54 protein-coding genes and 2 pseudogenes are annotated in these 53114 nt (G+C 69.2%); 30 read left to right on the top strand and 26 right to left on the bottom strand.

From position 1 onward, the window contains the following. Both STRIP9103_RS15235 and STRIP9103_RS15240 read right to left on the bottom strand, forming a co-directional pair. A partial coding sequence (locus STRIP9103_RS15235; protein WP_459170920.1) for a competence protein CoiA family protein occupies window positions 1-445 on the bottom strand: 445 nt, incomplete at its 3' end. A 348-nt stretch (window positions 446-793) separates the two neighbouring features. Further along, window positions 794-2794: an ATP-binding SpoIIE family protein phosphatase gene (locus tag STRIP9103_RS15240; RefSeq protein ID WP_009311947.1), complete on the bottom strand. Its 2001-nt coding sequence runs from the start codon at window positions 2792-2794 to the stop codon at window positions 794-796. Window positions 2795-2988: 194 nt separating this feature from the next. On the opposite strand from STRIP9103_RS15240, the gene STRIP9103_RS15245 reads away from it, so the two are divergent. After that, window positions 2989-3945, top strand: coding sequence for an IS5 family transposase (locus STRIP9103_RS15245; RefSeq protein WP_009311895.1), 957 nt, complete (start codon window positions 2989-2991; stop codon window positions 3943-3945). Here STRIP9103_RS15245 and STRIP9103_RS15250 read toward each other — a convergent pair. The 5 genes from STRIP9103_RS15250 to STRIP9103_RS15275 form a co-directional block, all read right to left on the bottom strand. Then, window positions 3893-4465 carry a hypothetical protein gene (locus STRIP9103_RS15250; RefSeq protein ID WP_048820324.1) on the bottom strand — a complete coding sequence of 191 codons (573 nt, stop codon included), beginning with the start codon at window positions 4463-4465 and terminating at the stop codon, window positions 3893-3895. The two genes, STRIP9103_RS15245 and STRIP9103_RS15250, sit on opposite strands and share 53 nt — an antisense overlap. A gap of 448 nt (window positions 4466-4913) precedes the next feature. Next, window positions 4914-6094, bottom strand: a protein-coding gene (locus STRIP9103_RS15255; protein ID WP_086019270.1) for an IS3 family transposase whose coding sequence is annotated in 2 segments (ribosomal slippage) — window positions 4914-5830 and window positions 5830-6094 — 1182 coding nt in all. Because the reading frame shifts where the segments join, the coding sequence is not laid out codon by codon here. Window positions 6095-6427: 333 nt separating this feature from the next. Beyond that, window positions 6428-8194 (bottom strand): tyrosine-type recombinase/integrase, encoded by a 1767-nt coding sequence (locus STRIP9103_RS15265; RefSeq protein ID WP_009311986.1) that lies wholly within the window; start codon window positions 8192-8194, stop codon window positions 6428-6430. After that, the gene (locus STRIP9103_RS15270) at window positions 8191-8487 is read right to left on the bottom strand and encodes a helix-turn-helix domain-containing protein (protein ID WP_009311927.1); all 297 of its coding nucleotides are present in this window, start codon (window positions 8485-8487) and stop codon (window positions 8191-8193) included. The genes STRIP9103_RS15265 and STRIP9103_RS15270 overlap by 4 nt, the downstream gene beginning before the upstream one ends. Before the next feature lie 160 nt (window positions 8488-8647). Then, window positions 8648-9187, bottom strand: a complete 540-nt coding sequence (locus tag STRIP9103_RS15275) for a helix-turn-helix transcriptional regulator (RefSeq protein WP_009311970.1) — start codon at window positions 9185-9187, stop codon at window positions 8648-8650. Window positions 9188-9468: 281 nt separating this feature from the next. On the opposite strand from STRIP9103_RS15275, the gene STRIP9103_RS15280 reads away from it, so the two are divergent. The 5 genes from STRIP9103_RS15280 (at window position 9469) to STRIP9103_RS15300 (ending at window position 15466) form a co-directional block, all read left to right on the top strand. Continuing rightward, on the top strand, window positions 9469-10989 hold the full coding sequence (locus tag STRIP9103_RS15280) for a DnaB-like helicase N-terminal domain-containing protein (protein WP_009311914.1): 1521 nt from the start codon (window positions 9469-9471) through the stop codon (window positions 10987-10989). Between the two features lie 381 nt (window positions 10990-11370). Beyond that, on the top strand, window positions 11371-12354 hold the full coding sequence (locus STRIP9103_RS15285; protein WP_009311928.1) for a DUF2637 domain-containing protein: 984 nt from the start codon (window positions 11371-11373) through the stop codon (window positions 12352-12354). 123 nt (window positions 12355-12477) lie between these two features. After that, window positions 12478-13146 carry a plasmid mobilization relaxosome protein MobC gene (mobC, locus tag STRIP9103_RS15290; RefSeq protein ID WP_009311889.1) on the top strand — a complete coding sequence of 223 codons (669 nt, stop codon included), beginning with the start codon at window positions 12478-12480 and terminating at the stop codon, window positions 13144-13146. Continuing rightward, on the top strand, window positions 13143-14870 hold the full coding sequence (locus STRIP9103_RS15295) for a relaxase family protein (protein ID WP_009311984.1): 1728 nt from the start codon (window positions 13143-13145) through the stop codon (window positions 14868-14870). Before mobC ends, STRIP9103_RS15295 begins: the two co-directional genes overlap by 4 nt. A gap of 209 nt (window positions 14871-15079) precedes the next feature. After that, window positions 15080-15466: a hypothetical protein gene (locus tag STRIP9103_RS15300; protein ID WP_048820326.1), complete on the top strand. Its 387-nt coding sequence runs from the start codon at window positions 15080-15082 to the stop codon at window positions 15464-15466. Window positions 15467-15534: 68 nt separating this feature from the next. Here the strand turns inward: STRIP9103_RS15300 and STRIP9103_RS53090 are convergent, their stop codons facing one another. Next, window positions 15535-15801: a hypothetical protein gene (locus tag STRIP9103_RS53090; RefSeq protein WP_319282904.1), complete on the bottom strand. Its 267-nt coding sequence runs from the start codon at window positions 15799-15801 to the stop codon at window positions 15535-15537. 267 nt (window positions 15802-16068) lie between these two features. Here STRIP9103_RS53090 and STRIP9103_RS53095 point away from each other — a divergent pair, with 267 nt between their 5' ends. Beyond that, entirely contained in the window at window positions 16069-16239 is a 171-nt protein-coding gene (locus STRIP9103_RS53095; protein ID WP_009311943.1) for a hypothetical protein, read from the top strand. 99 nt (window positions 16240-16338) lie between these two features. On the opposite strand, the gene STRIP9103_RS50640 is transcribed toward STRIP9103_RS53095, so the two are convergent. The 3 genes from STRIP9103_RS50640 to STRIP9103_RS15320 form a co-directional block, all read right to left on the bottom strand. Then, window positions 16339-16785: a hypothetical protein gene (locus STRIP9103_RS50640; protein ID WP_234022209.1), complete on the bottom strand. Its 447-nt coding sequence runs from the start codon at window positions 16783-16785 to the stop codon at window positions 16339-16341. Window positions 16786-16901: 116 nt separating this feature from the next. Further along, window positions 16902-17639, bottom strand: a complete 738-nt coding sequence (locus tag STRIP9103_RS15315) for an SPDY domain-containing protein (RefSeq protein WP_048820327.1) — start codon at window positions 17637-17639, stop codon at window positions 16902-16904. 264 nt (window positions 17640-17903) lie between these two features. Beyond that, window positions 17904-18434: an ATP-binding protein gene (locus tag STRIP9103_RS15320; protein ID WP_009311892.1), complete on the bottom strand. Its 531-nt coding sequence runs from the start codon at window positions 18432-18434 to the stop codon at window positions 17904-17906. Window positions 18435-18632: 198 nt separating this feature from the next. Between STRIP9103_RS15320 and STRIP9103_RS15330 the strand changes: the two genes are divergently transcribed. Both STRIP9103_RS15330 and STRIP9103_RS15335 read left to right on the top strand, forming a co-directional pair. Next, window positions 18633-19813, top strand: a protein-coding gene (locus tag STRIP9103_RS15330) for an IS3 family transposase (RefSeq protein WP_086019270.1) whose coding sequence is annotated in 2 segments (ribosomal slippage) — window positions 18633-18897 and window positions 18897-19813 — 1182 coding nt in all. Because the reading frame shifts where the segments join, the coding sequence is not laid out codon by codon here. Window positions 19814-20057: 244 nt separating this feature from the next. Beyond that, window positions 20058-20681, top strand: a complete 624-nt coding sequence (locus tag STRIP9103_RS15335; protein ID WP_009311923.1) for a nucleotidyltransferase domain-containing protein — start codon at window positions 20058-20060, stop codon at window positions 20679-20681. Here the strand turns inward: STRIP9103_RS15335 and STRIP9103_RS15340 are convergent. The 3 genes from STRIP9103_RS15340 to STRIP9103_RS15350 are packed head-to-tail and all read right to left on the bottom strand — an operon-like array spanning window position 20668 to window position 23784. Then, complete coding sequence (locus tag STRIP9103_RS15340) at window positions 20668-21126, bottom strand: PPC domain-containing DNA-binding protein (RefSeq protein ID WP_009311896.1); 459 nt, start codon at window positions 21124-21126, stop codon at window positions 20668-20670. The two genes, STRIP9103_RS15335 and STRIP9103_RS15340, sit on opposite strands and share 14 nt — an antisense overlap. A gap of 25 nt (window positions 21127-21151) precedes the next feature. After that, complete coding sequence (locus STRIP9103_RS15345; RefSeq protein WP_009311949.1) at window positions 21152-22153, bottom strand: asparaginase; 1002 nt, start codon at window positions 22151-22153, stop codon at window positions 21152-21154. A gap of 59 nt (window positions 22154-22212) precedes the next feature. Then, window positions 22213-23784: a helix-turn-helix domain-containing protein gene (locus tag STRIP9103_RS15350; protein WP_078613915.1), complete on the bottom strand. Its 1572-nt coding sequence runs from the start codon at window positions 23782-23784 to the stop codon at window positions 22213-22215. 147 nt (window positions 23785-23931) lie between these two features. Here STRIP9103_RS15350 and STRIP9103_RS48360 point away from each other — a divergent pair, with 147 nt between their 5' ends. From STRIP9103_RS48360 to STRIP9103_RS15410, 13 genes are all read left to right on the top strand, one after another. Further along, window positions 23932-24693, top strand: a complete 762-nt coding sequence (locus tag STRIP9103_RS48360) for a hypothetical protein (protein ID WP_009311992.1) — start codon at window positions 23932-23934, stop codon at window positions 24691-24693. After that, a complete protein-coding gene (locus STRIP9103_RS15360; RefSeq protein WP_009311999.1) occupies window positions 24690-25376 on the top strand; it encodes a dTMP kinase in 687 nt (228 codons plus the stop codon). The genes STRIP9103_RS48360 and STRIP9103_RS15360 overlap by 4 nt, the downstream gene beginning before the upstream one ends. Then, window positions 25369-26238: an isocitrate lyase/phosphoenolpyruvate mutase family protein gene (locus STRIP9103_RS15365; RefSeq protein ID WP_009311939.1), complete on the top strand. Its 870-nt coding sequence runs from the start codon at window positions 25369-25371 to the stop codon at window positions 26236-26238. The genes STRIP9103_RS15360 and STRIP9103_RS15365 overlap by 8 nt, the downstream gene beginning before the upstream one ends. Further along, complete coding sequence (locus STRIP9103_RS15370) at window positions 26229-26699, top strand: NUDIX domain-containing protein (protein WP_009311905.1); 471 nt, start codon at window positions 26229-26231, stop codon at window positions 26697-26699. Before STRIP9103_RS15365 ends, STRIP9103_RS15370 begins: the two co-directional genes overlap by 10 nt. A gap of 5 nt (window positions 26700-26704) precedes the next feature. Further along, window positions 26705-27370 (top strand): TylF/MycF/NovP-related O-methyltransferase, encoded by a 666-nt coding sequence (locus STRIP9103_RS15375; protein WP_009311988.1) that lies wholly within the window; start codon window positions 26705-26707, stop codon window positions 27368-27370. After that, window positions 27367-28290 (top strand): NAD(P)-dependent oxidoreductase, encoded by a 924-nt coding sequence (locus STRIP9103_RS15380; RefSeq protein WP_048820329.1) that lies wholly within the window; start codon window positions 27367-27369, stop codon window positions 28288-28290. Before STRIP9103_RS15375 ends, STRIP9103_RS15380 begins: the two co-directional genes overlap by 4 nt. Beyond that, window positions 28287-29153, top strand: coding sequence for a hypothetical protein (locus tag STRIP9103_RS15385; protein ID WP_009311936.1), 867 nt, complete (start codon window positions 28287-28289; stop codon window positions 29151-29153). Before STRIP9103_RS15380 ends, STRIP9103_RS15385 begins: the two co-directional genes overlap by 4 nt. Window positions 29154-29183: 30 nt before the next feature. Continuing rightward, on the top strand, window positions 29184-31043 hold the full coding sequence (locus STRIP9103_RS15390) for a radical SAM protein (protein WP_009311997.1): 1860 nt from the start codon (window positions 29184-29186) through the stop codon (window positions 31041-31043). After that, window positions 31040-31759 carry a 2OG-Fe(II) oxygenase gene (locus STRIP9103_RS15395; protein WP_009311996.1) on the top strand — a complete coding sequence of 240 codons (720 nt, stop codon included), beginning with the start codon at window positions 31040-31042 and terminating at the stop codon, window positions 31757-31759. Before STRIP9103_RS15390 ends, STRIP9103_RS15395 begins: the two co-directional genes overlap by 4 nt. Window positions 31760-31846: 87 nt before the next feature. Continuing rightward, the gene (locus STRIP9103_RS49910; protein ID WP_009311934.1) at window positions 31847-32008 is read left to right on the top strand and encodes a hypothetical protein; all 162 of its coding nucleotides are present in this window, start codon (window positions 31847-31849) and stop codon (window positions 32006-32008) included. Window positions 32009-32414: 406 nt separating this feature from the next. Then, entirely contained in the window at window positions 32415-32984 is a 570-nt protein-coding gene (locus STRIP9103_RS48365; protein WP_063747287.1) for an aKG-HExxH-type peptide beta-hydroxylase, read from the top strand. 211 nt (window positions 32985-33195) lie between these two features. Next, window positions 33196-33852, top strand: coding sequence for a hypothetical protein (locus STRIP9103_RS15405; RefSeq protein WP_009311962.1), 657 nt, complete (start codon window positions 33196-33198; stop codon window positions 33850-33852). Window positions 33853-33987: 135 nt separating this feature from the next. Then, window positions 33988-34419, top strand: coding sequence for a hypothetical protein (locus tag STRIP9103_RS15410; RefSeq protein ID WP_048820330.1), 432 nt, complete (start codon window positions 33988-33990; stop codon window positions 34417-34419). Window positions 34420-34436: 17 nt separating this feature from the next. Here the strand turns inward: STRIP9103_RS15410 and STRIP9103_RS15415 are convergent. Further along, window positions 34437-35629, bottom strand: a protein-coding gene (locus tag STRIP9103_RS15415; RefSeq protein ID WP_234022211.1) for an IS3 family transposase whose coding sequence is annotated in 2 segments (ribosomal slippage) — window positions 34437-35362 and window positions 35362-35629 — 1194 coding nt in all. Because the reading frame shifts where the segments join, the coding sequence is not laid out codon by codon here. Between the two features lie 5 nt (window positions 35630-35634). Between STRIP9103_RS15415 and istA the strand changes: the two genes are divergently transcribed. The 3 genes and pseudogenes from istA to STRIP9103_RS15435 all read left to right on the top strand — a co-directional run. Continuing rightward, entirely contained in the window at window positions 35635-36807 is a 1173-nt protein-coding gene (gene istA / locus STRIP9103_RS15425) for an IS21 family transposase (protein WP_456340147.1), read from the top strand. Next, window positions 36804-37574, top strand: coding sequence for an IS21-like element helper ATPase IstB (gene istB / locus STRIP9103_RS15430; RefSeq protein ID WP_009311904.1), 771 nt, complete (start codon window positions 36804-36806; stop codon window positions 37572-37574). Before istA ends, istB begins: the two co-directional genes overlap by 4 nt. Window positions 37575-37629: 55 nt before the next feature. Further along, window positions 37630-38289 (top strand): annotated as a pseudogene (locus STRIP9103_RS15435) (IS110 family transposase); the annotation flags it as partial. A gap of 49 nt (window positions 38290-38338) precedes the next feature. On the opposite strand, the pseudogene STRIP9103_RS15440 reads toward STRIP9103_RS15435, so the two are convergent. Next, a pseudogene (locus STRIP9103_RS15440) lies at window positions 38339-39484 on the bottom strand (tyrosine-type recombinase/integrase); the annotation flags it as partial. Window positions 39485-39678: 194 nt separating this feature from the next. Here STRIP9103_RS15440 and STRIP9103_RS15445 point away from each other — a divergent pair. The 3 genes from STRIP9103_RS15445 to STRIP9103_RS15455 all read left to right on the top strand — a co-directional run bounded on the left by STRIP9103_RS15445 (window position 39679) and on the right by STRIP9103_RS15455 (window position 40872). Then, on the top strand, window positions 39679-39957 hold the full coding sequence (locus STRIP9103_RS15445) for a hypothetical protein (protein ID WP_009311919.1): 279 nt from the start codon (window positions 39679-39681) through the stop codon (window positions 39955-39957). Next, window positions 39954-40379 (top strand): hypothetical protein, encoded by a 426-nt coding sequence (locus STRIP9103_RS15450; protein WP_009311966.1) that lies wholly within the window; start codon window positions 39954-39956, stop codon window positions 40377-40379. Before STRIP9103_RS15445 ends, STRIP9103_RS15450 begins: the two co-directional genes overlap by 4 nt. A gap of 271 nt (window positions 40380-40650) precedes the next feature. Further along, window positions 40651-40872 (top strand): hypothetical protein, encoded by a 222-nt coding sequence (locus STRIP9103_RS15455; protein ID WP_048820333.1) that lies wholly within the window; start codon window positions 40651-40653, stop codon window positions 40870-40872. A 460-nt stretch (window positions 40873-41332) separates the two neighbouring features. Here STRIP9103_RS15455 and STRIP9103_RS15460 read toward each other — a convergent pair whose 3' ends face one another. From STRIP9103_RS15460 to STRIP9103_RS15480, 5 genes are all read right to left on the bottom strand, one after another. Continuing rightward, window positions 41333-41683, bottom strand: a complete 351-nt coding sequence (locus STRIP9103_RS15460) for an ArsR/SmtB family transcription factor (protein WP_048820334.1) — start codon at window positions 41681-41683, stop codon at window positions 41333-41335. Window positions 41684-41873: 190 nt separating this feature from the next. Continuing rightward, window positions 41874-42320, bottom strand: a complete 447-nt coding sequence (locus STRIP9103_RS15465; RefSeq protein ID WP_009311968.1) for an ATP-binding protein — start codon at window positions 42318-42320, stop codon at window positions 41874-41876. Further along, the gene (locus STRIP9103_RS15470; RefSeq protein WP_009311952.1) at window positions 42321-42728 is read right to left on the bottom strand and encodes a pyridoxamine 5'-phosphate oxidase family protein; all 408 of its coding nucleotides are present in this window, start codon (window positions 42726-42728) and stop codon (window positions 42321-42323) included. Then, window positions 42725-44449, bottom strand: a complete 1725-nt coding sequence (locus tag STRIP9103_RS15475) for a SulP family inorganic anion transporter (protein ID WP_009311960.1) — start codon at window positions 44447-44449, stop codon at window positions 42725-42727. The genes STRIP9103_RS15470 and STRIP9103_RS15475 overlap by 4 nt, the downstream gene beginning before the upstream one ends. Beyond that, window positions 44446-44787 carry an ArsR/SmtB family transcription factor gene (locus STRIP9103_RS15480; protein ID WP_009311964.1) on the bottom strand — a complete coding sequence of 114 codons (342 nt, stop codon included), beginning with the start codon at window positions 44785-44787 and terminating at the stop codon, window positions 44446-44448. Before STRIP9103_RS15480 ends, STRIP9103_RS15475 begins: the two co-directional genes overlap by 4 nt. A 703-nt stretch (window positions 44788-45490) precedes the next feature. Here STRIP9103_RS15480 and STRIP9103_RS15485 point away from each other — a divergent pair. Continuing rightward, window positions 45491-45700 carry a hypothetical protein gene (locus tag STRIP9103_RS15485; protein ID WP_009311933.1) on the top strand — a complete coding sequence of 70 codons (210 nt, stop codon included), beginning with the start codon at window positions 45491-45493 and terminating at the stop codon, window positions 45698-45700. 174 nt (window positions 45701-45874) lie between these two features. On the opposite strand, the gene STRIP9103_RS15490 is transcribed toward STRIP9103_RS15485, so the two are convergent. Genes STRIP9103_RS15490 through STRIP9103_RS15505 form a run of 4 tightly spaced genes read right to left on the bottom strand, consistent with a single transcriptional unit; the run spans window position 45875 to window position 51459 of the window. Beyond that, window positions 45875-47563 (bottom strand): ABC transporter substrate-binding protein, encoded by a 1689-nt coding sequence (locus tag STRIP9103_RS15490; RefSeq protein ID WP_009311900.1) that lies wholly within the window; start codon window positions 47561-47563, stop codon window positions 45875-45877. A 49-nt stretch (window positions 47564-47612) separates the two neighbouring features. Continuing rightward, a complete protein-coding gene (locus tag STRIP9103_RS15495) occupies window positions 47613-49508 on the bottom strand; it encodes an ABC transporter ATP-binding protein (protein WP_009311891.1) in 1896 nt (631 codons plus the stop codon). Continuing rightward, complete coding sequence (locus tag STRIP9103_RS15500) at window positions 49505-50494, bottom strand: ABC transporter permease (RefSeq protein WP_078613917.1); 990 nt, start codon at window positions 50492-50494, stop codon at window positions 49505-49507. The genes STRIP9103_RS15495 and STRIP9103_RS15500 overlap by 4 nt, the downstream gene beginning before the upstream one ends. Beyond that, window positions 50494-51459: an ABC transporter permease gene (locus STRIP9103_RS15505; RefSeq protein WP_009311918.1), complete on the bottom strand. Its 966-nt coding sequence runs from the start codon at window positions 51457-51459 to the stop codon at window positions 50494-50496. Before STRIP9103_RS15505 ends, STRIP9103_RS15500 begins: the two co-directional genes overlap by 1 nt. 405 nt (window positions 51460-51864) lie before the next feature. Between STRIP9103_RS15505 and STRIP9103_RS15510 the strand changes: the two genes are divergently transcribed. Next, the gene (locus STRIP9103_RS15510) at window positions 51865-52401 is read left to right on the top strand and encodes a GNAT family N-acetyltransferase (RefSeq protein ID WP_009311908.1); all 537 of its coding nucleotides are present in this window, start codon (window positions 51865-51867) and stop codon (window positions 52399-52401) included. 52 nt (window positions 52402-52453) lie between these two features. Here STRIP9103_RS15510 and STRIP9103_RS15515 read toward each other — a convergent pair whose 3' ends face one another. Then, window positions 52454-53053 carry a DinB family protein gene (locus STRIP9103_RS15515; protein ID WP_009311958.1) on the bottom strand — a complete coding sequence of 200 codons (600 nt, stop codon included), beginning with the start codon at window positions 53051-53053 and terminating at the stop codon, window positions 52454-52456. Between the last annotated feature and the right edge of the window lie 61 nt (window positions 53054-53114).

Raw genomic sequence — 53114 nt, forward strand, 5'->3', positions numbered from 1 at the left:
ACCCTAGGTGCCGGTACCCACCGCGAATCACCATCTCCTTGCCATCGATGATGTTCTTCCACGGCATGTCGTCGACCCGCGCCCACGGCGCCCGGCCGATCAAGGACGCCGTCCGGTCCTTCGCCACCCAGAGCGGGGTGATGCCGTCCTCCACGGCGTTGACCGAGCGCCGGTGCACGCTGCTCGGGCCGAGGTGGTGATACTGGATCTCCCAGCCGATCCTGAGACCGCCCGGACCGGTGACGACGGCATCCGAGACGCTCCGCCGGTTGGCCACGGGAACCTCGGCCTCGGCGTCCAGGCCGTACCGCCCGGCGGTCTCGACGATCCGCTCCTTGGTGGCCCTGTGCTGCGCGCTCTCCGCCGGCGTCGCCTTGTGCGTGATCGGCAGGTGCGAGGCAACGAGCGGTCGCCGTCCGCCCACGCGCCCTCGGCGGATGAACATCCAGGGCGACTTGCCACCCCACTCCGAGAGGCACTCTCGCTTTTCGTGATGTGCCAGGCATTCGAGCATCTGCGGGTCACGCCCGGAGACGCTGGCGGTGACCTCTTGGAGCAGATCGGGACAATCCGGCTGAACGAGGCCAAAAAGGGACAGATTTACCTCTATGCCATATCCGGCGTGCCATACCCCATTAGCCATTCCTCCACCATAGGAACGACCACTGACACCCAACAGGGCGCATAAGGGATCGATCCAACGCCACTATTCAGAAAGGGAGTTCGGCACGTCTCTCCGTCCCCCGGCGCAACACAGACGGCATTGTCGGAGGAATCCGAAAGCGCTGTACTCTCAACGGCGTGTCCCAGCCCCCAACGGCAGCTCGCACCAAACAGCCTTGCCCCCGCCCGGGTCGCGACGGGACCCCCAGGACGAAGCAATCGCGGCGATGACCGAGATGCCGCGACCGGCCTCGTCGGCTGGTCCGGCTTGCCGTCGACGCGGCAGATGATCGTCCCCATCCGTCACCTCGATGATCAGCCGACGGTCAGTGCGGCGCAGACGCAGCCCCACGGGTGGGGTGCCATGTTGGAGAGCATTCGCCATCAACTCACTCGCGGCCAGCACGCCGAGGTCGCACGTCTCAGCTGGGAGGCGCCAGGAGGCGAGCGTGTCCCGCGTAAATGTCCTGGCGCGCGGGGCCGCCTCAATGCCGCCGACGAGACCCAGCGCCGCACTGACGAAGAGCTCGGCGTCCGGGCCGGTGCGGATGGGATGCTGGAGAGCCATCACGGCGATGTCGTCTTCGAGATGTGCGTCGACATCCAGGGTGCGGAGGAGCGTGGTGCAGATGTCGGCAGGGGTGCCCTGGACGCCAGCGAGTGTGCGCTCCAGTACGGCCACGCTTTCGTCGATGTCCTGGCCTCGGCGTTCGACCAGGCCGTCGGTGTAGAGAACGGCGGTGGAGCCGGGTGGCAGGCCGACAGAGCCGGAGGCGTGCCGCCAGCCGCCTGTGCCGAGAGGAGGCCCGGTGGGGTCCTCGGCACGGCGGACGGTGCCGTCCTCGTCCCGCACAAGAATCGGCAGGTGGCCGGCGGACGCGTAGACGAGCTGTCCTTCGTTCGGGTCGTGGACGGCGTACACACAGGTGGCGATCTGGCTAGCGGCGATCTCGGCGGCGAGACCGTCGAGGAGCTGGAGCACCTCATGCGGAGGCAAATCCAGTCGGGCATAGGCTCGAACAGCAGCACGCAGCTGGCCCATGGCCGCAGCAGCGCGCACCCCGCGGCCCATAACGTCTCCGATGACAAAGGCTGTGCGGCCGGCCCCTAGGGAGACGACGTCATACCAGTCGCCACCAGCATCGGAGTCTCCAGGCTGGTAGGTGGCGGCAATGCGCAGGTCGTCAGGCTGTTCTAGCTCCTGCGGAAGCAGGGACTGCTGAAGACTAACGGCCGTCTTGTGTCGATCCTTCTCAGCGAGAGCGAGCCTCTCGCGCAGCACAGCAACGTCCTCGTCCGACCCGTAAGAGTTGTTCAGGGTTGTTCGGAACAACTCAGGGTTAGGGTCTCCTGCGGGCGATCTGGGATGGGGAAGCACGCTTCCCTCGATGACGCGTGCTTCGGAGGAATCGTGGCGCTCTGCGGTGACACCCAGGTCGTCTGCAGCGTCCCGCACAGCCTCCTGTTCACGGTCCAAAGCGTCGTCGGTTCGCGCCAGGATCTCGTCGATTTGGTCAAGAGCGCTGTCCTCACCTGATACTTCGTGAGCGATGGCGTCAGCGGGGATTGCGGGCAGGTCGCCAACATCGCTGGCCAGAGGCTTCCGGCCGATGTCCAGCAGATACGCCTCCAACATCTGCACCCGCCGGGCAGCAAGGTCGGCAATGCGCTGGGCTTCGTCACGCTGCCTTACTGCACGCTCAAGCTGGGCGCTCAGCCGCGCCTCCTGGCCCCGAGCGCGTTCAAGCTGTGGCCGCAGCGCGCGCATCGGATCCGGTGAGTGCACGCTGACCCCACTGAGCACGTCGATACGCCGCGACAACTCAGCAACCTTGGCTTGTGCCTGGCCGAGGACAAGGAAGAGCATCGAGGCGATCCGGAGCGCCTGTTGGCGTCCCTGCTCACTCGCCTCGTATGCCTGGCGCGCACGCACGAGGTCCTTGTAGACCTGAATCGTGCGTTCCTTCTCCTCAATGAGCTCGCGCGGCGACACGACCACCTGGCCGTCGATGCCGACCAGGATCGGAGCGTTCTGCGCCTTGTCCCAGAGGGCCCGCGCCTCGCGGACGCGGCCCAGCGCCTGCTGGGCTGGCTCGTCGGGGAAGCACACATCCGCGAGGGCCTCCACCACATCCCAGGTCAGGTTCTCCCCTGACAAATGAATGCGCAGGCGGCGGAGGTCTGCGACTCGCCCATCGGCGAAGTGTTCTGGGGTCAGAAGCCGTATCTCAACCGATCATGGAACGTGCAGGTCGAACAGGTTTCCCGCCGGGGTGATCTTCCCGGTGTATGCGCATGAAGGCAGGGCCTCCTGGTAGCTCGGGGGTGCGACCCCATTCCGAGCGGTTCCCGGAGGCCCTGTTGTCGTTGTTGTACGCGCCCGAGCCCGTTGACTTCAACTCGCCCGCCGTGTCGTGTGATTGCCTCGCGCACGTGTACGGCAACGCGGCCGACCGTCCCGAACGGGTGCGCCGGTATCCGTCGGACATGACGGACACGGAGTGGGCGGCCATCCGGCCGCTGCTGCCGGTGCCGGCCTGGCTCCAGGGGCGGGGCGGACAGCCCGAGGGCTACTGCCACCGGCAGATGTTGGACGCGATCCGCTATCTGGTCGCGGGCGGGATCTCGTGGCGGGCGATGCCCGCGGACTTCCCCGATTGGGGCCGGGTTTACGCCTTCTTCCGCCGCTGGCGCGAGCACGGGCTGATCGCCGAGTTCCACGACCGGCTGCGCGGACGGGTAAGGGAGCGCGAAGGCCGAGAGGCCGAGCCCACGGCCGGGATCATCGACGCGCAGTCGGTGCGGGCCGCCGCGACGGTGCCGGCCTCCTCACGCGGTTACGACGGCGGGAAGAAAGTGCCCGGGCGTAAGCGGCACATCGTGACCGACTGCCTCGGCTTGCTCCTGGTCGTCGCGGTCACCGCCGCGAACATCGGCGACCGCGACGCCGCCGTGGGCCTGTTGGCCCGGCTGCGCAGCCTGCACCGCGACATCACCCTCGTCTGGGCCGACGGCGGCTACACCGGCTCCATCGTCGACTGGTGCCGTCAGAAACTCGCCCTGACCTTGGAGATCGTCAAACGCACCGACGACATGCAGGGGTTCGTGGTGCTGCCCAGACGCTGGGTGGCAGAGCGCACGTTCGCGTGGCTGATGAACTCCCGCCGACTGGCGAGGGATTACGAAACACTGCCCGCTACCAGCGAGGCGATGATCCGGTGGTCGATGGTCACGCGGATGGGCCGGCGTCTGGCACGGCCACGGACCGTCGGCCGGCGCTGAACATGCCCGACGTCTCCTGCACCAGCCACCCGCGCTCCGCCAGGCGCCTGGCCTTCGAGCGCACCCCCTCGACCTTGGCCGGCGTCGTCTGAAGGCCCAGCCCCACCGCGATCTCCTTGGCCTTGAGCGGCCCCTGGCCCGCCGGGCACCGCTCCTCCACCACACCCAGAATCCGCTGGTAGTCCGAGGTCAGCACCGTCACCGGGAGCCCGTCTCGCCACGGCGGCACCGTCGAGCCCGGCACCGGTGCAGGCGAGGGCACTGTTGCCTGCTCGGCCTCGGTCCGGGGTTCGGTCACCGCAGTCGTCTCGGCCGCGGAGGCGGCCAACGCCTCGACCAGCTCCTCCCGCGCGATCACCCGCCGGTCCAGCTCGATCTCCGCGGCCTCCAATGCCTCAGCCAGCCGCGCGGCATCCTCCCGCAGGCCCTCCACCCGCAGGCCCTCCACCCGCACACGGGCAGCCGTCTCCCGCTCCTCCAGCATTCCCAGCACCGACGCCACCGCGCACCCCTCGGCCATCAAGCGGACACAAGACGCCGCATGCCTCCCTCACCCCAAGTGAGACCATGCCTGACCAGCAGAAATCAAGGGATCACATTCGGTTGAGATACGGCTTCTCAAGCGACTGTGCACGTCTCGAACGCTCAAACCAGCTTCATCGATCCACGATCGAATCATCTGCACCAGCACATTGGCTTCGGCGCTGGCTCCTTTGGGCGGCCCCCAGGGACGCCCTGGGCGCTTCTTCCTCTCCCCCACCGTCACTCCCCGTGTTGTTCCGCGATAACCCGCCATTGTCACCAGAACAACATCCAAGCGGTATCACCAGCCACCGCGCAGCTGGATCGTGTAGGCGCATCAACCGTGAATGCGCCTACACGAACCGAACTCGGAGACTTCCCGTGCACCTCACGCAAGCTGGCCTGAGGGGCCTCGCGTTTTCCGGACAGGCTTCTGACCGTTTATTTCACGCGGCGATTCGCAACTTCTCATACTCGGCGTGGACTTCGCGCGGAGGGCGGTAACCCGCCGCCGAGTGGAGGCGTTTGCGATTGTACCAGAATTCGATGTAGCGAGTGATGTCCTGCCGGGCGGCCTCGCGGGTCAGGTAAGTCACCCTTGATACGCGCTCGTTCTTCAGGGCACCGAAGAATGATTCGGCCATGGCGTTGTCGAAACAGATCCCGGTGCGGCCGGCAGATCTGCGGAGCCCGAACCGGTCCAGCGTCCTCCCGAACTCGGCTGACATGTAGTTACTTCCGCGATCCGAGTGAAATATCGCGTCGGCCGAGAGGTTCCTGTTCCGTGCCGCGTTACGGATCGCCCTGGATATCAGTGAGGTTTGGTAGTGGTCGTCCATGGCGTAACCGATGACTTCCTTCGTGCAGCAGTCGATGACCGTTGCGAGGTACAGCCAGCCTTCCCCGGTCGCGATATAGGTAATGTCACCGACGAGCTTCTCGCCGGGCGCATCCGCGGTGAAGTCGCGGCCGACGAGGTCCAGCACCTGGCCGGCCGCAGCCTGAGTGAGGTTGAACCTCTTCGGTCGTGGCAGGCAGGGCATCAGGCCCAGTTCGCGCATGAGGCGGCGGACCAGCTCCACGCCCGCGGCGACGTCCCAGCGGTGCAGCTGGGCCTGGATGCGCCTGTGCCCGTAGGTGCTGTCGGACATGTCGAAGGCTTTCTCGATGAGCAATTTCAGTTCTTCGCGCCGCTGGGCGGTCGCGGATTTTGGGCGGGATCGCCAGTCGTAGTAGCCGGATCTGGAGACGCCGAGTCGGCCGCACATGAACTCGACGCTGTATGCGTACTTCTCGGTGTCGAGCCGCATCTCGTCGATGAACTCGTACTTGCTTGCTACCGGGGATCCTTCGCGAAGTACGCTGCGGCTTTTTTCAGGAAGGTAACTTCCATCTCCAGCTCGCGGTTGCGTCGTTCGAGTTCCTTCAGGCGCGCTCGCTCGTTCACCGTCAGTTCCGCCTCGGGGGCCGGTTCCTGCTGCTTCTGGTACTTCTTCACCCAGCCGCGTAGCGTCTCCGAGTTCAGCTCAAGCTCCCGGGCGACTTCGGAGATCGTCTTGCTTGACCTCAACGCGATCTGGACGGCTTCCTCGCGGAACTCCGGCGAGTACTTACTGGGTGGCGCCACTTCTTCCTCGCTTCCTTGTTCAGGACAACCCTATTGGGTGCCTGTCCGGAAACTTCGTGGCCCCTCAGACTGCTCCTCGTCACCTTGCTGCTGATTACCCTTCTGGCGATGGGAGTAGGTGGCGCAGCAGTGACCCTCGCGCTCTGGGAGGGGCTCACGGTGCCCGCCGCTATCAGTCGAGGGGGCATCGCCTTCGCCGGGACCATGGCCCTCGGAGCATCCTTGGTCGGTCTCTTCCTGATGGTCACGTGAGGTGGGGGGAGCAGCCGACCGGTGTCGCCCGCTCCCCCGCGCTTGTGCCGACCTTCAAACCGGGGGACGTGTCACAAGGGTCTACCACTCGTCGGTGTCGCCATACTTCCCCGGGTTCCGAGCGCGGTCCACAGCCTGTGCACAAGCCTCGATAAGGGCCGTCTCCACGGCGGCCTTGTCTGTGCCTCGCACTTGGGCCTCGACCTCCTGGCCCGTGCCGGGGCGTCGGCTGGTGCGCCAGGCCGAGGCGCGGTCGGTGTAGCGATCGGACTCGAAGTCCCAGGCTGGCACCGACCACTCTTCGGGGAGTCCGGCCGCCGCGCGTTCCCCACCGGGGAGGAACAAGGCTCGGGCGTGGAAGACCACGGTCCGTTCCGGTACGCGGTCGCGGATGGCGCTCGCACCGTCGGGGCCCCGGTGTTCCCAGCGCCATCGGTCCCATTCCTCGACCTCGGCGGTGTGGTCGGGCCAGTCCTCGCTCCACCGTGCGACGACCTCGTCGGCGTGCTTTCGGTGCAGGAAGGGGACGCGCCGCTCGCCGAGGCGGGCGACGTGAACCACCAGTTCGGCGGGGACGGGGCTCTGGACAGCCTCCGACGCAGCGCTTCCCGCAGTCGGGTCCGCGCCCCATAGGAGGCCGCCGACCTTGGCGGCGGTGTCCTTGAGGACGCGGTTGGTCAGGTGCTGGTAGCGGCGGCGCATCCGGGCGGACTTGCCAGGCTCCCAGCCCATGATGGCGTCGACAACCGCGTCTGGGACGCCGAGGATGAGCAGAACGGTCGCCGCGGTGTGGCGGGCGTCGTGAAGGCGGGCATCGCGGACGTCGGCGGCCTTCAGCAGCTCCTTCCACTTGTGGTAATCCGTGTTCGGGTTCAGGGGCTCGCCGGTGGGCGACGTGAACACGTACCCCTTTTCCGTCCACAGGTCACGGGCCCGGGCTCGCTCGCGGGCCTGCTCCTCGCGGTGCTGGCGCAGGAGCTGGAGGAGTTCGTCGGGGACACCGATGGGCCGCTGGCCAGCGCGGGACTTGGCATTCTTCGTCTCGCGCCGGGTATTGATCTTCTGGGGGCAGAAGCCGGGCTTGCGTCCGCAACGGTCTCCGCAGCCGTGCTTGTAGCGGGGCCGCAGCCGACCACGGCGTACGCGGATGACTCCGAGCTCGAAGTCGACGTCGTCCCACTGCATGCCAAGAACCTCGCCCTGGCGCAGGCCGAGGGCCAGGGCGATGACCCAGCGGGCGGTGTTGGGGTGCTTGGCAGCCTCGGCAAGCAGGCGCTGGACCTCTTCGACGGAGTACGGCTCGACCTCTTCTTCCTCCAGGCGCGGGGCCTTGGCGATCGCGGCCGGGTTGACGGAAAGGTGGGCTCGGCGGACCGCCTCGTTGAGGGCGGTCTGCACGGTGCGGTGGACCTGGTGAGCGGTGCCGGCGGCACTGCCGGAGTCCTGCATCTTCTTGTAGAAGCGCTCCAAGTGCTCGGGGTCGAGCTTCTCCAGGCGGTGGGCACCGAGGCCGGGGATGAGGTGGTGGTTCACCGCGACGCGGTAGCCGTCGATAGTGTTCTCCGAGACGTGCGCGGCGGCGATGTTCTCCACCCAGTGCGTCAGCCAGCTGCCCAGCGTCCAGCTCTGGCCCGCCTTGGGGACCGCGCCCTTGTCGCGCTGCCGTTCCAGCTCGCGTACGAGCTTGGTGACCTCGGGGCGGGTCCTGCGGCTGACGTGGCGCCGGTCGGGCTTGCCGTTGTCCTTGGTCCCGACGGTGACGTAGCCGTGCCAACGGCCGTCCTTGCCCTGAAAGATGGACGAGGCTCCATTGGGCTGGCGGGACTTCGGTTCGGAGGCTCGCGTCACGCGGCGGCCCCGAAGTCGGTCGCCGACAGACGGCGGGCCAGGAAATCGTTCACCGCCTCTGCTGGGATGCGGCGCAAGCTGCCGATCTTGACGGAGGCAATCTCGCCGGAGGAGACGTACTCGTACAGCTTGGTGCGGCCGATGCCGATCCGGCGGGCGGCCTCGGCGACGGTGAGGGCGACCAGGGTTGTGTCGCCGGCGGTTCGCCGCTCGGCCATCAGGGTGCGCAGGGCGTCTTCGGGGACATCCAGGAGCTGGGCTATCTGGGATATGGGCAGGGCGGACTGCGACAAGGTGTCTCCTCCCCCGGCATTGCGGCGTCGCGGGAGCGGCAACTCCCGTCGGCCTGGCCGGTGGTGTCGTTCAGGGATGGATGGGTGATCGTCGGCAACGGGGGTCGCCGCGCTTAGGGGTTCTCGGCGTTCGTAGCGCCGTGGGCGGGGCAACGGCCGGCTACTCTTCGGCGGGCGGCTGCTCCTGGTTTCGCAGGTGTGCCCGGGACGGGTGCAGACTTCTCATCGCGGCTCGTTCTTCGAGCCGGAGGAGTTCGTCGACCTGTCCTCTCTGCTCGGGCCCCTTGTCCCCGTAGGCGTCGAGTTCCGTCTGGATCTCGTGCAGGCGCATCTGGTTCCGGTCGATCGCCGCTCGCAGTTGGCGGTACTCCAGCGTCATCTGGACGTACTGGTGGGCGAGCTGGCGGATCCGGGGCGTGGCCAGCTCTCCTGGCGGTCCGGTCAGGTCCTGCATGGTGATGTCGAAGACCTTGCAGAAGCCGAGCGCCTCGTCGAGGTTGACCCTGCGACGGGGTTTGCCGCTCTCGATGCGCCAGATCGCCGACTGGTTGATCGGATGGCCGACAGCGGCCATCTCCTCGGCGAGCTTCACCGTGCTCCAACCGCGGACCTCGCGCTCCAGCTTGATGCGTGCGGCGGCGTGATCCTCCGGCATCGGACGACCCGGGCCAGCGCGCTCCGCACCTTCCTCACCGCTCATTCGCACCTCCCTTCACACGGCAACCGGGTCCACTGGAGCGAGCGTCCACAACTAAACATCATTGCGGAGTGAAATGCAAGGCGTTGCGCTTCCGAAAATTTGGGCTATGGTCATAGTCCGCCGTACAGCGGTGGACGGACCCGCACACGCAAGCGGCCCCGGTGCTACGAACACCGGGGCCGAGGTAGAGGCTCCACCGCACAACCATCCATCCCTGAACGATCGAAACCGGCACCGGCCGGGGTTGCCGCCCCATAGTGGCCTGCCGGGTGAGGAGCTCTATGCCTCAGGGTACGACCCTGCCGCCCCAGATGCCATCCCGCTTCGACGAGGCCCCCGCGCCGATGGAGCCTCCCTTCAATGTGGACGCCGAGCGCGCGGTCCTCGGCGCCTGCATGCACAAAGCCGACGTCATCGACGCGGTCCGGCCGGTTCTGGGCGAGGGCGCGTTCTACCGGCCGGCGCACGAGACCATCTGGCGTGCGCTGCTTGCCCAGCACCGTGAGGACAAGCCGACCGACCCGATCGTCCTGACCGAGCTGCTCCAGCAGCAGGGGGACCTGGAGCGCGTCGGTGGCCGTCCGTACCTGCACCAGCTCGCCGACGTGCACTACGGCACCGGCGGCGCGGAGCACCACGCGGAGATCATCCGTGAGAAGGCCAACCTCCGCCGCCTGCTCGCCTCCGCGATACGTACCGTCCAGCGCGCCCAGCAGCCGGGCGCCGACCCCGAGGCGATACGCAGCGAGGTCGAAGCGGAGATGCGGGCCGAGCGCGAGCGCGCCCTCGCCTCAGGCCAGGGACGGCTGAACCGCTTCGCCACCGACGGGTGGTCCTTCGTCAAGGAGACCGGCGCGGACGCCGAGCCTTTGTGGGGCACCCGCGAGAAGACTGTCTGGGCGCCGGGTGAGAGCCTGATGATCGTGGGTGCACCCGGGGTCGGCAAGACCACCCTGGCCCACCAGGTGATCTTCGCCCGCCTCGGCCTGCAGGAGACCGTCCTGGAGATGCCGGTCGCCCCCAGCAGGCGGGTGCTCTATCTGGCCATGGACCGGCCCAAGCAGATCGCCAAGGCCATGGCCCGCCGCGTCTTCGACACCGACGAGGCGATCCTGCGTGAGCGGCTCGTCGTCTGGGAAGGGCCACTGCCCGCCACCCTCGACAAGGAGCCCGACCTCCTCGCCGACCTCGCCGCCGCCCACCAGGCCGACACCATCGTGATCGACAGCCTCAAGGACGCGGTGAGCACGATGGTCGACGACAGTCTCGCGGTCGCGTTCCACAACGCCCGCATGCGCGCCCTGCGAGGCGGTGTGGAGATCATGGAGCTGCACCACCAGCGCAAGGCCACCGCCGACGCCCCGCGCGGCCAGCGTCCCAGCCTGGACCAGGTCTATGGCTCCACCTGGATCACCGCCGGCGCGGGCAGCGTCCTCTTCGTCACCGGCCGGGCGGGCGACCCGGCGGTCACCTTGCACCACCTCAAGACCCCCACCGGTGAGGTCGGCCCGCTGGACGTCACCCACGACCACAAACGCGGCACCACCACGGTCGACCCGACCAAGGATCCCGCCGTCCTGCTGCGCAACGCCCCAGGTGGCATGACCGCCCGCGACCTGGCGACCGTCCTCATCGGTGGAGGCGACCCCGAACGCGCCGACGTCGAAAAGGCACGGCGCCACCTGGCTCGCCTCGTCGACAGCGGCCTGGCCACCAGGGCCGACGGCGTCGCCGGAGGAGCCGGAGGCGGGCAGCAGACCCGCTACTACGCCTCCTCCCGCCACCTCACCGCCGTCGGCTGAGCCCTTCAGCAGCCCCTGCGGAGCGTTCACGCGACCGTACACGCGGCCCTCACGCGAACACCCCGCCGTGAACCGTTCACAGCGCTCACGCTCACCGCGAAACCGCAGGTAGAGCGATCACGCGAGCGTCCACGCCGTACACGTGCCCAAGCGATCACGCGCGGGGCCCCCTTTAGAAGGGGGCCCGCGTGAACGCCCCCTCCGTGAACGCCGCTCACTCCCACCCCCGCAAGCCTCACTCTCGCCCCGGAGCCCACGCCCTTGCACTCCCCTGCCCCGAGCGCCCCGGCAGTCATACGCGGGCCGCGGCATCCGCGCCGGCATCGCCCTGCTCCCGCTCCCCCCGGCCGCCGAGCACGCGCACCCGCTGGAGGTCGTCGCGTGAACCGCAACGGACACATCACCCTCGTCATCGGCCTGGTGGCCGTCGTCCTCATGGCCTTCCGGGTCTCGTGGAACGCGCTGTCCGACGTGGCCCGCGCCATCGGCGCCGACCCCACCGCCGCCCTGCTCTACCCGATCGTCATCGACGGGCTGATGGCCCTCGCGCTGGTCGCCACCCTCGTGCTGACCGGTAACGACCGGAAGTTCGCGCTGCGGGTCCTGGCGACCTACACGATCGCCAGCCTCCTGCTGAACTACGTGCACGGCCTCATCCCGGCCCTGCACACCGCGTCGGTCCAGTGGGGCCGACTGGCCGACTGGGACCCCGCGAACTGGGCCCTCGTACTGCTGGCGACCTCGCTCCCGGTCGGGTCGATCTACTTCGGCTCGGACCTCGTGGCGAAGGTGCTGCACCACAACCCCGAGTCGGCCGACTCTGCCGAAGCAGCATCCGCCCAGTCGGAGAGTCGGCAAGCCGACGGGCAGGCCGCACGGTCGGGGTCTGACCAGGCCGAATTGACCCCCGAGCAGCCGACCGAGTCGGCCCCCGTGAAGGTCGCCGAGGCATCCGTGACGAGGCCGGCCGAGGCCGACGAGTCGGCCCTCGCCACCCGGCCGCCCCGGTCGGCCGCCGCAATGGAGTCGACCGGAGCCGCCCCGCGTCGGGCGACCGGTCGGGTCCGTACCACCGCCAAGTCGACCGCCGACCGCAGCCGCACCGACGCCGAAGTTCTCGACGAGGCCCGACTCCTGACCGCCGACTGGAGCGACGACCAGCTGACCGCCGAGCGTCTGCGCAGCGAACTGCGGATCGGCCAGAAACGCGCCCGATCCCTGCGCGACCAGCTGCAGGCCGAGCGCACCAGCCAGGCCGAACCCCCCGCGTACGACGACTTCGAGACCGAGCCTCTCGACGGACTGAACGAAGCCGCCTCCCAGCGGCAGAGGGAACTCGACACCGCCCCCGCCGGCACCGCCTGACCCCCGCAAACGCACCTTCGCCCCACCCTTCCGGCTCACGCGTGCCCCGTGCAGACAAGCGCGGGGGCACGAAGCCGCGCAAAGCGAAGCACCTGACACCAGCACCCCACGGAGAACCGTTCCATGCACGATCCGCACCGCGAACTCGCCACCCCCCAGCAGGAGATGACCACCGGCCTGAACAGCGCAGCAAGCAAGGGCGTTGGACCGTCCATCGGCCGGTCCAACGCGGACTCCTCCGCGCCGGGGGTCGCGGAGGAGCAGCTCCGGCGCGAGGGCGCGCCGGAGCAGGAGTCGAGGGCGGGCGAAGACGTCGCTGCCGAGCAGCAGACAGCTGTCGTACGCGCTGCCGACGAAGCCGCGCTCTATCGTGTCCTGCGCCGCCGTGAACGCTGTGACGACGGCCGTCGCGAGGCACGCGTCGATGCCCGTTACAGCGACGACGAGAAGGCCGCGATCGTGGCCAGGGCCAAGGCGATGGGCATCGCCGGCGCCCACCTGGTCGGCGCGGTCGTCATGGCCTTCGTCAACTGCGAGACGCGCCTGCCCGACCAGCGCACCGTCTACGACGACGCCATCGACGAGTTCGCCGCCCTGCGCACCGAGATCGCCCGGATCGGCACCAACGCCAACCAGATAGCGCGCCGTCTCAACTCTGGCGGTGATCCACACCCTGTGGACGCCGCCGTCCTGGACCGGGCCGAACGCCTCCTGGCCACCGCCCGCGACGCGGTGAAGGCCGTGGACGAGGCCGCTTCCCGGGCCGCAGAGCAGAAGGCGGCCCGGGCGTGATCGCGAACATCGTCAAACCGGGCAGCAACACCCGAGGCGTACTGAGGTACCTCTTCGGGCGGGGCAAAGCCACCGTGCACAGCGACCAGCACATCGTCGCCTCCTGGGACGGCTTCGTACCCGACCCCGGCCCCGAAGGCAGCCCCGGCCACCAGGAGCGGATGGACCAGCTCGTCAAGGCCCTCGACCTGCGCGTCAAGCAGGCCGGCGACCAGGCCCCGGCAGGGCACGTGTGGCACTGCTCGCTGCGCGCGGCGCCCGAGGACCGCATCCTCACCGACGCCGAATGGGAACACATCGCGCGCCGCATCGTGCACGCGACCGGCATCGCCCCTACCGGCGATCCGGACGGCTGCCGCTGGATCGCGGTGCGCCACGCGGACGACCACATCCACATCGTCGCCACCAAGATGCGCGGGGACCTGCGACCGCCCCGCAACTGGAACGACTACCACCGCGCCATGACCGAACTCACGGCGATCAAGGAAGACTTCGGCCTGACCCGCGTTCCCCGCGGACGCCAGGCCGACGCCTGCACCCCGGCCGCCAAGCGCCCCACCCGCGCCGAGCAGGAGAAGGCCAAGCGCACCGGCCGCAGCAAGGATGCGCGCGCGGAACTCCGCCACGTCGTCCGCACGGCGCTCGCCCGCGCCGAAGACCTTCAGGAGTTCTTCAACCTGCTCGCCGACGCCGGCCTCCAGGTCGAAACCCGCACGCTGCCCTCCGGCGACCTGCAGGGCTACAAGGTCGCCCTGCCCGGTGACACCAACGACAACGGCGAGCCCGTCTTCTACTCCGGCTCCAGCCTCGCCACCGACCTCTCCCTCCCCCAGATACAGCAGCGCCTCGCCGCCGCCGAAGCTCCCGCCATCGAACCCTCACCGGCCGGGCGCCGACCCAACCCGTGGTACCAGGCCGCCATGGCCACCGAACGCATCCGCCACCACATCGACCACAGCCCCGCCGACGTCGCGCAGGCCAACCTGGTCGCCTTCGGCGAGACCCTCTACGCCCTGCCCCTCTACGCCCCCGCCCATCTGAAGGCCGAACTCCACCGGGCCGCCGTTGCCTTCGAGCACGCCGCCCACACCCGTGCCCGCGTCGACCACCAGCACGCCCGCGCGCTGCGCGGCGCGATCAAGGCGATGCGCCACCACCCCGCCGACGGTAGCGGCCTGGCGATGCTCCTGGACGCGGCCATCCTCGTCATCACCGCCGTCCAGCGCCACAACTCGCTGCAGCACCACGACCGGCAGGTCGCCGCTGCCCGCCAAGCCCTGCTCCACCTCCGGGCCGCCTACGATCAGACAGCCCTCGACCCTCTGGCCACCGTGGCCGCCCGCAAGCCTCCGGCCAACACCGTCCGCCGGTACGTCCAGCACGTCCGCGACGCGGTTCCGGCCTACGCCGAGCAGATCCTCGCCGAACCCGCCTGGGAGGCCCTGGCCGCCACCCTCGCCGCCGCCGAGGCAGCCGGCCACGACCCGGCCGAACTCCTCCACCACGCAGCAGGGCGGCGCTCGCTGGACGACGCCACATCCCCGGCCAAGACCCTCACCTGGCGCATCCAACGCCTCGGCAACCGGCACGCGCCCAGCCCTCAAGCACGGGCCGCACAAGCCCGCAGCCCCCACATCCGTCACGTCCCGTCCACAGCACGAGCCACCGCCGCGACACCCCCCACATCCATGCCGCCCTCATCCCGCACGCACCGACCGCGGTGAGCACGAGCACCCACCAAGCAGCGGCCGAGCGCGTCGCACTTCCACCGCCGTCCTCCACCCAACAGCCCTGGCACGAAGCCCTTCCGCCCTCCTCAACCCGCCCCTTCGGCCAAGGATGCGGGCCATGCCCCGAGCACCGCCTGCCGACCCGCCCCTCGAATCACTCACCAGCACAAGCCGAACTCGCGACACCACACAAGGAACCGCCCATGCCCTCCTCTGTTCGCCCCGCCCTCGTCGTCCTCCTCACCGAAGTGGACAGCACTCGCCCCGATGACCCATCGCTCCTGTATCGCCGCAATGGGACCCCATTCACCACTGCCGAACACGACCTGATCTGCACCGCCACCCCGGCAGAGATAACCGCCGCGAACGCGCAGCGACGGCTTGAGAACGAGTGGGCGCGGGAAACCCACGCGATGCAGAAGGCCCTCGTCGACCTCTTCATGAAGTACGTCGACCAACTCCCGGACGGCTCATGCAGCAACATCTACGCCACCATGACCGCCAAGGACTACGCGCAATACGAGCGCCTGGTCAAGATCGTCGCCGCACGAACCGGCCTCGAGTACCGCGCCGAGCACGAAGACAACTGACTGGATGCACACCAACGGCGGCCCACCCAGTGGGCCGCCGTTGCGGCAGAACCGAAGCGGCTGCCGATTCACCCCGCAGACCTGACCACCGTGGCCTTGACGACCGCCTTGCGCACCTGGGCATCGACAAGGCCGGGACTACCGGAGACCACGACGAGCACCATCCCGGTGCGGACGGCCGTCTGCTTGACGCTGCTGCTGCGCCCGCCAGCGGCGAAGGTCAGCAACTGGCTCCACTGCTCGTCGCCCAGCCGACGGGCGACGAGCACCTTCTGAGTCGTGACCGTGACAGGCGTACTGCCGGCGAGGACCTGGTAGGTAGGGCAGGAGGTCATCGCCTCGAAGATCCTTCCCATGCTCCGGGAGATCTTGTCCTCGGTGTCGCTGTACAGCTCCTCGGACAGCTCGGAGTCGCTGCCGCCGGCGTAGGTGAAGGACGCCTTGGCCTTGCGGGGGGGAAGGCGAGACTTGCGCCGTTCACCGCGGCGTCGCCGAGCTTGGCCAGCGCCGGGCAGCCGATCACGGTCACGTCGTCGTGCGCTGCGGTGCGCTGTGGCATGCGGGTGTAGTCCTCGCCGAGGTCGCTCTCGTCCAGGAGCCGTTTGGCCAGTGCGGTCGAGGACAGGGGAGAAGGCGCCGGGGCACTCTGGCTGTCCGGGGGCACCGGGACGGTCGTGGACGACATCGGGCTGGGGGAGGTGGCGCTGCCATGGGTACAGCCCGCCAGGGCCAGGACGGCGAGGGCGCTGAGGCTGAGGACGGTCGTGGTGTGAACGCGCATAGGAAACCCCTTTGTGGCCTGCGAAATGGACGGTCTGACCAGGCCGGCCCTCCGGGCGCCGGCAGTACGAAGGGGCAGGGGTTTCTGGAGGTCAATGACCGAGGTCGCGCAGGCCCTCTTCGAGAGTGGGGTGGAACCGGTCGACGGGACCGGAATGGCGGTTGAACCAGACCGCATCGAGGCTGGGCTCCTTCGTCTCGTGGCCAGCCCGACAACGCAGCCATATCGAGTCGTCGCGCATGCAGAAGACGATCCAGTCCCGGTACACACCGCACCCGGGGCACGTACGGACCTCACCGTCGACGACGAGCGGCTGCAGCCAGCGCATCATCACCCCGGCCACCTCCTGGCGCGACGGCAGCCGCAACTCCGGCGGCAGGAAGTCGGGCACCGCCGCTTCCTCCGCGACAGGGTCCTGTGGGGTCGGCTCGGGGCAGTCGGTCCATGGCTGGGTGGCCTGCAGTCGCAGGAGCAGCTCGTAGCCCGCACGCTGGGCTTCACGGAATGCACGGTCCTCACGAGCCCGTCGAAAGAACAAAGCTCTCTCCTTCTCTGTCATCGGGCGAGTGCCGGGTCGCACCCCGTCTGACCTGCTACTACTCGTGAGATCAGCGACGAGCTGCACAACAGCGGCGCCTCTGGCACGGAGCGTCGTCAGCTGCAGCGGACGACAGTGAGACGCCCCTCCGCGATCTCGGGCACGGTGCGGCGGGGCACCGGGACTGGGGAGGCGATCGAGGACGCGAACGCGGCCACCAGCGCATGAGGGACGCTGGCGCTGAAGCTGGCACACCACAGATACGGCGCGCCGAGCGCGGGCTCCGCCCACGCCTGCCAGCCCACCAAATCGGGCCGCGGGTCGGCGTCCTCGATGAGCGGCGGCAGCATCTCCAGGGAGACGCAGGAGGAGAACCCGGGGTCCGTAGCGGTGGTGCGGGGCCGATCCACGTCACGGATCCAACCCCGGGCACTCAGCGCATCGAGGACCGTCTCTGGTCCCTCGAAGTCGGCATCGGGCGCCTCACGGGCGTCGATCGCCACGAGGAGGTCTGCGAGCGCCTCGTGGGAGACGCCTGTGGTGAAGTACGCGTTCCACTCCGGCATCACGGAGGCGGCATGGCCGCGGGCGCTCAGCTGCCAGGCAACGGGCAGACCGCCCAGCTCGAACGGATTGGCCGCGAGAATCCATTCGGCGCCACGGAGCCCGTCCGGGCTTACGTAGAGAAGGGTGTGTCGGGAGGTAGGCCACATGCGCCAGCCGAGGTCGGACAAGATGTCGTCGATCCGCTCGGCGAGCACACCGTCGTCACCGGCCAGATGACGCGGGGTGACCCAGTACACCGGGTCCGGCACGTTTGGTCTGGAGTGGTGCGGGAGCAGGGGCGCCTCCATGGGCTCGTGGGGTGGAACACTGGCCGTGCAGGATCACCGGTATCGCCTCGTTGACCAGGTCCTCCGGCAAGGTGTTGCAGGTTGACATGGCTACACAGCTGCGCACCAGCCATTCCTGAACCTTTCGTGTCTGCCTGTGACGAACTGGCAAATGCACGGGCAGACTTACCCAAAGAAGCGAGCCCCGCTCACGTAGCTCCGGTATTTGATCGCCGATGGCTTTCGTGGTGCGCCCCGTGGCTCAGACGCGGCCTTGACCAAGGTCTACGAGGACTGTTTCGTTAGGACATCTGATCGCCGGGCTTCCTCGGCGCGGCCGTCACGTCTGGCTGCCTCTGGTTTCCTCGCCGCCGAAGCCTCCGCCAGAACCACCCAGGCGGCCTTGGTTCCCCAGTCCGTGACCTGGAACCCCCACTGTCCCTGCGTCAGCTCGTTCACGATGTGCAGGCCCCATCCGCGCTCAGTGAGCAGCCCACTCACTGCCTCTGATGCGGTAGCTTCCGGCGAGGCCACGGCAGCCAGGTAGAGGCCCGTAGGAAGCAGAGGTTTCCCGTCGTGGATCTCGCAGATGTATCTCCCGGCAACAGAGCGAAGGTGCACCTCGTAGGGGCCGCACGCGTGTTCGTGCGCGTTTGCCACGAGTTCCGAGACCGCCAAGACTCCGTCACTGATGACGTCGTCGGAGAGGCCCAGTTCTTTGAGAACACGTCGCAGGATCGAGCGGGCTTCGCCCGGCGGGTTGATGGTGTGGTCGGTCCAGCGGTACACAAGGGCGGCAGACGGCGCACTGATCATCGGGCGGCGGACCTCCTGTGAGTGACGTCGGTGGCCTCCTCCCAGGGCTCCGGAATGGTCACGGCAGTGGGTACGACATCGAAAGGCGTACGAAACCTCAGAAAGCAATTGGCATCGGGGAGGTGTCCGGCTGAGGGGCCACGAAGTTTCCGGACAGGCACCCAATAGGGTTGTCCTGAACAAGGAAACGAGGAAGAAGTGGCGCCACCCAGTAAGTACTCGCCGGAGTTCCGCGAGGAAGCCGTCCAGATCGCGTTGAGGTCAAGCAAGACGATCTCCGAAGTCGCCCGGGAGCTTGAGCTGAACTCGGAGACGCTACGCGGCTGGGTGAAGAAGTACCAGAAGCAGCAGGAACCGGCCCCCGAGGCGGAACTGACGGTGAACGAGCGAGCGCGCCTGAAGGAACTCGAACGACGCAACCGCGAGCTGGAGATGGAAGTTACCTTCCTGAAAAAAGCCGCAGCGTACTTCGCGAAGGATCCCCGGTAGCAAGCAAGTACGAGTTCATCGACGAGATGCGGCTCGACACCGAGAAGTACGCATACAGCGTCGAGTTCATGTGCGGCCGACTCGGCGTCTCCAGATCCGGCTACTACGACTGGCGATCCCGCCCAAAATCCGCGACCGCCCAGCGGCGCGAAGAACTGAAATTGCTCATCGAGAAAGCCTTCGACATGTCCGACAGCACCTACGGGCACAGGCGCATCCAGGCCCAGCTGCACCGCTGGGACGTCGCCGCGGGCGTGGAGCTGGTCCGCCGCCTCATGCGCGAACTGGGCCTGATGCCCTGCCTGCCACGACCGAAGAGGTTCAACCTCACTCAGGCTGCGGCCGGCCAGGTGCTGGACCTCGTCGGCCGCGACTTCACCGCGGATGCGCCCGGCGAGAAGCTCGTCGGTGACATTACCTATATCGCGACCGGGGAAGGCTGGCTGTACCTCGCAACGGTCATCGACTGCTGCACGAAGGAAGTCATCGGTTACGCCATGGACGACCACTACCAAACCTCACTGATATCCAGGGCGATCCGTAACGCGGCACGGAACAGGAACCTCTCGGCCGACGCGATATTTCACTCGGATCGCGGAAGTAACTACATGTCAGCCGAGTTCGGGAGGACGCTGGACCGGTTCGGGCTCCGCAGATCTGCCGGCCGCACCGGGATCTGTTTCGACAACGCCATGGCCGAATCATTCTTCGGTGCCCTGAAGAACGAGCGCGTATCAAGGGTGACTTACCTGACCCGCGAGGCCGCCCGGCAGGACATCACTCGCTACATCGAATTCTGGTACAATCGCAAACGCCTCCACTCGGCGGCGGGTTACCGCCCTCCGCGCGAAGTCCACGCCGAGTATGAGAAGTTGCGAATCGCCGCGTGAAATAAACGGTCAGAAGCCTGTCCGGAAAACGCGAGGCCCCTCAGGCCCCTGGGAGAGTCGTGGCTCAAGCACCCGGCAACGAGACCGGTCGCGAGTCACTCGCTCAACGATGGCTGCCGATGCTCCTGATGCTCATGGGCGTTTATGAGCGCAGGGTGCGAGCGGGCTACAAGGCACTCCAGCGAGACCGCGACCCGCCGTCGGCCTGCGCTTCCGTCCGTCTGGTCACTGGGAGTATGGGCGGGTGAGTGCTGACGTGTTGGGACGCTGGGTGCCGGATAGCCCCGAGGATGTGGCTGCGGTCTTCGCAAAGGCGGACTTCCCGTGGTGGATCGCCGGTGGCTACGCGATCGAACTCGCGGTCGGCCGCGAGCTGCGCGCACACGGCGATCTCGACGTCCTCGTCCTCCGGCGTGACCAGGTCCTCGCACATGAACTGCTGGCCGACTGGGACCTTCACGTGGCGGATCCGCCCGGCCAGGGGGAGTTGCGACCGTGGCGTCCTGGAGAGGTCCTTCGGCCGCCGCTCCACGACATTTGGTGCCGCCGCACATCCAAGGCGCCCTGGTCGGTGCAGCTCATGCTGGACGAGGCCGAGGGAACCCAGTGGGTCTCGCGGCGCACCCCGGAGATCCGGCTCCCGATCGACCAGCTCGGGCGGACGAGCGAGGCCGGCATCCCATATCTCGCGCCCGAAGTGCAGCTCTTCTACAAGGCCAAGGCGACCCGGGACAAGGACGAGACCGACTTCGAAGCGGTACTGCCGCTGCTCGACGCTCCGGCACGGGCCTGGCTGACGGACGCGATCAAGGTGATCGCGCCCGGCCACCCCTGGATTCGCCGGCTCCTGCCGGTCAGCCAAACGTAAGCAGCGGAACGTCGTAGAGGTCGGGGTTCCGGGGCCGGGTCATGGTGGGCGACGTGACCTCCACGATCAGCAGCTCGCTGAGGAACTGGACCTTGGCGCTGAGGAGATGGCTCGTCCTGCCGTCGGCCGACTGGGCCTTCAGGCCGGCGGAGACGTGGATGTGCGGAAGTATCCCGCCGGTGGCCGGGTCGTGGGCGAGCGTGCCCGCGCCGAACGCCTCGACGTTGGTGACGTACGTCTTCGCCCAGACCGGTGCGTCCGGGTCGGCGAGCTTCTCGCAGGCACCCACAATCTCGGCCTCCGCGAAGGCTCCGATGAACGAGGGGATGTAGCCCTGCCGTACGCCGTTGTCCCGGCAGAAGGTGGACAGCGCCTCGAAGAAGTCCTCCCCGTGGTCGAAGGTAACGCCGAAGGTACGGCCGACGGTCAGCTCGTGAGCACGCATGTGCGGGTCTCCTGACGAGGTGGGATCAGCGGGCGGAGGCGGTGGTGAAGGTCTCGCGGAGCGTCGCTCCGTCGGCGCCCTGGGCGAGCAGGGCGTGCAGGAGGAGCCGCGCCTGGTACGGGCTGAGGTCTCCGGCGCCGATGAGTCCTCGTCCGAGAAGGTCCTTCTCGGAGCCGGGGAAGCCGTAAGTGTCGGACAGGACCGGGCCGTTCCCGATGCGGGAGGCAAGAACCACGGGGATGCGGGACGCGAGCTTGGTGAGTCCCTCGACGAGGCGCTCTGGGACGTGGCCGACGCCGAAGGCCGCGACCACGAGCCCGTCGCAGTTGCCGTCCCACAGGTCGAGCAGGGCTCCGTCGTCGCCGAGGGTGACGGTGTAGAGCCCGACGCGCGCCTCACGGTCGGGGGCGCCGACCAGCGGTCCACGGGATGGCAGGCCGCCCACCATCCGCACCCGGTTCTCCGCGATCCCCGCGATCGGGCCGCTTGCTGGTGAGGTGAAGGCGGCGGGGCTGGTGGTGTGCGATTTGCGGACGGTCCATGCCGAGTGGATCTCGTCGCCGAGTACGACGAGGCAGCCGGCGCCCCGCAGGCCGGGGTCGGCGGCGGTCAGGACGGCGGCGTGGATGTTGGCCGGGCCGTCGGCGCCGGGAAGGGTGGGGTTGCGCATCGCGCCAGTGACCACGATCGGCTGCTCGTGGCCGTGGTAGAGGTCGAGCAGGAAGGCCGTCTCCTCGATGGTGTCGGTGCCCTGGGTGATGACGACGCCGTCGGCGTCACCGGCCTCCAGCTCCGCCGTGATCGCGGCCGACAGTGCGGTGAGGTCATCGAAGGTCAGGGAGGCGCCGGGCAGACGCCGGAAGTCCCGCACCTTGAGGCCGATGCCGCTCGTGGCCAGAGCGGGTACCGCGGCGAGGAGTTCGTGGGCCGAGAGCGCGGGTACGACACCTCCGGTGGTGGGATCCGTGGTCATGGCGATCGTGCCGCCGAGGGAGAAGACCGCCACGTTCCTGACCGACTCCGTCATATCCCCTGCTCCCCTGTCCAGACGCCGCCGAGCACGGCCTCACGAGTGGTTCACGCAGGCTATCGGGTCGGCGCCGTCCGGGTACGCGGGGTGATCACTAGCTGCTCGGCCACGAACCGGCAGGCAACCTCCAGCCCTTCGAGGCCGAGCAGCCGACTGCGCGGCCGGGCGAGCCGCTCCGTGCCGACGGCCGACAACTGGGCGCACCGGCGACCGAGCCAGGAGGCGTCGAGGCCGAGGTACTGCGCCGTCGCTGTGAGGCGATGGCCGGCCTGCTCGGCCGCCGTGGTCGAGTGATGGCTGACGTGGTCCGTCACGTCCGCCAACGTCCGCAGGGCTCCCGGCCGCGCGGTGACCGCGAGGTGGGACGCTCCCTCGGTCCGTACCCAAGAGGCGATGACAGCCCGGCGCCCGGGAGAGAGGGCGAAACCGTCGGTGTGTGCGAAGCCTCCGTCGTCGGTCACCCAGGTACGGATGCCGAAGGACTCCATGAGCGCGATGGCGAGGAACAGCAGAACGCGCTCGTACGCCGGCGAGGAGGCGATCGCCGTCTCGGGGACGCAGAATCCCCGGCCGCTGGTGCCGCCCGGACGTCGGGGGGCCATTCGTTCGAGGTAGCGGTACTTGTGCCGGAAGAACAGCCATGTGGCGGCCTCTTCGCCACGCTGTTCCCTGGTCCAGAAGACGGGTGCGTCGCCCAGGTGGTCACGGTTGCCCAGGATGTACCGGGCTGCGGTCTCCGAGCCGATGAGCATCCGTGAGACTTCGGTCAGTCCCTGGTCGGCGGCGATCGGCGCACCTGGGGAAACGGTGAGCGACGCCAGCGAGGTGTGCAGGGGCTGGTCGTCGCCGAGCAGTGCCGCCTCGAACCCCGACACGGCCCACAGGATGCCGTAGGTCAGGTCGTCCAGTTCGTACGCGGCGGGGATGTCGACTGGTTCGGAGGCCGTGGCGCGTACGCCGCTCGGTCGGGCGTCGGTGACGAACTGCCGTACCGCCCCGTCCACCGTGCGGTTCGCGACGACGAGCGCGCGCATCGGCATGGTGCGCCAGGCATCCAGCTCCGGGCGGGAGTCGAGTCTCAAGTTGTCCCCGAGGAAGGACGCCGCAGGAAGCGTCAGCACGGGAAGCGCCGTCGTCGAGACGGACCGGCCGGCGGGTAAGAGAAGCTGGCCCGGTCCTTCGGGCAGCGCCGCGTATCCACGTGCTCCGGTGTCCGCCGTTGCCGGGCGGCCCGTGGCGTCCGGGGTGTGCGGATCGGCCGTGGGCAGGAGCCCGAGCAGTTCCTCCGGAACTCCCAGCGCATCGGTCCACTGGATGAACTGCCGTCGGTCGCGGATCTGTTTGAGCCCGCGTTCCAGTCTGCTGACCTCGGCCTGGTCGATGCTGACCATCCGCGCCACGCCGGCCTGGGACAAGCCCGTGTGCTTCCTGAACAGCTTGACAACGGTACCGAGTTCCCATGCGGCCACGGCTCGCCGGACCGTCGGATCACGCCAGAAGGCCGGATCGGCCCGTCGGGCGGCTGGCCCGTCCTGGCACGAGGCGCATCGGGTACCGGCGTTGAAGCGACTGAGAAGGACACCGCAGCGCGTGCACCGCCGCTGTCCTCTGTCGACCATGGTCGGCATTCTCCCTCGCTCTGCGACCACCGGGACACGTTCTGCTGGCAGGGCTCATAAACCCTCATAGGCGTCGGCCTTCGTGGCGGCCATCGTGGTGGAGCACCACCGACCGGAGCCGCGTGCCGCGACTCCCCGGACGTGAGGATCCGACCTGTGACCTCCTTGACCCTGCCGCCCCGGCCTCCCGATTCGCCGCCGCTGGCCCATGCCTGGCAGACGCTGGCGGACGGGCTGCTGACCCAGCGGCTGCATCTTCATCTCGACGAATGGCGGGCTGCCGTCGCCGAGGAGAAAGCGCTGCCGGACGTGCCGGGCGCCGATGTCTCCGTGCTGGCCCAGTGCCCCTCTCCGCTGCCGACAGGCGACGAGTCCGCGAGGGCGCTGTTGGAGGACGTCGGCCTCGGCTTCTGGTGGGAGCTGCCCCAGCGGCACGGAGCGGAGTCGCGGAACCAGCGCGGGGCATTTCACCGCGCCGCCGACACCGCTGCCCAGAACATCCTCGCGGAGCAGTCCGGAGCTGCCTGGTCCGACGCAGTGACCGCCGCCAGCGCCGCTGCCGCGTGGTGGGTGGGCTTCTTCGCGGTCATCCGCCACCGCGGGGTACACCACATCACGCTGGAACCGCACCCGGGCCCGCTGCATGAGCAGGCCCTGGGCACCGCGGTGAGCGTGGTGGCCAACGCCATGGCCACGCGGGTGCTGGAGGCGGCGCTGCGCGACTCCGACGACGACCCGGCCCTCCGCGCCGCGTACTGCCGCGCCATTGAGGCCGGCGTCTGCGTCGAGCCCGAGCTGCCCCGTCTCATCGACGAGTTGGCGGAGCTACGGCTGGTGGACCTGGTGTCCACCACGGCCCGCTGGCGGGGTCGCTTCACCAAGTACGCCGGCGGCACGGGGGCAGGGCAGGTCGAATGAACCACCGCTATCCGTTCATCGTCGTCGAGGGGCTCGACGGCACTGGCAAGACGACGCTGCGCAAGGGCCTGTTCCGGCTCTGGGAGGGGCTCTACGGCGTCACCCCGCTGTGCGTGCTCACCACCAACTTTCTCGCCGCCGACCAGGCCGGTGCCATCGTCAGCGGCAAGTACCAGCCGAACGCAGGGAACCGTGACGCCTACCTGTCCGCGATCGCGGCGGACAAGCGGGCCACGCTGGATCGCCTCGTGCTCCCCCAGCGACCGGCCCGGCCCGTGATCGCGGACCGCTGGCTTCTCAGCGAGCTGGCCTTCTTCGCCGTGAAGCACGGCATGAGGGCGTCGGAGACGTACGAGACGCTGGCCGCGCAGCTCACCGTGGCCCCCGATCTCACGCTCGTCCTGGACCTGGAGACCGACGCCTCCATGAGCCGGGCGCAGGCCCGACAGGGTGACGCCGTCCGGGCCGACTGGGACGTGCACGACGTCCAGAGCCGGGTTCGCGAGACCTATGAGGCCGTGGTCACGAAGCCCGACCAGTTCCCGCTCCTCGGCGACGTGGTCCGCCTGGATGCCCGCCGCCCCCGGTCCGAGGTGCTGCTTGCCGCCTGGGACGTACTGCGCGAACGGCAGCTGGTGCCGTCGCTCGCCGCCCACGCGGAAGGAGGAGAGACCCATGGCTGACGGCACGAACGCGACGCGTCTGCGCCAGGCTCTCGACGACAGCGAGCGGAAGCACCCGCTCCTTGCGATCGGTGCGGTGAACGCGCTCGCCGCGCACGTCGCGGTGGAGGCGGGCTTCGACGCCCTGTGGGTGAGCGGTCTGGAGGTGTCGGCGGCGTCCGGGCTGCCGGACGCCAACGTCCTGGGCCCCCGGGACCTGTCCGACGTGGTCACCTCGCTAGGCCGTGTCACCGAACTACCCATCATCGTGGACATCGACAACGCGGGCGGCTCGGGGCGCACGGCAGAGCGGTTCGCGTACGACCTGATGCGCGCCGGAGCCGCTGCGGTGTGTATCGAGGACAGCGCGTACCCGAAGTGCAACAGCTTCGCTGCCCACCGGGCGCAGACCCTCGCCGACCGGGACCTTCTGTGCGAGCAGGTGGGGCGTATACGGAAGGTCGCCGGTGACGGCCTCGTGGTCGTGGCCCGCACCGAGGCCCTGATCGCCGGCGAGGACGTGGCCACGGCGATGGCCCGCGCCGAGGCATACGCCGAGGCCGGAGCGGATGCAGTGCTCATCCATTCCAAGGACGCGACCGGTGATCAGGCGCTGACCATCGGACGTGCGTGGAGCCACGACGTGCCGCTGGTCAGCGTGCCCACGGCGTTCCCCGACCTGAGCGCTGCCGAACTCGGCGAGGCCGGCTTCCGCCTCTGCATCTACGCGAACCAGCTCAGCCGTGCCGCCATCGCGGGTATGCGCACCGCCGCTCGTCAGTTCCAGCGCGGAGGGAGCTTCCGCTCCACCGTCGCGGGCTCTTTGGCGGAGGTCGGCGACCTGATGCGCGTCGGCGAACCGGAGGCGCTGTCGTGCCTCTGACGCCCGAGCTGCCTCGGATCAGTGTGTCCGTGAAGGCGGCGATCGTGCGCGACGGCACCGTCCTGCTGCTGTCGTATGACGACGAAGCCGGATTCCACTACAACCTCCCGGGTGGCAAGGCTCAGGTCGGCGAAGACCTGCGTCAGGCCGTGAACCGCAAGGTCGCACAGGAGACCGGCCTCCAGGTCGTGGCCAGGCGTCTGCTGTGCGTCGTCGAGTACGTCCCCGAGTCGTGGCAGGGCGAGTTCGGAGACGTACAGAAGGTTCAGTTCAACTTCCTCGCCGAGCAGGTGGACGACGCCGCGCCGCGCATGCCGGAACCTCCGGACCCGATCCAGGTGGGCTTCGAGTGGGTTCCGCTGGAACGTCTGAGCGACGTGTACCTGCTGCCCCGGATCAACCGCCCGCTATCGGCGGCGTTGAACGGGGAGCTCGCCGACCCCTTCGTGGACAGGTGGTGACCTTCATGGATCCGACGTTGAAAGATCTGCGGGAGTGGCTGCTGCGGGAGCACTCCGGGACGGTCTGTGCCGACCGACTGAGCGTGATCGCCGGCGAGCTCGCCGACCTGAGCGCCCACGGTCTACCGGGCGCCGTGGTGGAACTCGGCTGCTACAGGGGTGCGATGGCCCTCTGGATGCGTAGCGTGCTCGACTCGCTGGGCGACCTCGACCGCGCGATCCACGTCTTCGACTCCTTCCAGGGCATGCCCGCGCCCGGCGCCGAAGACTCGGACCATCTGGCGGCGGGCGAGCTCCGGTCGTCCCCGGACGACGTGCGCGCCACGCACGCGGCCTGGGGCAGGCCGGCGCCGGTCATCCATCCGGGATGGTTCGACGAGACCCTTCCCAAGGAGCTGCCCGACGAGATCGCGTTCGTCTACCTGGACGGCGACTTCTACGACTCGACCCTCACTGGACTCACGCACTGCGTCACCCGTCTGGTACCGACGGGTGTGTTGCTCGTCGACGACTACGCGGACACTGCGGTCAATCCGCGGGCCTGGGACGGGCTCCCCGGGGTGAAGCGCGCCTGCGACGCGTACTTCGGCGCGCCGTCGCCCGTGACCGTCGTCGTCGGCGAGGGTGATCTCGCCTTCGGCAGGTACGAGAAGCCGGAGTCTCTCGGATGAGCGCAGTCCTCGTGGTGCGCGGTGCGGCTGACTCGGGGGCGATCTGCCGCGCGCTGCCCGGCGTTCTTGTGCACGACTTACTGGACCTGAACTCGCCTCTGCCCGCCGACACGGCCGTGATCGTCCTGCGTTCAGGCGTCCGACTCGGCGAGCGGGAGCTCGACGCGCTCCCTCGTCTGCGGCACGTCGTACGGACCGGCTCCGGCATCGACCACATCGACGTGAGCGCCCTCCGGAAGCGTGGCATCACTCTGCACCGAAACGCCGAGGCCGGCGCGGGCGCCGTGGGCGAGTGGGTCCTCGCCGCTGCCCTCGCACTGGCCCGGCGGATCCCCTTGGGGCAGCACACGCTGCTGCTCGGCCAGCACGAGAAGCAGGCATGCATGGGCGCGTCACTCGGCACCCTGGCCACAGGGATCTGGGGCGCGGGCCCGGTGGGGCTGGCCGCCGACTGGGCCCTCGCCCCCTACGTGGGCCGCACGGCCTTCGCTGCGTGGCCGTCGAACCCTCCCGGTCTGCGTGAGCTGTCGCAGACAGCGCTCATGGAGCAGTCGCAACTACACGTGATCGCTCTGCCGCTGCGCCCCACGACCGAAAATCTCATCGGCGAGGACTTCCTCGCACGCGTCACGCCGCAGCGGCCTCTGCTGATCTGCGCCGGGCGGCTGGAGACCCTCGACATCGCCGCCTGCCTGCGGGCACTGGCGGACGGGAGACTCTCGGGTCTCGCCCTCGACCCGGTCGAGCGGGAGCACCTGCCGCTCCTCACCGGCTCCACGACGCCGCTCAACCTCTTGCTCTCACCCCACATCGGCGCACAGCGCTCCGACGTGCGGGGCGCGCTCGACCGATGGGCCGTCGAGCTCCTCAAGGAGATCACGGCCGACGACAAGGTCCTGATCGAAGGAGGGCACCGGTGAACCCATCGGCACGACGACGCCGGGAGATCGCCGACAAAGTCGCCCAGGCGTTGCTCGCATCCGGTGAGGCCCGCGAGGTCTGGCTGGAGGGAGCCCTCGCCTGCGGCTTCGCCCACGCGGCGAGCGACATCGACCTGCGCGGCATCGTGTACGGCCCCCTTCCGGCGTGGGAGTCACGCATCGTCGACGGCGTCCGTGTCGACCTCCAGGCGACGGCGCCTCAACGAGCCGAGGAACTCCGTCACCTGCTCCGCTCCTTCGACGTCCGCCGCGACGACCTCGGATCGTTCCGCCGGGTACGCGCCTCGATGCACGACCTCATGTGTCTGCGCACCGCTCTCTCGTACGGCTCCGGACGCTGGGATCCGGTGCTCGACCCCGGAGAGCGCCAGGGCTACCAACGCTGGGCAGTCGCCGACCAGGCCGAGGTCGCGGCGAGCCTCGCAGAAGACCTGACCGGCCTCGTCGAGGACGACCTGGCCGAATCGGCCGGCGTCGTGTGCCGGAAGCTGGAGACCTGTCTCACCGCGCTCGGCTGCGCGGCGGCCGGCCACCCAGTCCTGGGCGACAAGTGGCTACCGCTGCTTGCCAGCGCTCCGTTCCATCCGCCGATCGCCCCGCCCCGCACGGAAACGTGGGAGTGGTTCCGTCCGGTTCAGCGACGCGTGACCAGAGCGCTCCTGGGCTGCTGGCCCGTCAACGACCCGCTGCGGACGCCCCCCAGCCTGGGTGCCCCTGACGCCGGCTGGCTGCCCCAGCGGTACGCCGACGGATGGTTCCTTCGCCGCGGTGACGTCCACATCTCTATCACCGGCGGACAGCTTCTCGGGTGGCTGTCCACGGTCTCCACCGGTGGCGCGTAGACCGCGCCTCTCCTCCTCGGGAGGTCTCTGATGCCCGTCACCCGCACCGCCTCCACCGACCTGGAGAGTCTCTACGCCCCAATGCCGAGCACCGGGCCGGACACGGCCGTCTCCGTCATCCTCAAGCTGCGGGGAGAAACCTGCGACATCGACTGCTTGTACTGCTTCGAGAAGCGCAAGGAGTCACCGGGCGGCGCCCGTATCAGCACGGAACAGGTCCACAGCCTCGGTTCGATCTTCTCCGGGCGTCCACTCAGCGTCGAACTCCACGGCGGGGAGCCCCTGACAGCAGGCCGGGAACGGATCGCGGAGATCCTGGACGCGCTCGCCGCACAGCCGAACGTCATCCGCGTGAGCCTCCAGACCAACGGTCTCCAGCTTGACGACGCCTGGCTGGACCTGTTCGAGCGGCACTGTCCGGAGCTGGAGATCGGCATCTCCCTCGACGGGGACGCGCTGGGGAACTCGTGGCGCGTGGGTTACGACGGCCGCCCCACGTACCCGCGAGTGGTCGAAGCCCTGGAGCTCCTCGGCCGTCGGGAACGCCGCGTCGGCGTCATCTGCGCCGTCACCCCGTACGTCCTCGGCCGGGCCTCCGAGGTCATGAAGCACCTTGCCTCCTTTCCCGCCGTGACGACGGTCAGCCTGGTGCCGTGCTTCGACGCGGCGGTCACCCGCTCGACCACGGTGGTCGGATCTCGTGCGCCGACCAGTCGAGCACTCCAGCGACGGGCCGTCGGACCCACCGGCCCGGCCTGGGCCGTCACGCCTCGTCAGTACGCCGACTTCGTGTTGGAGGCCGCCCACCACTGGGTCGCCGACGGCGTGTGCCGCCGCGTCAAGCTGGAGCCCGTCGTCTCCGTCATCCGCCGTCTGAAGGGTCTGGGGACCCGTTCCTGTCACTTCTCCGACTTGAAGTGCGACCACATCCTCACCCTCTATCCCGATGACCGCCTGGGAAGCTGTGACGAGCTGCCCTGGCCGCAGGCCGGCCTCGCCTCCCTCGGCGACGTCCACACCGAGGCAGACGTGGCCAGCGCCCAGGGCGGCTCTCCCTTGCTTCAGCAGGCACGCTCCCTGGTCACGAGGTGCACGACCTGCGACTACCGCGACACCTGCGGCGCAGGCTGCCCGGCGGTCCGCCTCCGTTTCGCCGCTGCGGGCGACGAAGACGCGTACTGCGACCACCGCATGCGCCTGATCGACGGCGTCGCCGCCCTCCTCGCCCAGCCAGACCTCCCGCCCGGTGCCTCATGTTCCCGGTTGCGCTGGCGTCCCGTCCGCCCCAACAACATGCACCACGTCTCCGCCTTCCTGGCCCGCTGGGACGACCCCGCTGTTCCCCGCTCGCCCGCGCGTCTCCAGGTCAGCGCCAACGGGAACATCAACACGGTCGGCCTCCCTGGCGTGCACGAGGCAGACGATCTCGACCCTCACCATCCCCAGTGGTACGAGGGCATCGAACCCGGCATCCGCCCGGTCGTCGACGTGCTCACCTCAGGCTGGAACGCCGTCACTTACGACAGCTGCCAGGGCCACGCCTACGCCGACCTTCCCGGAGCCGAGCCCCGGTTCCTCTCGGTCGGCATCCTGCCGCGCGACCGCGCCGAGTACGCGCGTACAGCGGTGCGCCTGTGCCGTGCCGCCAGCCGAGCCGCGTCCTCCCTGCCGGGCGCGTGTTCGCTGGTCCTCGGTCGCAGCGAACTCGCCTGCCGCACCACCGGCCGGGTGTATCCGGCGCTCGACCTCCATCTCGTACCCGCTGCCGGCACCACGGCGGCCGAGTACTTCGAGGACCTCGCCCAAGCGGTGCACGTACTCACGGAGGCCCTGACCGAAGCCGTCTCTGCCCCGCCCTCCATCCCCTGCGCATGCGGAGGCGATCAGTGATCCACATAGCCGAGACTCTGTCCACCCGTACCGTGGAGGGCTTCCTCAAGCCGGACGAGATCGAGCGACTCAACCTCGTCATGGACGACACGCTCAGCTCCATCGGGCGCGACCGGTACGGCACGGCCCGCCGTACCACCATCCATGAGATCCCCGGTCACTCACCCGCCGAGGCGCAGGACGTCTACGAGCCAGCGGGTCGGATCGAGGTCACCGAGATCCCGTACGAGGCGACCACCCTCCTCGACCAGGCCCTGAAGCTCCACATGGCCGCGATCGCGCGCACGCTACCGTCGATCACCGGCCACCGGCCGTGGATCTACCTCGAATACGGCCCCGGCCAGTACATCACCCCGCATGCCGATGGCATCGCCCCCGATCCCCTCACCCGTCCCCGCCAGATCGCCGCGGCGACGGTCACGCTCACAGACATCCACGACACCGGCGGCGCGTTCTACGTGGAGACCACAGGCAGCGACGCCCTCTGGACCGCCGACGAGGCGCCGATCGGATCGGGTTACGCCCAGGGAATGCGCTTCGCACACGACGGGACGGACATGTCCTCCCCCTGGTTCCGCACCATGCCCCGCACACGATGGAGCGTCGCACCCGCTCCCGGCACGCTCATGGTCTTCGGCAGTCAGCTCGTCCACGGCACCGAACCTGTCCGCGCCGGCCGCGTTCGCAAGTTCCTCACGCTCTTCGTCTCCGAGTAGGAGGCTTCCCCGCCATGACCGGCCCCCGCGGCCCGCCCCGCAGCCACTTCCCCAACCCACGGCCCCGACCAGAGGAGAGAGCGAGCAGTGGCAGAAGACAAGACGTTCGACGAGTTCCTGGAGGCACTCGCGTCCCTGCGCGACAGCGACCCGGTGCGCACCACCGCGCACACCTCCAACGCGGCCACCGAGACCTGGCTGGCCACCACGGTGCAGCACGACGCCGCTGAGCCCACCACCGAGTCCTGACCCGCCACGGGGCCGGGCCCGTCCCGGTCCGGCCCCGTACCACCACCGGAGCCCCAGATGAGCGCGCTCTCCCCGGAAGCCCTGGTCGCCCTCGGCGGCATCGCTGACCATCAGCGCGTACGGACCAGCCGTATCACCTCCGTACTCGCCAACCGTCTCGGCTCGTCCGCCCTCGACTACGCCGTGGCCCACCATCTGCTCGAAGGCGCCGAACACGCGGCGCGCGCCCGGGACACGGACCGTCTCGACTGGTACCGCCGTACGACGGTGGGAGACCTGACCCATCTGTCGGCCGGCCCGCACATCGTGCTCAACCCGCGCAGCGCGGAGATGCTCCGCTCGGAGATCTCCGAAACCGCGTACTACCTCGTCGGCCCCGACAGCAGCCCTGCCTCACCCAAGGCCCATGGCCTCGTTCGTGCCGCCACCGCCTCCGCGACCGAGCACGGCTTCGGGAACCTGCTCACCCAGCACGCCCCCCGTCATCTGCCTGCTCAACCGTCGTCGACTCGACGAGACCCTCCACAGCTGGGCCCTCACCCGCCTCCCGGGCACCGTCTTCACCGACTACACCGCCCACCCCGAGGTCCTGGCCCGCGACCTGATCCACGAGGCCGCCCACAACTGGCTCAACGACGCCCTCGCAGCACACGACGTGCGCCTCCCCACGGACGTCACCTTCTTCTCGCCCTGGCGAGGCACTGACCGTCCCGTATTCGGATTCCTCCATGCGTGCTGGGCGTTCGCCCTCACCGTGCTCTACACACGAGAGGCTCGGCGCAGCGCCACCTTGACCGTCGCCCCCTTTCTCGACGCCCACCTCCGCCAACAAGAGGTTCATTTCGCTGCCGCCACCAAGCAACTGGAACAGGCCCTCTCGTACGTGACCGCACACGAGATTCGTGAACGGATCGGTCGCGCAGTCGGCAAGGTCGTGGGTCCGGCGGGATCAGAAGGATCACCATTCTGCTTGTAGGCGTTCGGCAGGAGGCAATCCCCCTCGGTTCGTCCGCGGCTAGTGGCTCAGTTCGGATAGTCGGCCCTGCAGATGGCTCCGTACGACCGCTTAGCCTCGATCGTTCATGAGGGTCAGCGCTCTTCCACGCCCAGTACCGGCATCAGGCGGAGGTGGGTGGCCGCAGGGAAACCGATCGTGGAAGGCGCCTTGCTGCTGGCACCCTGGCGCCATGCTGTTCAAGCTCACCGGGTCAAGCTGCTCGGGCAAGACGACCCTCGCCTTCGCGGCGGCCGGTCAGCTCGGGAAGTTGGCCGTGCACGACACCGATGAGCTCGGTGTGCCGGAGGACGCCGACCTGCGCTGGCGCCATCGCATGACCGAGATGTGGGTGCGACGCGCGTTGGACTACCAGGACCGCGGCGTCGACCTTCTGCTCAGCGGGCAGTCCCCCTTGGGCGAATTGCTGGCCGCGCCCTCCGCCCCGCTTCTGGACGGCATCGCCGTGTGCCTGGTCGATGTCGCTGACCCGGTCCGACGCGCTCGCCTCGCCGAGCGTGACCCCGGACGATGGGACCCCGAGGCGATCGACGCCTACATCGGCTGGGCCGCATGGCACCGCAAGCACGCCCACGACCCGTCCCACCGGCCCGACGTCATCATCGACAACAGCTGGCCCGAGATGGTCTGGGACCGCTGGACCGGCTGGAATACCGGCGATCCCCGATGGCGCACACAGGTGCTCGACACCACGGACCGGCCAATCACCGAATCTGTGGACCAGGTCGAGCAGTGGATCAACGAGCAGCGCCACGCCCACCAAGCCGGCCAGCACCCCCTGAGCCACGGTTGGGGCCTCGTGATCCGCCCGAACGGTTCAGTCCAGTGAACCTGTACGCCCATGAGACCGGAGTTCCCGCCCCCATTCCGTTGACGAGGCGTCACCTTCAACAGCATTAGTCGCACAGTCGGATGGGATTCCGTCTACGTTCGCACCTCTCCCGCCCAGGCGAAGTTACCTCGCGTGAGACAGCCCTTGATCGAAAGGCAGAGGTACGCAGTGAAGTTCCAGTCAAAGCTGTCACCGGAGAAGCGCGCGGAACTGGCGGATCTCGTTATCGCCGGGACCAAGACCGTGCTGGAGCTGAGCGTCGAATACGAGGTCCCGCGCAGGACCGTGAACGGTTGGGTGCACAAGCGTAAGCAACAGCTCGGTATCCCCGGATCCACCCATGGAGGAGACCGCACCCTCCCGCCTGCAGCCCTACGCCGCGTCGCTAAGGAGAAAGAGGGGCGGGTCGCGGCGGAAAGGCGCGCGGAATCCTATCGAAGCGAGCTGGAGGACACCAAGACACAACTCGAGCGGCTGGTAGAGACACTCAACGGGATGCAGATCACCTTGGAGTACTACATGGGACAGAGGCCGCTCGCCGGTGAGCTGCCCCGAGTTTCGTAGAGTCCGGCGGTCTTGTTTCAGGCGGACTGCAAGGTGGCTTGCTGTTGTCGCCACCAGTCGCGTTCGTACTCGGCGGGCGGTACGTAGTCGAGTGCGGAGTGCAGGCGTTCCTCGTTGTACCAGGTGACCCACTGGAAGATCGCCCGCTCGACCTGGTCGAAGTCCCGCCATGGGCCTTGCATCTCGATCAGCTCGGCCTTGAAGGTGCCGTTGAGCGCCTCGGCCATCGCGTTGTCGTAGCTGTCCGCGACGGAGCCGACCGAGGCGGCTGCGCCGATCTCGGCGAGCCGGTCGGTGTACCGGATGGATACGTATTGCGAGCCGCGGTCGCTGTGATGGATCAGGCCGGAGTCTTTCTTGATCCGGCGTCTCCACAGCGCCATCTCCAGTGCATCCAGCGGGAGTTCGGTTCGCATGTGGTTCGCGACCTGCCAGCCGACGATCGTCCGGGAGAAGACGTCCAGGACGAACGCCACGTACACCCAGCCCGTCCAGGTGCGGACATAGGTCATGTCGGCCACCCAGAGCTGGTCGGGCCGGCTCGCGGTGAAATTGCGGTCGACCAGGTCCGGCGGCCTGGGCGCCGACGGCTCCGGCACGGTGGTGCGGCGCCGCTGGCCGCGGATGACGCCCTCCAGGCCCAGCTCGGCCATCAGCCGCTCCACGGTGCAGCGAGCCACGTGCACACCCTTGCGCCGCAGCGCGCGGGTGATCCTGCGGACGCCATAAGTGCCGCCGGACTCGACATGGACCTGTTCGATCAGCGGCATGAGCTGCTCGTCACGCAGCCGGCGGGCGGACTTCGGCCGCTTCTTGCGCGCGTAGTATGCCGACTCGGAAAGCCCCAGCACCCGGCACGCGAACCCGACCCCGAGGCCCTTGTCCCTGAGGTGCTCGATCACCTGGTCGGCCTCGTCCGGGGACGGTCGAGTTCCGCCGCGAAAAACGCGCTCGCGGCCTTCAGAATCTCGTTCGCCCGCCGCAACTCCGCGTTCTCCCGGCGGAGCTGCCTCAGCTCTTCCCGCTCGGCGGTGGTCAGCCGGTCGTCGCGTTCACCGGTGTCCGCCTCGGCTTGGCGGACCCAGCCGCGCAGAGCCTCCTTGTGGATGCCCAAGTCCTTCGCGACATGCGCGATCGGTCGGCCGGTGGTGCGGACCTCGCGGACGGCCCGCTCGCGGAGCTCGTCCGGATATTTGCGTGGTGCTGGCACTGCTCGTGGTTCTCCTTCGGGCCAGGATCATAAGCCTGGCTTCAGGAACTCCACGAAACCGGGGTCAGCTCACTAATTTGCAGGAAGCCCGGCCCCGGATCGCAGAGGACCTGGGCATCAGCGCAGGGGAACTGGCTGGTCTGCACCGGCGGTTCGAGGTTGTCCCAGGTGCTCAGGCCCAGGTGGACTGGGGCGATGAGGGCAAGATCCTCGCCCATGTCGGCATTCCGAAGGTCTACTCCTTCCACATGACGCTGTCGTATTCGCGTGACCCGTTCTGCTGCTTCACCACCGGCCAGGACCTGGCGACGTTCTTCGACTGCCATCGTCAGGCGTTCGCGCACTTCGGCGGGGTGCCGATGAGCATCGTCTACGACCGCACGAAGACGGTCGTGCGCCGACACGTGGCTCCTGGAGAGGCGGTCCCGCTCCATCCGGAGGCGGTCGCCTTCGCCGGGCACTACGACTTCGACATCGATGTGCTGGCCGCCTACCGGCCCCAGGGCAAGGGCCGGGTCGAGCGACAGGTCGGCATCGTCCGCGACCACGTCCTGGCCGGCCGGGCATTCTCCTCGATCAAGGAGATGAACGCCGCCTTCGCGGCCTGGGTGCCGTTGCGGCGGGCGAAGGTCCACGGCACCCACGGTGAAGTCATCGGCCACAGGGCCGTGCGCGATCACATGGCCCTCCGCCCGCTCCCAGCGATCCCCTATGTGGTCGCCCAGCGGTATCTGCGGCACGTCGGCAAGGACTGCCTGGTCGCCTTCGACGCAAACCTCTACTCGGTGCCCGCCCGCAAGGTCCGCCCCCGCCAACTGGTCGAGATCCGGGCCACGAAGTCCCAGGTCATGCTGCATTCCACCGTTCCCGACGCAGGCGGTCAGACTCTGTTGGCGGTTCATTCCCGGGCGGTCGGCCGCGGGGCCCGCATCGTCGACGAGACGCACTGGGACGGTCTGCCCACCGGTGCCGGCCGCCGCGTCACCACGGGCGACGACGCTCTGCCTCCACCCCGCCGCAGCCAGCCGGCAGGACCGGAGACCGGACCGCTGCAGGCTCTGCTGAACCGGACCGCAGCCGCCCACATCGAGGTCGGCCGCCGTCCGTTGTCGGTCTATGACGAGCTGACCGGCACCCGCCCATTCACCTCCACCGCCCCGACCAAGGAAGCCCGTTGAGCGAGCTGACCAGCACCCGCATCCGCACGACCGCCGTCAAGCTCGGCTTGCCGCACCTGGCCGAGGCACTGAACCAGTACGTCCAGCGGGCCGACGAGGCCAAGATGGGCTACCTCGATCCGCTCGACCTGGTCCTGGCCGAGGAACTCGCGGTCCGAGACGACCGCCGCTTCCGCAATGGGTTGCGGCTGTCGAAGCTGCCGCACCACAAGACGCTGGAGGACTACGACTTCTCCTTCCAGCCCGAACTCGACCCGCGCAAGGTCAAGGACCTGGCCACCCTCTCCTTCATCGAGGACAAGGCCAACGTCGCTCTGCTCGGGCCGCCCGGGGCCGGCAAGACCCACATCGCCGTTGCCCTCGCGGTCGCGGCCTGCCGGGCCGGCTACTCGATCCACTTCACCAGCCTCGACGACATGGTCCGCAACCTCAAGGCTGCTGAGGACCATGGTCGGCTGATGAGCAAGCTCACCGGCTACCTCCGCCCCAGCGTTCTCGTGGTCGACGAGGTGGGCTACCAGCCTCTTGAGCGAGCCGAGGCAAACCTGGTCTTCCAGGTCATTTCCAAGCGTTACGAGAAGGGCTCGATCATCCTGACGTCGAACAAGACCTTCGGCGAGTGGGGCCAGGTCTTCGGCGACGAGGTTCTGGCCACGGCGATCCTCGACCGCCTCCTGCACCACTGCGAGGTCGTCCCGATCAACGGCAACAGCTACCGGCTCAAGAACCGCCTCCAGGCCATCGAGCGGGACACCGACGTGGCCTGAACAGCGGTGCACATAACTTCGTACTCGGTGGCGCACTCAGACGAGTACGCGGACAAAGGGCTCCATGCGGCGCAAGACCGACACTCTGATCGAGGCCCTGACCGGCCACTTCATCGACCATCACGCGTTCCTGGTCCGCGTGATGCTCGACCGCATCGACGCCTGCACCGCCATGGAGAAGCGGCTCGATGAGCGGATCGACGAACAGATCGCACTTTTACGCCGCCGCATCGACCTGCTCGTGACCATTCCCGGTGTGAACACCCGCACCGCCGAGGTGATCCTCGCGGAGATCGGCGACGACATCGCCCGCTTCCCGACAGCCGCCGACCTGGCCTCCTGGGCCGGCGTCTGCCCCGGCAACAACGAGTCCGGCGGCAGAACAGGCCCGGGCAGGACCCGTCACGGCGACCCCTGGCTCAAGGCCGCCCTCGGCCAGGCAGCCGTCTCCGCCTCGCGCACCAAGGACACCTACCTCGCCGCCCGCTACCGGCGCATCGCCTCCCGCCGCGGCAAGAAGAGAGCACTGGTCGCCCTCCAGCACTCGATCCTGATCTCCGTCTGGCACATGTTCACCCACGACGCCGAATACGCCGACCTCGGCGGCCGGTACTTCATCGAACGCACCGGCCGGGCCCGGCAGACACGGCGCCTGGTCAGCCAGCTCAACCAACTCGGCTACCACGTGACCCTTCAGACGGAAGGATCCGTCTGACCATCCGCTACCGACACGTGGAGGGGGGATTTTCGAATCAGTTTCCGTCTCAGTTGGGTTCTCGGCCCGTCGTGGACGGCTCCCACAGGGCGTCGCCGACTTGCTGCGCGACCTTGCGGAGCATGGTCCCCGTCACGTGCATGTAGCGGGCCCGCATGCGTGCCGCTCCCCCAGGCTCCCAACCCATGATCGAGTCGATCACGACGTCCGGGACGCCGAGGATCAGAAGGACGGTCGCGGCGGTGTGGCGAGCGTCGTGAAGACGGCCGTCCCGCACACCCGCGTCCCGGAGGAGCCGCTTCCAGGTGGGGAAGTCGGTGTTCGGGCTGAGCGGCCCGCCGACCGGGGAGGCGAAGACGTACCCCTTGTCCTCCCAGTCGGCACCGGCGGCGATCCGGTCCTTCTCCTGCTCGTCCTGGTACTGACGGAGCAGCTTGATCAGCGGGTCGGGCAGGCCGACCGTACGACGTCCCGCGCGGGACTTGGTGGACTTGAACTCCCGGCGGACCTGCTGGCGCTGGGGGCAATAGCCAGCCTTCCGGCCACACGGGTTGTCCCCGCAGCCGTGTGCGTACTTGGGACGCAGCCGGTTCTTGCGGATGCGGACGTACCCCGCCTCCAGGTCGACGTCCTCCCAGTGCAGCCCCAGCGCCTCCCCCTGGCGGAGCCCGAGGGCCAGGGCGACGACCCAGCGCGCGCTGTTCCGGAGCTTGGCCGCCTCCACGAGCAGGTTCTGAACCTCTTCGATCGTGTACGGCTCGATGTCCTCCTCTTCGAGGCGCGGAGCCTTGGCGATCTCCGCCACGTTGGTGGCCACGTGTCCACGTCGGACCGCTTCACCCAGGGCGACCCGGATCGTGCGGTGGACGTGGTGGGCGGTGCCGGCCGCGCTCCCCGAGTCCTGCATCTTCCGGTAGAAGCGCTCCAGGTGTTCGGGCTCCAGCTTGTCGAGCTTGTGGGCGCCCAGGCCGGGCACGAGGTGAACCCGGACGTCCACCTCGTAGCCGTCGTACGTGTTCTCGGAGACGTACGGCTTGGCGATGTTCTCGACCCAGTGCTCAAGCCAGGCTTGAAGCGTCCAGCTCTGCCCCGGCTTCCTGAGTTTCTTGTCGTCCCGAGCCCGCTCCATCTCGCGGACCGCCTTGGTCACCTCAGCCTTTGTCTTGCGCTCGATGTGACGGCGGTCGGGCTCACCGCCGTGAAGGGCAACTATCCGCACTCTCTGGTACATGCGCTGGTGAGAGTGAACGACGCGAGATGACCGAGTGAAGCGGTATAGCCGGCCATCATGCGTGGGAAAGCCTCACAGATTGACCATTGGTTTCCTGCCTCCGACCGATCGCAGCAGCCGCTGGTAAGGGCGCTTGTACCAAGAGTATGGTCTCTCGTATGGCAACCAAGAAGGTGACGGTGACGATCCCCGAGGATCTCCTGGACGAGATCCGTACGGAGGCGGCAGAGCGAGGGCTGTCGGCGTACGTCGCAGAGGCGCTGCGCTTCAAGCGCGACCGGGACCGGCTGCGGGAACTGTCCGACTGGCTGCAGGAGGAACACGGCCCCCTCACAGAGGAGGAGCGCACGGCAGCGCTCGAGGAACTCGAGGATCTCGACGCCGAGCACGAGCGCCGCCGCACCGCAGGAAAGCACGACGCCGGAGAGGCCGTGTGAAGAAGCGTGCCACCGGGCACGGGCAGCGGCCCCTGCGCATCTTCGTACTCGACTACAAAGCCCTGTCCCTTGTCGTGCGCGGCGACCGCAAGATGATCGCCTGGCTCGACCTCGCGGCCCGAGGCGAGGCCGAGGTAGTGACGTCCCCCATGACGCTGGTCGAGGCGTACGACGGCAGAACCACCGAGCAGCGTTGGGACTGGGTGCTCTCCCGGCTCAAGGTCGCCGAGATCGGGAAGGACGAGGCCCGCCAGGCCCGCCGGCTCCTGGCCAACGCGAAGTTGCACGGCCACAAGTGCGCGATCGACGCGATACTCGCCGTCATCGCGCGACAGCAGAAGGGGCAGGTCACCGTCTTCGCCTCGGACGTGGACGACCTGGAGAAGCTGGTCCCGGAGTCGATCGTCGTCAAGAAGGTATGACCCGGCGCTCCGGTCTCAGTCCTGGTCTCGCTCACCCCCGTTCAGCGTCGTCCGAGACGCCCGCCACCCCCCGCTCCACCGCAGGTCAGAACGCCCCCGGCCCTCCCCGAACGCCCGGACGAACATGTGGAAAGCGCGTGGGGGGCAACCCCTCACGAGTTGACTTGCTGGCGACCTTGCGGAGCAAGGTCCCGGTCACATGCGTGTTGCCGTCCGAGGCTGTGTGGACGGTCACAACGAACCGGATACAGGTAGGCGCATACTAGGGGCAATGACAAAGCCTGCTGCACCGAAGCGTCATTTGCCTACCAGTCCCTTCAAGGCCCCCGTCACACCGGCTCCCAAGCACTTCGCCGTGGGCGAGCAGGTCACACACGACGTGTATGGCCTCGGCCGGGTGATCGGCATCGAGGAGGGAATCGCGGCGCTCGTGGATTTCGGCTCGGCGCAAATGCGGATCCTGAGCCCGTACGCCAAGATGACCAAGCTGTAGGACCTGTAGGACCGCAGTGCCCGGTCACGGCACGCCAGGCCCGTTCAGGGGCCTGTAACGAAAGGGATACCTCTCATCGATCCGACATCGCTGTTCTCCGCCGTGGAAGGGCAACTCCGCTGTTCCACCGCAGCATCGCCGCCTCCGGCGACAAACCCCTTCCAAGCCCCCGACTTCGGGGAAGACGAGACCTTCCTGCTCGAGGACGCACAGGAGCCCGTGTCGGGCATGCGTGCCGCGCGGTCCAAGGCCGCTTAGCGGTGGATTCGACAGGTGCCTGCGGGGCTGTCCCCGTAAACGAAGGTCCCGACCGGTTCGCTGGTCGGGACCTTCGTGCGCATCCTGGTGAAGGGGGCCGCCTCCCGGCACCACAGAGCGCACCGCAGAGCACACCACAGAGCGCGGTCAGCTCTCCTGGGAGAGCTCCTGGGAGACGGCCGCCGGTCAAGGGGGGCCGTCGCTACGACGGCGGCTTCGCCTCGCCCTGGGCTGCCTGCAGGTCGGCGAGCAGTTCTGCCTGCCCGGCCAGCACGCCGGAGAGGATGGTGCGGGCGACCCGGAGGAGCTCGGCGACGTGCGGGCTGGTGAGCGAGTAGTAGACGGTCGAGCCCTCCTTGCGCGTCACCACCAGGTTCGCGCGCCGCAGGACGGCGAGCTGCTGGGAGAGGTGCGCGGGCTCGATGCCCACCTCGGGCAGCATCTCGGCGACCGCGTGCTCGCGCTCGCTCAGCAGCTCCAGGACGCGGATGCGGGCCGGGTGGCCGAGCGTCTTGAAGAACTCGGCCTTCAGTTGGTACAGCGGCGTACTCATCGTGCCGTCGCCTCCCCGACACCACGGCACGGCCCCACCGGCCGAGCCTCGGCGCATCGCGTCCACCCACTCGTCAACAACATGCGGCCCATCCTCGCGTGCGCCACCGGCCGCACCGAACCCGCCTGGAGGAACCGGACCACCGGTTCCGGAAGTGACGTCCTCACGAATTGCCGAGATTAGCAATTTGTCAATTCTGGTGAGGGGGGCGGAGGGGCAGGGTGATCCAGATGCTCTTGCCGCGGCCGTCGGCGTCCGCGCGGACGACCGCCGTGCCGCCCAGGGCGAGGGTGAGCTCCATGACGGTGGCCAGACCGCCCGACCCGGTGCCGGTCACCGCGCCGTACAGCGGAGGCTGATACGGGTGACGGTCATGGACGGCGAAGGCCAGACAGTCCGGGCCCGACGCGTAGACCACGGTCACCTGCGGGGAGAGGAGAGCGGCGTGCCGGACGCTGTTCGTGACCAGCTCACTCAGAATCAGCAGGGCCGGGTCCACGGTGGGATGGCGTAGCCCTATTCCCCACTCGACCAGCGCCTGCTCGGCGGTCTCGCGGGCGAGGCGGACGGCGGACGGTTCGGTCGGCAACGTGACCACGTGCCGGTAGGGCAGGGCTTCCGGCGGCGTGGGGATCATTCACGCTTCCTCACGGACGAGGCGGAACCCGGTCACGGTCTTGGGGCGCAGGCGCAGCAGGGTGTCGTGCGGGCCGTGGGCCCAGCCGGACAGGGTGCGCCGGTGGTGCGCGGCCTCGTCGGGATCCGTGATCACCTCGGCCGGTCCGCAGACGGTGACCGTCCAGCCGGTGCCGTGCACGGCGCGGATCTCGTCCACGTGGTACGTCACCGTCGCGGGCACCCCCGGCGCCGGGACCGGCGTGCGCACGACCAGTCGGCCGTACTCCCACACATGCCGGGCGGGCCGTACGACAGTCAGGTCCCGCTGCGCGTACACCAGCCGTCCCAGGCTGCTGCCTTCCAGCAGCCACAGGGCCTCCGCACCGGAGACCTCGACCATACGGAGGGGGATGGGGGGAGTGCTCATCGCAGGGCTTCCTCGCCGGCGGTTCGGGGCTTCTGTGCGGTAGGGGCGGGCAGGACTCCGGCCGTCTCCAGGTGGCCGCGGGCGGCGTGGATCGCCTCGGGCGTGGTGGCGTACTCCCGGCCCTGGTGGCGCAGCAGGTCCAGCGCGCCGACGGAGTCGAGGACCTGGCGCTGGCCGGGACGGATCCCGGAGGCGAGGACGGCGATGCCACGACGCCGCAGCTTCTCCACGGCGTCCTTGAGGACGAGGGCGCCGGTGGCGTCCATCGTCGACACCCGGGACATGCGCAGGATGACGACCCGTACGTCGGCGACCTCGGTCAGCTCCAGCAGGAAGCGGTGCGCGGCGGCGAAGAACAGCGGCCCGTCGATGCGGTAGGCCACGATGTGCTCGGCGAGCAGCGCGTGCTCCTCGGCGCTGTGGTCGCCGCGGTCGAGGGGGACCTGGTCGAAGCGGGCCTGTTTGGCCACGGCGCGCAGGGCCAGGGCGCCCGCGACGGCGAGGCCGATGATGACGGCGTACACGAGGTCCAGGGCCAGGGTCGCGACGGCGGTCAGGACGAGGATCAGCGCGTCGGAGCGGGTGGCCTTCGCCATGGCGCGCAGCGAGCCGACCTCGACCATGCGGATCGCGGTGGCGAGCAGGACTCCGGCGAGTGCGGCGAGGGGGATCTTCGAGACCAGGGGGGCCGCCGCGAAGACGATCACGGCGAGGATCGCGGCATGGGTCAGGGCGGCGAGCCGGGAACCCGCGCCCGTGCGGACGTTGACCGCGGTCCGGGCGATCGCGCCGGTCGCGGGGACACCGCCGAAGAGCGGGGCGGCGATGTTGGCCAGGCCCTGGCCGAACAGCTCCCGGTCGGGGTCGTGCTTCTGGCCCACGGTCATGCCGTCTGCGACCGACGCCGAGAGGAGGGACTCCAGGGCGGCCAGCGCGGCGACCGCGACGGCCGGGGCGAGCAGGGTGCCCAGTGAACCGAGGTCGAGGAAGGACAACGAGGGCGCGGGCAGCCCGGACGGCAGGTCGCCGATCGGTTGCGCCGCGTCCAGCCCGGCGGCCTGCGCGACGACCGTCGCGGCGATCACGGCCAGGATGGAGAACGGGACGGTCGGCCGCCACCGCGCTCCGGCCAGCATGACCACCGCGACGACGACGGCGAAGCCGAGTGCGGTCCAGTTCGGGGACTTGGCGAACTCCTCGACAGCCCGCCAGGTCACCACCAGCACCCGGTCGCCGTCCGGCTTGGGCACGCCGAGGGCGTTCGGGATCTGCTGCAGACCGATCACGCAGGCGATGCCGAGGGTGAAGCCCTCGACCACGGGGGCGGGAACGTACTGCATGTAACGGCCGGCCTTCAGCGCGGCCAGCGCCACCAGCATCGCCCCGGCCATCAGACCGACCGTGAGGACGCCCGTCGGCCCGTACTCGCCCACGATGGGGACGAGGACCACGGTCATGGCGCCGGTCGGCCCCGACACCTGCAGATTCGATCCCCCGAAGAGCGCGGCGAGCGCACCCGCGACCACGGCGGTCGCCAGGCCCGCCTCCGCCCCCAGCCCGGAGGAGACGCCGAAGCCGAGGGCGAGCGGCAGTGCCACGATCGCCACGGTCAGCCCGGCCAGCAGATCCCGGCGCGGGTCGCGGCGCATCTCCGTCAGGTCGGCTCGGGCGGGCAGCAGCGAGGTGATCCGGGGCCAGGCCCGGCTGGTCCGGGAGGTCATCGCGTGGCGACCTCCGCTTTCCGCAGCTCGGCGAGGAGTTCGCCCTGCCCGGCCAGCATCTCGGTCAGGATTCGCCGCGCGGCCTTCATCAAGTCGGCGACGTCCCCGCCGGCCAGCTCGTAGACAACGGTCGAGCCCTCGCGGGTAGCGGTGACGAGCCCCGAGCGGCGCAACACGGCCAGCTGCTGGGAGAGGCCGGAGGGCTCCACCCCGATGGCGGTGAGCAGGTCCCGCACCGGCATCGGTCCGTCCTGCAGGGACTCCAGCACCCGTATCCGTACGGGATGGCCCAGCATCCGGAAGAACTCGGCCTTGGCCTGGTAGAGCGGAACGGACACGACCCTCGGCTTCCCTGCGAGCCCCACCCCTCGGGGTGTCGGGGTGGATACGAAAGGCTGCGCCCTCGGCTATCTGCGAGCACAGCCAGCACAGCATCTAGCCAATTGCGAAATTTTGCAATTCAGCATCAAGCTGCCGCATCGGCGCTCCCGCCATGGACGGGCCGGCGGGATCGGTCCCGCCTTCGGTGACGCACGCCGGCGAGGTGCCCGGCCGCGGCTGGGCCGGGTGTGACGATCACCTGGACGCGACGGTCCGCCGCTGTACGGACAGCGGCCGGTGACCGAGCGGGGAGCGGCACTCCGGCTTCGGCGAACCTGCACATCGATTGCGCAACCGCGCCACAGGGCGCCGTGGATCTGCACAACGGTCTGCCCGATGGTGCCCTGTTGGCGCCGAGTGCACTGTTCGGCATCGCGATGGCAAGACCCGTGGCCCCCCGGTGCCGCGCAGGTATGTGGAGAAGTCGTTCTCAAGCCGTGCGGCCGTCGGCACGGAATGGCCGCCTGGGCGTTCAACGGCCCTGGTGGGAGCGTTGGTTGATTGGATGCCCGGCGAGCTCCGTGCTTTGATCCTCTGCGCCGCGGGGGTCGCACAAAGGTTTCCGGAACCGGGTGCCGCGCCCCTGTGGCCGAGGCCCGCCATCTGTCCCCAGCGGGGCCACCCCCCTTGTGGATCATCCATACGAAGGGAAGTCTCCTCATGAACTCCGCTCCCCAGGTCGAGACCGTAGAGCTCTCCGACGCCGCGCTCGACAACGTCTCCGGTGGCCTGAGCCCGCACGTCAGCGTCGTCGCCGGCCCGACGGCGGTCAGCGACGCGAATGTCCTGGCCCAGGTCGGCGCGGTCAAGGACCAGGTCCTGGGCACCGTCGACCAGTACCACCAGGTCGGCGTCAACGTCTCCTTCTGATCGACAGGTCTCCTTCTGATCGACAGCCCGCACACCATGCGCTGAGCCCCCTCCGGCCGGTCGGTACGGTCCGGATGCGGGCGCTGACGCAGGTTGTACGGAACGACGAAGCTCCTGGCGGCAACGGGGTCTCACCAAGACGTCCGTGACTGCCAGGAGCTTCGTGCGCAGCGGTCAGGTCGTCGACTTCAGCCGGAAGATCCACGTGCCGTTGGACAGGTCGAAGGACGTGATGCCCGAGCCCTCGAAGGCGAGGCCCCGGCCGACGGCGTAGACCTCGTCCTCGGTGAAGAGGGGGACGTAGGGGACCTGGTCGGCGACGGCGGAGAGGATCGTCCTGGTGGCGTTCCAGCGGGTGGTGTCGGAACCGGCGGTGGTGACGACCGACTGGGCCCTGTCGACCTCCGGGGTGGTCCAGTTGGCGATGTTGATCTTCTGGGGGCCGATGTTGGCCTTGCCGACCAGCTTGCCGAGGAGGGGGGCCGGGTCGGGGTAGCTCGCGCCGAAGCCGAAGGGGAGGGTGATGTCGGTCAGTTCGTGCTTGAAGAACTTGCCGTACCACTCGTTCGCGGTGACCGGCTTCGGGGTGATCTTCACACCGAGCGGCTTCATGTTCTGCTGGATGTTGAGGGCGGCGAGTTCCTGCCAGGGATAGTCCTTGACGTACTCGATGGTCGCCGAGAAGCCCTTCGGGTGGGCCGACTTCGCCAGCTCCGCCCTGGCCTCGTCCTCGCTCAGCCCGTACTGGGGCAGGTCGGCCAGGAAGTCCTCGGCCGCCTGCCGGGAGCCGGCCACGCCCGCCAGTTCGCCGGCGGGGACGAGGCCGGTCATCGGCTGGGCGTACGAGCCGAAGGCGGCCTTCATGATGCCCGCGCGGTCCACCGAGTGGGCGACGGCCCTGCGGACGTGGACGTCGTCGAAGGGTGCCCGGGTGACGTCCATGGCCAGGAAGTCCTGCGACAGGGACGGGGAGGCGTAGACGGTCGCGCCGGGTACGGCCTTCCACTGGGCGGCGCTCTTGCGGTCGGTGATCGGGCCGCCGTCGATGTCGCCGGAGCGCAGGGCGAGTTGGCGGGCCGTGTCGTCGGGGATGACGGAGAAGACGACCTTGTCGGCGGATGGCCTGGGTGTGCGGGTGTACTCCGGGTTCCGGACCAGTGTGATCTTCTCTGCGGTGTGGGAGGCGACCTTGTACGGGCCGGTGCCGACGGGTGCCGTTCCCGCGTTCCCCAGCGTCTTCGTGTGCGCCTTCGCGTACTCGGCCTCCTCCACGAGGGTGGTGATGGCGATGCCGGCGCGGGCCGTCGGGACGGGGGCCTTGAGTTTCACGGTCACCTCCATGGGACCGGTCACCTCGACACTGTCCACCTGCTGGCCGACGGCCGAGGTCTGCGCCGTGGCCGCCGAGAAGTGCTCGATGCTCCAGGCGACGTCCTGCGCGGTCATCTCCGCGCCGCTGGAGAACTTCACCCCCGAGCGGAGCTTGTACACGATCGTCGTGGCGTTCGGCTGGGTCACCGAGGTGGCGAGGTTGGGCGTGAACTCGCCGGTGCTGGAGACGCGCTCCAGGGGCTCGGTCACGAGTGACATGACCGCGCCGGTCGAGTTGTTGTCGTAGCTCTTGGCGTAGTCGAGCGACGCCGGGGCGTTGGGCAGCGCCCAATTGACGACCGGTATCGCCTTGTCCGTCGTTCTGGCCGCGTTCCTGGTCTCGGCGTCGTCGCCGTTGGCGCCGGTGCAGGCGGTGGCGGCGAATGTGGTGAGGGTGGTCAGGAGGGCGGTGGCCAGCATCGTTCGCCGCCGGGGGGCGAAGGGCTTGGCGAGCGGTCGGGCGGAGGAGGTGGGGGAGGAGGTGGGGGGCATCTTTTTCTTTCCTTGTGGGGGTGTTCGGGCAGGGGGGTTCGGGCAGGGGTCAGCTCTCGCCCGGTATCGAGGCGAGGAGACGTCGGGTGTAGGGGTGGCGGGGGGAGTCGAGGGCGTCGGTGGTCCGGCCGCTCTCGACGATCTCGCCGCCGCGCAGTACGACGACGCGGTCGGTCATCTGGCGGACGACCGACAGATCGTGGGTGATGAGGATCAGACCCGTGCCGTACGCGGCGCGGACCTCGCGCAGCAGCTCCAGGATCTGCGCCTGGACCGACACATCGAGCGCCGCGACCGGTTCGTCGCAGATCAGCAGCTTGGGGCGGACCGCCAACGCGCGGGCGATGGCCACCCGTTGGCGCTCTCCACCGGACAGCCGGCCCGGGTGCTTGTACGCGTACGAGGCGGGCAGGCGTACGAGGTCCAGGAGTTCCGCGGCCTGGTGGGCGGGGTCGGCGGCATGGTCCTTGCCGCGTGCCGCCACCGCCTCCCGCAGGGTGGCGCCGATGGTGAGGCGTGGGTTGAGGGAGGCGTACGGGTCCTGGAAGACGATCTGGACCAGTCGGCGGACCTCGCGGAGGTCGGGGCGGCTGAGGCGGCGGTAGTCGCTGACATCGATGCCGCCGAGCCGGATCGTGCCCGTACTGGGGGTGGTCAGGCCCAGGACGCAGCGGGCGAGGGTGGTCTTGCCGGAGCCGCTCTCGCCGACCACGCCCAGTGACTCGCCTTCGCGGAGTTCGAACGAGACCTCGCGCAGGGCCGCCGGGATGCCGGCCGCTGTCCTTGTCGCCGTTTCCGCTGGTGCCCTTGCCGCCGTCCTTCTTGGGCGGACGGCGAACGATGACCTCCTCCGGTAGGTCTTGGTGAGGCCGTCGACGACGAGGAACGGGGCACCGCCGGGGGTGGTGGGCGGTGTGCCCGGGGTGATCGGGTGGAGTCGGCGGGCGTGGAGTTCGTCGGCGATCTCGGTGACGCGCGCGCACGCGGAGGCCCGGTCGTCCGGGAGGCGTACGAGGTCGGGGCGGGCCGTCACGCAGGAGTCGCGCCGCCATGCGCACCGGTCGGCGAACGCGCACCGGTCGGCGACGCCGTCGGCCGGGGGCACCTGGCCGGGGAGGGGGGACAGCCGGTCCACGTAGTGGGAGACCGGGGGCTCGGCCAGCATCAGGCCGAGGCTGTAGGGGTGGCGCGGGGAGCGGGCGAGCGCGGCGGCCGGGGCGTCCTCCAGTACGGACCCGGCGTACATCACCAGCACGCGGTCGCAGACGGTGAACGCGACGCGCAGGTCGTGGGTGATGAGGACGAGGGCCATGCCGCGGTCGGCCCTGAGCCGGCGCAGCAGGGCGAGGAGCTCCGCCTGGGTGGTGACGTCGAGGGCGGTCGTCGGTTCGTCCGCGATGAGCAGGTCCGGGTCCTGGGCCAGGGCCGCCGCGAGCGCCACGCGCTGGCGCATGCCGCCGGAGAGCTGGAAGGGGTAGCGGCCCGCGACCGTGTCCGGGTCCAGTTCCACTTCGCGCAGGCGGCGCGAGATCTCCGCGGCGGCGGTGGCCCGGTCCCGGCGCGCCCGCGGGGCCAGCGACTCGCGCAGGTGTTCCCCGATGGTCTGCAGCGGGTTCAGGGCCGTGAACGGGTCCTGCAGCACCATGGCGAGGCGGCTGCCGCGCAGCGGACGCAGCTCCCGTTCCCGCCGGCCCAGCAGCGGGATGCCGTCGAACAGGACCTCGCCCTCGGCCCGCAGGCCGTCGGCGAGTACGCCCATCACGGCACGGGCGGTCAGGGTCTTGCCGCTGCCGGACTCGCCGACGATGCCCAGGGTCTGGCCGGCGGCGAGGTCGAAGCGGACGTCGCGGACCAGGGTCCGGGACGGCCGTCCCCGGGTGCGCGTCGCGTGTACGTGCAGGTGGCGTACGGACAGGAGCGTGCCGTCGGGCGTTGTCGTCGTCATCGCCGGTCCGTCCCGGCGGTGCGGCGGTCGTACATCCAGTCTCCCAGGAGCGTGACACCGACCGCGGTGATGATGATCATCAGGCCGGGGGCCAGGGACAGGTAGGGGTTGACGGTGAGCAGGCTCTGGCCCTGGCGCAGGAGTTCGCCCCAGTCGGGGGTGCCCGGGGGGACGCCGAGTCCGAGGTAGGAGAGGCCGGAGAGGCCGATCAGCGCTCCGACGAAGTCGAGGAGGAAGGTCGCGAGGACCGTGGGGAGGATGTTCGGCAGGATGTGGCGGAACATGATCCGGGGGGCGGACAGGCCCAGGGTCCGGGCGGCTTCGACGTACGGCAGCCGGGCCTGTACGAGGGTGGTGTTGCGGCAGAGGCGGATCTGCGCCGGGAGGGACAGCAGGGTCAGGACGGCGACGGCGAGCCAGTAGCCGCCGAGCCATTGGCTGTCGAGCCCTTGGCCGGTGCCGCCGTCGCCGACGCCCCCGTCGCCCCCGTCGCCGGTGCCGATCACCCCGACCACCACGATGACCAGCAGCATCGCGGGGAAGGCGTAGATCAGGTCGGCGAACCGGTTCACGACGGCGTCCAGGAGGCCGCCGCGGTATCCGGCCGCCACGCCGAGGGGAACGCCCAGCAGCAGTACGCCGATCGCCACGCAGAGCGGGCCGACCACGGCCGTGCGGGTGCCGGCGACGACCTGGGAGAGGACGTCCCGGCCCAGGCTGTCGGTGCCGAGCCAGTGCCCGTCACCGGGACCGGCCGCGCCGCGCATCAGGTCCTGGTGCGCGGGGTCGTACGGGGCGAGCCCGCCGCCCGCGACGACGAGCAGGGCGATGCCGGCGACGGCCGCCGCGGCGAGGACCACCAGCACGGGAGGACGCCCCGGGCCCCGGCCCCGTACGTCGGAGGGGTCCGGAGTGGGGTCCGAGCCCGGGGCGGGGGGCGGGCTCGTGGCGACGTCCGAATCCGTGGTGGGGTCCGGGTGTGGCATCAGGACTCCCCCTCCGCGTGCAGGCGGATCCGTGGGTCGAGGAGGAAGGTGAGCAGGTCGACGAGCAGGTTGATCACGATGACGAGGGCGCCGAGCAGCAGGGTGAGGCCCTGGACGACCGGTACGTCCTCGGAGGCGACCGCCGACAGCAGGAGTGAGCCCGCGCCGGGCAGGGAGAACACCTGCTCGATGAAGATGCCGGAGCCGAGCGGGGCGATGAGGAGGAGGCCGGCGCTGGTGACCACCGGGGGCGCGGAGTTGCGCAGCACGTAACGGAACAGGACCCGTGCCGGGCTCAGTCCGCGCAGTCGGGCGAAGGTGACGTAGTCCTGCCGCGTCACCGTCAGGGTGGCCGCCCTGGTCTGCCGGATGACGACGGCCGACAGTACGGTCGCCAGCGCGACGGCGGGCAGCGTCAGATGCGTGACCCGGTCGGCGAAGCCCTCACCCGCGCCGTACACCGGGAACCAGCCCAGGACGACGCCGAAGACGTACAGCAGGACGATGGACAGGGCGTGGACGGGGGCGCCGAAACCGACCGTGGCCAGCAGTGAGATGCCCCGGTCGGCGGTCCGGCCGCGCCGGATGCCGGCGGCCATGCCGAGGGGGACGCCCACCAGGAGGGCGAGCAGCAGGCAGTAGAGCGCCAGTTCGGCGGTGAGGGCCATGCGGCCGTAGATGATGTCGGCGACCGGGGTGCCCGGCTGCACGGAGATCGACCGGCCGAGGTCGAGGTGAACGGCGTCGGAGAGCCAGTGCAGGTACTGGACGGCGAAGGGGTCGTCGAGGTGGTGCCGGGCGCGCAGCTCGGCCACGAGTTCCGGGGTCGCGGGGCGGGTGCCGAGGAGGGTCTGGATCGGTGTGCCCGGGCTCGCGGCGAGCAGGGCGAAGACCAGGAAGCTGAGAGCCGACAGCAGGAGCAGCCCGGCGCACAGCCGTCTGAGGACGAAGGCAGCGATGCCCATTCGTGGACGAACCGACCCTTCCCCGGGCGGGCTTCGTCCTGTGACCGGGATCAACCGGTCGGCCGCCGCCCGTCACGCCCGCTACGCACGTAACCCGTGACACCTGTGACACATGTGACGCACGACCGGATGTGGGGAAGGAGGCGACCCGCGCCTTACATCTCGGTCCGCCGGAACTCTACGATCCGCCTTCCCACCGAGACAAGATCTTGAAGACTTGAGAACCGGATGCGCACATGTCACCCACGTCGTCTCAACTCCCTTGACGCCCAGGGGCCTTACGGCGTTCACCGAGGCCGAGGGGTGACCGTGGAGGGCAAGGGGGGCCGCGGCCGGCGGGGACGGCCGTGGTTAGCCTGAGCGCCGCTGCCTCAAGCGTTCCCTCCCTGGTCGATCGGAAGTCTCATGCTCAGTCATCCCCTTGCCGCCGGGGCCGAGTTGCGTGCGCTCGAACCCTGGCGGGCGCGGGAGTTCCACGAGTTCGTCGAACGGTCGGGGGTCCACCTCGCCCCCTGGCTGCCGTGGGCGACGGCCATCGACGACGTGCCCAAGGCCGAGGCCTGGCTGCGTGGTTACGCCGAGGACCAGATCCGGGACGGCAGGCGCCTCTACGGCATCTGGCTCGACGGTCTCCTCGTGGGCGGCGCCGGTTTCGCCACGTTCGACGCCCGCAACGGAACCTGCTCCCTGGGCGCCTGGCTCGCACCGGAGGCCCGCGGCCGGGGGCTGGTCACCCTCGCCGCCCGCCATCTGATCGACTGGGCCGTCCACACCCGGGGCCTGTCCCGGGTGGAGTGGTCGGCGGCGACCGCCAACACCTCCAGCCTCGCCGTGGCCAGGCGCCTCGGCATGCGGCGTGAGGGCGTACTGCGCTCGGCATTGGACCTGGACGGCGTCCGGCATGACGTGGAGGTGTGGTCGCTGGTCGTGGAGCGGGGGTGAGCGAGCGCGCTCAGGTCGAGCACGACCCGTCACCGGGGGATGCGGGCGCCTGCTACGACTCGCGTGATGCCGCCTCTTCGGCCACGCGTTCCAGGCGGGTGCGGTGGTCCTGCCACCACTCGGCGTCGCCCGGCGGCATGCTCGTGTTGGTCTCGTTCATGCCTACGGCGCCGTCGATGAGTTCGCGGAGGATGTCGGCGTGGCCCGCGTGGCGGTGGGTGTCGGCGATGACGCGGGTGAGGACGTGGTGGAGGGTGGTCTTGTTGCGGTCGGCGGGCCACCAGGGGACGGTGCCGATCGCGTCCAGGGGCAGGGCGTCGACGGTGGCGTTCGAGTGGGCCCAGGTGCGGCGGTAGAGGTCGGTGATCCACTCGCGTGACTCGTCGGGGGCGGCCCACATGTCCGCGTTGGGGTCGGCGTCGGCCGTCTGCCAGGTGAGCGGTTCGCCGTGCGGGCGGCCGAAGGTGTCGCCCAGGTAGCCCAGTTCGACACTGGCCGCGTGCTTCACCAGGCCCAGGAGGTTGGTGCCGGTCGGCGTCATGGGGCGCCGGATGTCGTACTCCGAAAGCCCGTCGAGCTTCCACAGCAGGGCGTCACGGGCGGACTGGAGGTAGAAGAGGAGGTCGGCCTTGGCATCCGGTGCGATGGTCATGGGGTCAGTCTGGTGCCCGTGCGGTCCCTGCCGCACCGGCTTTCGGAGTGGCGCGCTGTGG

This window comes from Streptomyces ipomoeae 91-03, assembly GCF_000317595.1.
GTDB classification, from domain to species: domain Bacteria; phylum Actinomycetota; class Actinomycetes; order Streptomycetales; family Streptomycetaceae; genus Streptomyces; species Streptomyces ipomoeae.

What these genes read in the sequence shown, in the direction of transcription:
- STRIP9103_RS15405 (WP_009311962.1), top strand. Translation starts at nt 33,196, where the DNA reads ATGCTGTTCAAGCTCACCGGGTCAAGCTGCTCGGGCAAGACGACCCTC.
- STRIP9103_RS15515 (WP_009311958.1), bottom strand. Translation starts at nt 53,053, where the DNA reads ATGACCATCGCACCGGATGCCAAGGCCGACCTCCTCTTCTACCTCCAG.
- STRIP9103_RS15495 (WP_009311891.1), bottom strand. Translation starts at nt 49,508, where the DNA reads ATGACGACGACAACGCCCGACGGCACGCTCCTGTCCGTACGCCACCTG.
- STRIP9103_RS15380 (WP_048820329.1), top strand. Translation starts at nt 27,367, where the DNA reads ATGAGCGCAGTCCTCGTGGTGCGCGGTGCGGCTGACTCGGGGGCGATC.
- STRIP9103_RS15300 (WP_048820326.1), top strand. Translation starts at nt 15,080, where the DNA reads ATGCCCTCCTCTGTTCGCCCCGCCCTCGTCGTCCTCCTCACCGAAGTG.
- STRIP9103_RS15445 (WP_009311919.1), top strand. Translation starts at nt 39,679, where the DNA reads ATGGCAACCAAGAAGGTGACGGTGACGATCCCCGAGGATCTCCTGGAC.
- STRIP9103_RS15360 (WP_009311999.1), top strand. Translation starts at nt 24,690, where the DNA reads ATGAACCACCGCTATCCGTTCATCGTCGTCGAGGGGCTCGACGGCACT.
- STRIP9103_RS15485 (WP_009311933.1), top strand. Translation starts at nt 45,491, where the DNA reads ATGAACTCCGCTCCCCAGGTCGAGACCGTAGAGCTCTCCGACGCCGCG.
- STRIP9103_RS15505 (WP_009311918.1), bottom strand. Translation starts at nt 51,459, where the DNA reads ATGGGCATCGCTGCCTTCGTCCTCAGACGGCTGTGCGCCGGGCTGCTC.
- STRIP9103_RS15510 (WP_009311908.1), top strand. Translation starts at nt 51,865, where the DNA reads ATGCTCAGTCATCCCCTTGCCGCCGGGGCCGAGTTGCGTGCGCTCGAA.
- STRIP9103_RS15275 (WP_009311970.1), bottom strand. Translation starts at nt 9,187, where the DNA reads ATGAGCGGTGAGGAAGGTGCGGAGCGCGCTGGCCCGGGTCGTCCGATG.
- STRIP9103_RS15390 (WP_009311997.1), top strand. Translation starts at nt 29,184, where the DNA reads ATGCCCGTCACCCGCACCGCCTCCACCGACCTGGAGAGTCTCTACGCC.
- STRIP9103_RS15350 (WP_078613915.1), bottom strand. Translation starts at nt 23,784, where the DNA reads ATGCCGACCATGGTCGACAGAGGACAGCGGCGGTGCACGCGCTGCGGT.
- STRIP9103_RS15475 (WP_009311960.1), bottom strand. Translation starts at nt 44,449, where the DNA reads ATGACCTCCCGGACCAGCCGGGCCTGGCCCCGGATCACCTCGCTGCTG.
- STRIP9103_RS15455 (WP_048820333.1), top strand. Translation starts at nt 40,651, where the DNA reads ATGACAAAGCCTGCTGCACCGAAGCGTCATTTGCCTACCAGTCCCTTC.
- STRIP9103_RS15500 (WP_078613917.1), bottom strand. Translation starts at nt 50,494, where the DNA reads ATGCCACACCCGGACCCCACCACGGATTCGGACGTCGCCACGAGCCCG.
- STRIP9103_RS15490 (WP_009311900.1), bottom strand. Translation starts at nt 47,563, where the DNA reads ATGCCCCCCACCTCCTCCCCCACCTCCTCCGCCCGACCGCTCGCCAAG.
- STRIP9103_RS15280 (WP_009311914.1), top strand. Translation starts at nt 9,469, where the DNA reads ATGCCTCAGGGTACGACCCTGCCGCCCCAGATGCCATCCCGCTTCGAC.
- STRIP9103_RS15320 (WP_009311892.1), bottom strand. Translation starts at nt 18,434, where the DNA reads ATGATCAGTGCGCCGTCTGCCGCCCTTGTGTACCGCTGGACCGACCAC.
- STRIP9103_RS15375 (WP_009311988.1), top strand. Translation starts at nt 26,705, where the DNA reads ATGGATCCGACGTTGAAAGATCTGCGGGAGTGGCTGCTGCGGGAGCAC.
- STRIP9103_RS15345 (WP_009311949.1), bottom strand. Translation starts at nt 22,153, where the DNA reads ATGACGGAGTCGGTCAGGAACGTGGCGGTCTTCTCCCTCGGCGGCACG.
- STRIP9103_RS15315 (WP_048820327.1), bottom strand. Translation starts at nt 17,639, where the DNA reads ATGGAGGCGCCCCTGCTCCCGCACCACTCCAGACCAAACGTGCCGGAC.
- STRIP9103_RS15460 (WP_048820334.1), bottom strand. Translation starts at nt 41,683, where the DNA reads ATGAGTACGCCGCTGTACCAACTGAAGGCCGAGTTCTTCAAGACGCTC.
- STRIP9103_RS15250 (WP_048820324.1), bottom strand. Translation starts at nt 4,465, where the DNA reads ATGGCCGAGGGGTGCGCGGTGGCGTCGGTGCTGGGAATGCTGGAGGAG.
- STRIP9103_RS15365 (WP_009311939.1), top strand. Translation starts at nt 25,369, where the DNA reads ATGGCTGACGGCACGAACGCGACGCGTCTGCGCCAGGCTCTCGACGAC.
- STRIP9103_RS53090 (WP_319282904.1), bottom strand. Translation starts at nt 15,801, where the DNA reads ATGACCTCCTGCCCTACCTACCAGGTCCTCGCCGGCAGTACGCCTGTC.
- STRIP9103_RS15470 (WP_009311952.1), bottom strand. Translation starts at nt 42,728, where the DNA reads ATGAGCACTCCCCCCATCCCCCTCCGTATGGTCGAGGTCTCCGGTGCG.
- mobC (WP_009311889.1), top strand. Translation starts at nt 12,478, where the DNA reads ATGCACGATCCGCACCGCGAACTCGCCACCCCCCAGCAGGAGATGACC.
- STRIP9103_RS15340 (WP_009311896.1), bottom strand. Translation starts at nt 21,126, where the DNA reads ATGCGTGCTCACGAGCTGACCGTCGGCCGTACCTTCGGCGTTACCTTC.
- STRIP9103_RS48365 (WP_063747287.1), top strand. Translation starts at nt 32,415, where the DNA reads ATGGCCTCGTTCGTGCCGCCACCGCCTCCGCGACCGAGCACGGCTTCG.
- STRIP9103_RS15465 (WP_009311968.1), bottom strand. Translation starts at nt 42,320, where the DNA reads ATGATCCCCACGCCGCCGGAAGCCCTGCCCTACCGGCACGTGGTCACG.